The organism is Lichenicola sp., from assembly GCF_965198575.1.
Classification (GTDB): Bacteria; Pseudomonadota; Alphaproteobacteria; order Acetobacterales; family Acetobacteraceae; genus Lichenicola.
In genome coordinates this window covers 2921439-2978083 of record NZ_OZ240671.1, presented here as the reverse complement: position 1 = coordinate 2978083, position 56645 = coordinate 2921439, and the positions used below count along the sequence as shown (strand labels likewise).

49 protein-coding genes and 1 riboswitch (3 of these 50 running past the window's edge) are annotated in these 56645 nt (G+C 69.9%); of the genes, 32 read left to right on the top strand and 17 right to left on the bottom strand.

All coding sequences use genetic code 11. The annotated features are described in order from the left end of the window. Positions 1-3: the final stretch of a 16S rRNA (cytosine(1402)-N(4))-methyltransferase RsmH gene (gene rsmH, locus ACOEQ2_RS13485; protein WP_419731226.1), read on the top strand. 966 nt of this gene lie to the left of the window's left edge; only the last 3 of its 969 coding nucleotides appear in the window; the start codon falls outside the window, past its left edge; the stop codon is at positions 1-3. After that, positions 1-896, top strand: partial view of a cell division protein FtsL gene (gene ftsL, locus ACOEQ2_RS13480; protein ID WP_419728487.1) — the 3' portion only. 1 nt of this gene lie to the left of the window's left edge; the window shows 896 of its 897 coding nt (coding positions 2-897); only part of the start codon is in view: it crosses the left edge, with 2 bases visible at positions 1-2; its stop codon occupies positions 894-896. The genes rsmH and ftsL overlap by 4 nt, the downstream gene beginning before the upstream one ends. 6 nt (positions 897-902) lie before the next feature. Beyond that, positions 903-3092 (top strand): peptidoglycan D,D-transpeptidase FtsI family protein, encoded by a 2190-nt coding sequence (locus tag ACOEQ2_RS13475; protein WP_419728486.1) that lies wholly within the window; start codon positions 903-905, stop codon positions 3090-3092. Then, positions 3089-4735: a UDP-N-acetylmuramoyl-L-alanyl-D-glutamate--2,6-diaminopimelate ligase gene (locus ACOEQ2_RS13470; RefSeq protein WP_419728485.1), complete on the top strand. Its 1647-nt coding sequence runs from the start codon at positions 3089-3091 to the stop codon at positions 4733-4735. The genes ACOEQ2_RS13475 and ACOEQ2_RS13470 overlap by 4 nt, the downstream gene beginning before the upstream one ends. Next, on the top strand, positions 4732-6132 hold the full coding sequence (locus tag ACOEQ2_RS13465; RefSeq protein ID WP_419728484.1) for a UDP-N-acetylmuramoyl-tripeptide--D-alanyl-D-alanine ligase: 1401 nt from the start codon (positions 4732-4734) through the stop codon (positions 6130-6132). Before ACOEQ2_RS13470 ends, ACOEQ2_RS13465 begins: the two co-directional genes overlap by 4 nt. Next, positions 6132-7220, top strand: a complete 1089-nt coding sequence (gene mraY / locus ACOEQ2_RS13460) for a phospho-N-acetylmuramoyl-pentapeptide-transferase (RefSeq protein ID WP_419728483.1) — start codon at positions 6132-6134, stop codon at positions 7218-7220. Before ACOEQ2_RS13465 ends, mraY begins: the two co-directional genes overlap by 1 nt. After that, the gene (gene murD, locus ACOEQ2_RS13455) at positions 7217-8548 is read left to right on the top strand and encodes a UDP-N-acetylmuramoyl-L-alanine--D-glutamate ligase (RefSeq protein ID WP_419728482.1); all 1332 of its coding nucleotides are present in this window, start codon (positions 7217-7219) and stop codon (positions 8546-8548) included. Before mraY ends, murD begins: the two co-directional genes overlap by 4 nt. Then, positions 8548-9723 carry an FtsW/RodA/SpoVE family cell cycle protein gene (locus ACOEQ2_RS13450; protein WP_419728481.1) on the top strand — a complete coding sequence of 392 codons (1176 nt, stop codon included), beginning with the start codon at positions 8548-8550 and terminating at the stop codon, positions 9721-9723. Before murD ends, ACOEQ2_RS13450 begins: the two co-directional genes overlap by 1 nt. Next, a complete protein-coding gene (gene murG, locus ACOEQ2_RS13445) occupies positions 9720-10931 on the top strand; it encodes an undecaprenyldiphospho-muramoylpentapeptide beta-N-acetylglucosaminyltransferase (RefSeq protein ID WP_419728480.1) in 1212 nt (403 codons plus the stop codon). Before ACOEQ2_RS13450 ends, murG begins: the two co-directional genes overlap by 4 nt. Beyond that, positions 10928-12367, top strand: a complete 1440-nt coding sequence (gene murC / locus ACOEQ2_RS13440) for a UDP-N-acetylmuramate--L-alanine ligase (RefSeq protein ID WP_419728479.1) — start codon at positions 10928-10930, stop codon at positions 12365-12367. The genes murG and murC overlap by 4 nt, the downstream gene beginning before the upstream one ends. Positions 12368-12393: 26 nt before the next feature. Continuing rightward, positions 12394-13329 carry a UDP-N-acetylmuramate dehydrogenase gene (murB, locus tag ACOEQ2_RS13435; RefSeq protein ID WP_419731225.1) on the top strand — a complete coding sequence of 312 codons (936 nt, stop codon included), beginning with the start codon at positions 12394-12396 and terminating at the stop codon, positions 13327-13329. Further along, positions 13326-14297 (top strand): D-alanine--D-alanine ligase, encoded by a 972-nt coding sequence (locus ACOEQ2_RS13430; RefSeq protein ID WP_419728478.1) that lies wholly within the window; start codon positions 13326-13328, stop codon positions 14295-14297. The genes murB and ACOEQ2_RS13430 overlap by 4 nt, the downstream gene beginning before the upstream one ends. Beyond that, entirely contained in the window at positions 14285-15310 is a 1026-nt protein-coding gene (locus tag ACOEQ2_RS13425; protein WP_419728477.1) for a cell division protein FtsQ/DivIB, read from the top strand. Before ACOEQ2_RS13430 ends, ACOEQ2_RS13425 begins: the two co-directional genes overlap by 13 nt. Beyond that, entirely contained in the window at positions 15307-16716 is a 1410-nt protein-coding gene (gene ftsA / locus ACOEQ2_RS13420; RefSeq protein WP_419728476.1) for a cell division protein FtsA, read from the top strand. The genes ACOEQ2_RS13425 and ftsA overlap by 4 nt, the downstream gene beginning before the upstream one ends. Before the next feature lie 87 nt (positions 16717-16803). Further along, positions 16804-18402, top strand: a complete 1599-nt coding sequence (ftsZ, locus tag ACOEQ2_RS13415) for a cell division protein FtsZ (RefSeq protein ID WP_419728475.1) — start codon at positions 16804-16806, stop codon at positions 18400-18402. A 164-nt stretch (positions 18403-18566) separates the two neighbouring features. Further along, positions 18567-20552, top strand: a complete 1986-nt coding sequence (locus ACOEQ2_RS13410; protein ID WP_419728474.1) for a methyl-accepting chemotaxis protein — start codon at positions 18567-18569, stop codon at positions 20550-20552. Positions 20553-20646: 94 nt separating this feature from the next. Beyond that, positions 20647-20895, top strand: a riboswitch (cobalamin riboswitch). 37 nt (positions 20896-20932) lie between these two features. Beyond that, a complete protein-coding gene (locus ACOEQ2_RS13405) occupies positions 20933-21994 on the top strand; it encodes a HoxN/HupN/NixA family nickel/cobalt transporter (RefSeq protein ID WP_419728473.1) in 1062 nt (353 codons plus the stop codon). A gap of 183 nt (positions 21995-22177) precedes the next feature. Next, a complete protein-coding gene (gene lpxC, locus ACOEQ2_RS13400; protein WP_419728472.1) occupies positions 22178-23173 on the top strand; it encodes a UDP-3-O-acyl-N-acetylglucosamine deacetylase in 996 nt (331 codons plus the stop codon). Between the two features lie 79 nt (positions 23174-23252). Then, the gene (locus tag ACOEQ2_RS13395) at positions 23253-24137 is read left to right on the top strand and encodes an outer membrane protein assembly factor BamD (RefSeq protein WP_419728471.1); all 885 of its coding nucleotides are present in this window, start codon (positions 23253-23255) and stop codon (positions 24135-24137) included. A gap of 54 nt (positions 24138-24191) precedes the next feature. After that, complete coding sequence (recN, locus tag ACOEQ2_RS13390; RefSeq protein ID WP_419728470.1) at positions 24192-25925, top strand: DNA repair protein RecN; 1734 nt, start codon at positions 24192-24194, stop codon at positions 25923-25925. Next, complete coding sequence (gene ligA / locus ACOEQ2_RS13385; protein ID WP_419728469.1) at positions 25925-28033, top strand: NAD-dependent DNA ligase LigA; 2109 nt, start codon at positions 25925-25927, stop codon at positions 28031-28033. The genes recN and ligA overlap by 1 nt, the downstream gene beginning before the upstream one ends. An 87-nt stretch (positions 28034-28120) precedes the next feature. Continuing rightward, on the top strand, positions 28121-28447 hold the full coding sequence (locus tag ACOEQ2_RS13380) for a hypothetical protein (protein ID WP_419728468.1): 327 nt from the start codon (positions 28121-28123) through the stop codon (positions 28445-28447). Between the two features lie 147 nt (positions 28448-28594). Here the strand turns inward: ACOEQ2_RS13380 and ACOEQ2_RS13375 are convergent, their stop codons facing one another. From ACOEQ2_RS13375 to ACOEQ2_RS13355, 5 genes are read right to left on the bottom strand one after another with little or no spacing between them, the layout of a single operon-like run. Continuing rightward, positions 28595-29485, bottom strand: a complete 891-nt coding sequence (locus ACOEQ2_RS13375; RefSeq protein ID WP_419728467.1) for a dihydrodipicolinate synthase family protein — start codon at positions 29483-29485, stop codon at positions 28595-28597. A gap of 12 nt (positions 29486-29497) precedes the next feature. Continuing rightward, complete coding sequence (dnaQ, locus tag ACOEQ2_RS13370) at positions 29498-30175, bottom strand: DNA polymerase III subunit epsilon (RefSeq protein ID WP_419728466.1); 678 nt, start codon at positions 30173-30175, stop codon at positions 29498-29500. Continuing rightward, positions 30172-30813 (bottom strand): dephospho-CoA kinase, encoded by a 642-nt coding sequence (gene coaE, locus ACOEQ2_RS13365; RefSeq protein WP_419728465.1) that lies wholly within the window; start codon positions 30811-30813, stop codon positions 30172-30174. The genes dnaQ and coaE overlap by 4 nt, the downstream gene beginning before the upstream one ends. After that, a complete protein-coding gene (locus ACOEQ2_RS13360; protein ID WP_419728464.1) occupies positions 30813-31688 on the bottom strand; it encodes a shikimate dehydrogenase in 876 nt (291 codons plus the stop codon). Before ACOEQ2_RS13360 ends, coaE begins: the two co-directional genes overlap by 1 nt. Further along, a complete protein-coding gene (locus tag ACOEQ2_RS13355) occupies positions 31685-32458 on the bottom strand; it encodes an N-formylglutamate amidohydrolase (RefSeq protein WP_419731224.1) in 774 nt (257 codons plus the stop codon). Before ACOEQ2_RS13355 ends, ACOEQ2_RS13360 begins: the two co-directional genes overlap by 4 nt. A gap of 176 nt (positions 32459-32634) precedes the next feature. Here ACOEQ2_RS13355 and ACOEQ2_RS13350 point away from each other — a divergent pair, with 176 nt between their 5' ends. After that, positions 32635-33669: a transglutaminase family protein gene (locus tag ACOEQ2_RS13350; protein WP_419728463.1), complete on the top strand. Its 1035-nt coding sequence runs from the start codon at positions 32635-32637 to the stop codon at positions 33667-33669. Positions 33670-33762: 93 nt separating this feature from the next. Continuing rightward, positions 33763-34572, top strand: a complete 810-nt coding sequence (locus ACOEQ2_RS13345; protein ID WP_419728462.1) for a transglutaminase-like domain-containing protein — start codon at positions 33763-33765, stop codon at positions 34570-34572. A 19-nt stretch (positions 34573-34591) separates the two neighbouring features. Here ACOEQ2_RS13345 and ACOEQ2_RS13340 read toward each other — a convergent pair whose 3' ends face one another. After that, the gene (locus ACOEQ2_RS13340) at positions 34592-35149 is read right to left on the bottom strand and encodes a TlpA disulfide reductase family protein (RefSeq protein ID WP_419728461.1); all 558 of its coding nucleotides are present in this window, start codon (positions 35147-35149) and stop codon (positions 34592-34594) included. A 63-nt stretch (positions 35150-35212) separates the two neighbouring features. Here ACOEQ2_RS13340 and argH point away from each other — a divergent pair, with 63 nt between their 5' ends. After that, the gene (argH, locus tag ACOEQ2_RS13335) at positions 35213-36700 is read left to right on the top strand and encodes an argininosuccinate lyase (RefSeq protein WP_419728460.1); all 1488 of its coding nucleotides are present in this window, start codon (positions 35213-35215) and stop codon (positions 36698-36700) included. Next, complete coding sequence (locus ACOEQ2_RS13330; RefSeq protein ID WP_419728459.1) at positions 36691-36861, top strand: hypothetical protein; 171 nt, start codon at positions 36691-36693, stop codon at positions 36859-36861. Before argH ends, ACOEQ2_RS13330 begins: the two co-directional genes overlap by 10 nt. On the opposite strand, the gene ACOEQ2_RS13325 is transcribed toward ACOEQ2_RS13330, so the two are convergent. After that, positions 36830-37591 carry a trypsin-like serine peptidase gene (locus ACOEQ2_RS13325; protein WP_419728458.1) on the bottom strand — a complete coding sequence of 254 codons (762 nt, stop codon included), beginning with the start codon at positions 37589-37591 and terminating at the stop codon, positions 36830-36832. The two genes, ACOEQ2_RS13330 and ACOEQ2_RS13325, sit on opposite strands and share 32 nt — an antisense overlap. Positions 37592-37863: 272 nt before the next feature. On the opposite strand from ACOEQ2_RS13325, the gene ACOEQ2_RS13320 reads away from it, so the two are divergent. Further along, positions 37864-38037, top strand: a complete 174-nt coding sequence (locus ACOEQ2_RS13320; RefSeq protein ID WP_419728457.1) for a hypothetical protein — start codon at positions 37864-37866, stop codon at positions 38035-38037. A gap of 9 nt (positions 38038-38046) precedes the next feature. On the opposite strand, the gene ACOEQ2_RS13315 is transcribed toward ACOEQ2_RS13320, so the two are convergent. Further along, a complete protein-coding gene (locus ACOEQ2_RS13315; protein ID WP_419728456.1) occupies positions 38047-38868 on the bottom strand; it encodes an alpha/beta fold hydrolase in 822 nt (273 codons plus the stop codon). A gap of 191 nt (positions 38869-39059) precedes the next feature. Between ACOEQ2_RS13315 and ACOEQ2_RS13310 the strand changes: the two genes are divergently transcribed. Next, a complete protein-coding gene (locus ACOEQ2_RS13310; RefSeq protein WP_419728455.1) occupies positions 39060-41627 on the top strand; it encodes a hypothetical protein in 2568 nt (855 codons plus the stop codon). Positions 41628-41638: 11 nt separating this feature from the next. Here the strand turns inward: ACOEQ2_RS13310 and cdd are convergent, their stop codons facing one another. After that, the gene (gene cdd, locus ACOEQ2_RS13305; protein WP_419728454.1) at positions 41639-42127 is read right to left on the bottom strand and encodes a cytidine deaminase; all 489 of its coding nucleotides are present in this window, start codon (positions 42125-42127) and stop codon (positions 41639-41641) included. 78 nt (positions 42128-42205) lie between these two features. On the opposite strand from cdd, the gene lysA reads away from it, so the two are divergent. Further along, positions 42206-43627 (top strand): diaminopimelate decarboxylase, encoded by a 1422-nt coding sequence (gene lysA, locus ACOEQ2_RS13300; RefSeq protein WP_419728453.1) that lies wholly within the window; start codon positions 42206-42208, stop codon positions 43625-43627. Further along, the gene (locus tag ACOEQ2_RS13295) at positions 43624-46413 is read left to right on the top strand and encodes a DUF4175 domain-containing protein (protein ID WP_419728452.1); all 2790 of its coding nucleotides are present in this window, start codon (positions 43624-43626) and stop codon (positions 46411-46413) included. The genes lysA and ACOEQ2_RS13295 overlap by 4 nt, the downstream gene beginning before the upstream one ends. A gap of 6 nt (positions 46414-46419) precedes the next feature. Here the strand turns inward: ACOEQ2_RS13295 and ACOEQ2_RS13290 are convergent, their stop codons facing one another. From ACOEQ2_RS13290 to ACOEQ2_RS13275, 4 genes are all read right to left on the bottom strand, one after another. After that, positions 46420-47976, bottom strand: coding sequence for a carboxylesterase/lipase family protein (locus ACOEQ2_RS13290; RefSeq protein WP_419728451.1), 1557 nt, complete (start codon positions 47974-47976; stop codon positions 46420-46422). A 2-nt stretch (positions 47977-47978) separates the two neighbouring features. Next, positions 47979-48254, bottom strand: coding sequence for a hypothetical protein (locus tag ACOEQ2_RS13285; protein WP_419728450.1), 276 nt, complete (start codon positions 48252-48254; stop codon positions 47979-47981). Between the two features lie 165 nt (positions 48255-48419). Beyond that, positions 48420-49403 carry a ribokinase gene (locus ACOEQ2_RS13280; RefSeq protein ID WP_419728449.1) on the bottom strand — a complete coding sequence of 328 codons (984 nt, stop codon included), beginning with the start codon at positions 49401-49403 and terminating at the stop codon, positions 48420-48422. 55 nt (positions 49404-49458) lie between these two features. Then, the gene (locus ACOEQ2_RS13275; RefSeq protein WP_419728448.1) at positions 49459-50649 is read right to left on the bottom strand and encodes a TCR/Tet family MFS transporter; all 1191 of its coding nucleotides are present in this window, start codon (positions 50647-50649) and stop codon (positions 49459-49461) included. A gap of 146 nt (positions 50650-50795) precedes the next feature. On the opposite strand from ACOEQ2_RS13275, the gene ACOEQ2_RS13270 reads away from it, so the two are divergent. Beyond that, the gene (locus ACOEQ2_RS13270; RefSeq protein ID WP_419728447.1) at positions 50796-52595 is read left to right on the top strand and encodes a cation:proton antiporter; all 1800 of its coding nucleotides are present in this window, start codon (positions 50796-50798) and stop codon (positions 52593-52595) included. 99 nt (positions 52596-52694) lie between these two features. Continuing rightward, entirely contained in the window at positions 52695-53708 is a 1014-nt protein-coding gene (locus tag ACOEQ2_RS13265) for a zinc-binding alcohol dehydrogenase family protein (RefSeq protein ID WP_419728446.1), read from the top strand. A gap of 6 nt (positions 53709-53714) precedes the next feature. Here the strand turns inward: ACOEQ2_RS13265 and ACOEQ2_RS13260 are convergent, their stop codons facing one another. From ACOEQ2_RS13260 to ACOEQ2_RS13245, 4 genes are all read right to left on the bottom strand, one after another. Further along, a complete protein-coding gene (locus ACOEQ2_RS13260) occupies positions 53715-55040 on the bottom strand; it encodes an APC family permease (protein ID WP_419728445.1) in 1326 nt (441 codons plus the stop codon). Positions 55041-55168: 128 nt separating this feature from the next. Next, positions 55169-55597, bottom strand: a complete 429-nt coding sequence (locus tag ACOEQ2_RS13255) for a GFA family protein (RefSeq protein ID WP_419728444.1) — start codon at positions 55595-55597, stop codon at positions 55169-55171. Between the two features lie 156 nt (positions 55598-55753). Next, on the bottom strand, positions 55754-56530 hold the full coding sequence (locus ACOEQ2_RS13250; protein WP_419731223.1) for a CDP-diacylglycerol diphosphatase: 777 nt from the start codon (positions 56528-56530) through the stop codon (positions 55754-55756). After that, positions 56530-56645, bottom strand: partial view of a Ppx/GppA family phosphatase gene (locus ACOEQ2_RS13245; RefSeq protein ID WP_419728443.1) — the 3' portion only. It continues 1426 nt past the right edge of the window; 116 of the gene's 1542 nt are visible here — the last part of the coding sequence; its start codon lies off the right edge, out of view; its stop codon occupies positions 56530-56532. The genes ACOEQ2_RS13250 and ACOEQ2_RS13245 overlap by 1 nt, the downstream gene beginning before the upstream one ends.

The following is a 56645-nucleotide window of genomic DNA, read 5'->3' as shown; positions in this document are numbered from 1 at the left end:
TGATCCGACCCTTCACCTGCGTCTGCGCGCTCCTGGCCGGCGCGTCCGGTCTCTATCTCTACTCGGAGAAGCACCGCACCACGCTGCTCGACCAGCAGATCTCAAAGGTCGTCGCCGACACCCAGGCGACGCGGGAGCGCACCGCCATGCTGCGTGCCGAATGGGAGCTGCTGAACCAGCCGGACCGACTGGGCGCGCTGGCCGGACGCTTCCTGCCGCAGCTGACCGCGATGGCGCCGACGCAGTTCGTGCAGCTGGCCTCGCTCGACCAGCGCCTGCCGCCGCCGGGACCGGAAACCCCGCCGCATCCGATCGTGACGCCGCAGACCGCGCCCGACCTGGTCGGCCAGACCCCGGCCGCGCCGCACGCCGCGCCGGCCACGCCGGACCCCGACGGCATGGCGATCGCGCAGGCCGACACGGCCCGGACCGATACCCGCCAGCTCGGCCGCAAGCCGACGCCGCAGCACGCAACCCAGCTTGCCGACGCTGCCGGGGCGTCCGACGTGGTGGCGCAGGCGGCCCTGCATCGCGTGGCAGCACACGCCGCGCCGCATGCGAGCAGCACCCGTCCCGACGGCCGCACCGAAGTCGCCCGCCTCGATGCTTCGCGTGCGGATGCGGTGCGCCGCGCCTGGAGCGCCCGTCTCGCCGGCGCGCATCAGACGGCCGCGGTGCATTACGCGGCCTACACGCAGCATCCGGCGGTCCCGCAATCCGCACCGATGGTCACCGCGGTCAGTTCCTACGCGCGGCCGCCGACCATCTCCGCAACGGCCTGGCGTCCGGCGTCCCAGTCCGGCGGGTATAATGCGCCCGCGAGCTATGGCGGCTCGGCGCTCGGCTCCGGCCAGGGCCATCTGGCCGCCCCCGTTCCGCTATCCGACGGCAACTGACCGCAGATGGCCGGCATCAGCGACCCTCCAGGTCCACCGGAGCCGCCGCAGGGCGCGCCGCTGCTCGACCACGAGACGGTCGTCAGCGTCACCGGGCGTGACCTGGCGCAGCGTGCCGCGATGGAAAAGATGCGCGTGCGGCTGCTGGCAGCGTCCGCCGGGTTCGCCGTGCTGTTCGGCGCGGTGTCGCTGAAGCTCGCGATGGCGACGGTGCTGTTCCCGATGGCGCCGGCGAAGCGGCAGATCGGGCCGCAGGTGCCGCAGATCCCGACCATCAGCACCGACCCGCACGCCATGTTCGCCGACGATGTCGGTCTGCCGCATGTGCATCGCGCCACCATCACCGACCGCAACGGCCAGATCCTGGCGATTTCGCTTCCACTCGCGGCCGTGTTCGCCAATCCGCTCGAGCTGATGGACCCGGCCGACGCAGCGGCGAAACTCAAGAGGGTGCTGCCGAAGCTCGACGTCGAGGACACCGTCCGCAAGCTGTCGTCGAAGAAGCAGTTCGTCTATATCGCCCGCGACATTCCGCCGGACCAGGAACTGGCGATCAACGATCTCGGCATCCCCGGCATCTATTTCGAGCCCGGCGAGAAGCGGCACTACCCGCTTGGCCGCACCGCCGCCCAGGTGATGGGCGCCGTCGATGTCGACGATCATGGTGTTGCCGGCGTCGAACGGTTCTTCGACAAGCGCCTGAGCACCGACCACACGCCGCTGAAGCTGTCGCTCGACGTGCGCGTGCAGGGCGTGGTGCGCGACGAACTGCAGCAGGCGAAGGACAAGTTCCACGCCATCGGCGCCTGCGCGATCGTGATGGACGTGCGCACCGGCGAGATCATCTCGATGGTCAGCCTGCCGGACTACGACGCCAATCTCTTCAACAAGGCGATCGACGACGAGCGCTTCAACCGCGCCGTCACCGGCCTGTACGAGCCCGGCTCCACCTTCAAGCTGCAGACCGCGGCGATGGTGCTGCAGGACGGCATCGCGCATGTCTGGGACAGGTTCTCGACGACGCCGATCCATGTCGGCCGCTTCACCATCAGCGACATGAAGACCGACCATTTCGCGCCCTGGCTGGCGATGCCGGAGGCGTTGGCGCTGTCCTCGAACCCCGCCGCCGCCCACATGGCGCTCGATGCCGGCGCCAAGCGGCAGCAGGACTGGCTGCGCAACATGGGCTTCTTCGATCGCGTGCCGGTCGAGCTGCCGGAAGCCGCGCACCCGCTGCTGCCGCGCCTGAGCAACTGGGGCCTGTCGGCGGTGATGACGGTGGCGTTCGGCCATGGCGTCGCGGTGCCGCCGCTGGCGATCGTCCGGGGCACCGCCGCGACGGCCAATGGCGGCATCCTGATCAAGCCGACACTCGTCGCGCGGGAGGATGCCGACTCCAATGCCGGCCCGGCGCCCGACGTCGCCTCCCTGCAGCCGGCTTTGCAGCAGGTGGCCGACACGATGCAGGCCGATGGCGGCGCGCCCGACCCGGCCGCGGCGCCGGAGCCGAAGATCGTCCCGCAGGGTGTGCGGGTGCTGTCGGAGGACACCTCGTCGCTGCTGCGCCGCATCCTGCGCATGGTGGTGGCCGGTCCGGACGACGAGCGCACCGGCAAGATGGCGGAAATCCCCGGCTATTTCGTCGGCGGCAAGACCGGCACGGCAGAAAAGGTCGGCCCCAACGGCGGCTACCTCAAGCACGTCAACGTCACCGCGTTCACCGGCATCTTTCCGCTGAACGACCCGCACTACGCCGTGTACGTGATGCTCGACAGCCCGATCGCGATCCCCGAGACGCATGGCTGGTACACGTCCGGCTGGAACGCCGTGCCGACCTGGCAGAAGATCGTCGCCCGCATCGCGCCGATGATGGGGCTGTTCCCGGTCACCACCAACGTCGATGCGATCGAGGCGTCGCTCTCGATCCCGATGTCGCCGGCTGTCGGCGAAGGCTTCCGCGCGCTCGGGCCGGGCAACGATCCGGGCGACCCGCGGATCCTGGCGCAGATCGCCAAGAAGGAGAAGGACGAGGCCAAGGCCGCCGCGCTGGCAGCACGTGCGGCCGCCCGGGCCGAGGCGGCGCATGGCCAGCGTGATGCCGCGACCAGCCAGACCCCGAGCCAGCTCGGCGTGCGGCCGGGCCCGGTGCCGGCGCCGTCGGTGCGTCGCGTCAACTATGTCAGCCCGTCCGGATGAGCGCCGCCGCGTCCGCCATCGCACTGCCCGATGCTGCCGGCGCGCCGACGACACTCGGCGCGATCGCGCATGGCATCGTCGCTCTGCCGGCGGGCGTCGAGACCCTGGCGATCGGCGGCATTGCCGTGGATAGCCGGCGGGTTCGCCCCGGCAGCCTGTTCGCCGCACTCCCCGGCACAAGCAACGATGGCCGTCGCCATATCGGGGATGCCGTGGCGCGCGGCGCGGTCGCGGTGCTGGCGCCGGAAGGCACGATCTGGCCGGAAGGCGTCGCCCGGCGGCCGCTGATCACCAGCGCCCAGCCGCGTCGCGACGTCGCCCGGCTGGCTGCCGCCCATGCCGGCCGGCAGCCCGCGCGAATGGTCGCCGTCACCGGCACCAACGGCAAGACCAGCACGGTCGACTTCCTGCGCCAGATCTGGACGCTGGGGAACGTCGAGGCCGCCAGCCTCGGCACCCTGGGCGTCGTTGCCGGGATGCCCCTGCCGCAGGCCGGCCCCGCTTTGACCACCCCGGACAGCGTCGACCTCGCCGTGTTGCTGGCCGCCATGGCCGATGCCGGCGTGCAGGCGGCGGCGATCGAGGCGAGCTCGCACGGCATGGACCAGTTCCGCCTCGACGGCGTCCGGCTGGCTGCGGCGGGGTTCAGCAACCTGACCCGCGACCATCTGGACTATCACGGCACCCTCGACGCCTACCGCGACGCCAAGCTGCGGCTGTTCGCCGAATTGCTGCCATCTGGCGGGCTCGTCGCTGCCAATGCCGACATGGACCCCGACACCTTCGCCCGCCTGCGCGACATCGCAACGACCCGCGCCCTGACGCTTCGCACCGTCGGCAAGCATGGCGACACCATCCGCCTGCAGCGCGCGATGTCGCTGGCCGAAGGCCAGGTGCTGGAGATCGAGGCGCAGGGCCGCCGCCACGAGATCAGGCTGGCACTGCCCGGACGTTTCCAGGCCGACAACGTGCTGCTGGCCGCCGCAATGGCAGACGCCGAGGATGATGCGCTCGGCTCGGTGTTGTCGCGGCTGGAGCAACTGGTCGGCGTGCGCGGCCGCATGGAGCTGGCGGCCAGCCTGCCGAACGGCTCGGCGGCCTATGTCGATTACGCGCACACGCCGGACGCGCTGGAGCGTCTGCTCGGCTCGTTGCGGCCGCATGCCGAACAGGGCGGCGGTCGCCTGGTGGTGGTGTTCGGCGCCGGCGGTGACCGCGATCGCGGCAAGCGGCCCTTGATGGGAGCCGCCGCCGCCCGCCTCGCCGACCTCGCCATCGTCACCGACGACAACCCGCGGTCAGAGGATCCGGCCTCGATCCGGGCGGAGATCCTGGCCGCCTGCCCGGGCAGCATCGAGATCGGCGACCGCGCCGCCGCGATCGAGGCCGGATTGTCTGCGCTGCGGCCCGGCGACGTGCTGGTGGTTGCCGGCAAGGGCCACGAGCAGGGCCAGACCATCGCCGGGCTCGTGCATCCGTTCGACGACGTCGCCACCGTGCGCCGCCTGGCCGGTGCGCACGCACCGACTTCAATGCATCAGGGGGCGCACGCACCGACTTCAACGCACCAGGGTGCGCACGCACCGACTTCAACGCACCAGGGTGCGCACGCACCGACTTCAACGCATCAGGGTGCGGCATGAGCGTGCTCTGGACCGGCGAGGCGCTGGCCCGTGCGGTGGATGGCCGCTTCGGGGGACCGCCGCCCGCCGGCATCACCGGCATCTCGATCGACACCCGCACGCTCGCACCGGGCGATCTGTTCGTCGCCCTGGTCGGCGACAGCGGTGACGGCCACCTGCATGTCGAGGCCGCACTGGCTGCCGGCGCCGCAGCGGCACTGGTGCACCGGACCGATACCCTGCCCGAGGCACTGCGCGACGACACGCGGTTGCTGCACGTGGCCGACACCTTCGCGGCTCTCAATGCGCTCGGGCGTGCCGGCCGGGCGCGCTTCCAGGGCAGGGTGGTGGCGGTGACCGGCAGCGTCGGCAAGACCACCACCAAGGAGATGCTGCGCATCGCACTCTCGGCACTCGGCCCGACGCACGCCTCGCATGCCTCCTACAACAACCACTGGGGCGTGCCGCTGACCCTGGCGCGCCTCCCGGAGAATGCTGCGTTCTGCGTCAGCGAGATCGGCATGAACCATCCGGGCGAGATCGCACCGCTGGCCGCCCTCGCCCGCCCGGACGTGGCGGTGATCACCACCATCGCGTCCTCGCATATCGGCCACATGGGCAGCCTCGAGGCGATCGCGCTGGAGAAGGGCTCACTGTTCGGCGCCCTCAGTCCCGGCGGCATCGCGATCTTCCCGGCCGAGGCGCCGCATGCCGACCTGCTGGCGGACATCGCCGTCGCCGCACAGGCACGCAGCATCCGCTTCGGAACCGGCGTCGACGCCGAGGCCCGCCTCACCGATCTGGCCCTCGCGTCGGACGGCAGCACCGCCACGATCGTGCTGGGCGGCGCCGCCACCCCGCTTCGCCTCGCCAGCCCCGGCCGGCACATGGCGATGAACGCCCTCGCCTGCCTCGCGGCGGTTGCAGCACTCGGCGGCGACATCGCGGTCGCCGCGAAGGCGCTGTCCGGGTTCGTCGCCGGTGACGGACGCGGCGCTCTGCGGCCGCTGGCGGGTGGCACGGCAGCGCTGCTCGACGAGAGCTACAACGCGTCCGGTGCGTCGGTACGGGCAGCCTTGTCGGTGCTCGCATTGCTGCCGGCACAACGCCGCGTCGCGGTTCTCGGCGACATGCTGGAGCTCGGAACGTTCGCGCGAGCCGAGCATGAAAGCCTCAACCAAAGCGTGCGCGAATCGGCAGACATTGTTTATTGCTCGGGCGATATGATGAAGTTCCTCTACGACAGCCTGCCCGAGACGATGCGCGGCGGATACTCTGCGGATGCGCGCAGCCTTGCACCGCAGGTGGTGTCGGCGCTGCGTCCCGGTGACGTCGTGCTGGTCAAGGGCAGCTACGGCAGCCGCATGCGCGACGTGGTGTCGGCGCTCATCGCGCACCAAGCCGCGGCCGCCGCCTGATGCTGTACAACCTGGCGCACCCGTTCGCCGAGCATTTCGCGCTGTTCAACCTGTTCCGCTACATCACCTTCCGCTCGGGTGCTGCCTGCCTGACCGCCTTCGTGCTGAGCCTGCTGATGGGCCCCTGGGTGATCGCCAGGCTCCGCCAGATCCAGCGCGAGGGGCAGCCGATCCGCGCCCTCGGGCCGGAGCGTCACATCCTGGAAAAGGCCGGCACCCCCACAATGGGCGGCGTGCTGATCCTGTCAGCCTGGCTGGTCTCGACGCTGCTCTGGGCGGATCTGTCGAACGGCTTCGTCTGGGCGGTGATGTTTGCGACCGCATCGTTCGGCGCGGTGGGTTTCGCCGACGACTACCTGAAGCTGTCGCGCCGCAACACCAAGGGCGTGTCGAAACGGATGCGGCTCGGCTGCGAGTTCGGCGCCTCGCTGATCGCCGGCTGGTGGATCAACAGCCTGATGCCACCCGCACTGTCCGGCGACGTGGCGTTCCCGTTCGTGAAGGAGGCGCTGCTGCCGCTCTCCTACGCGTTCCCGATCTTCGCCATGCTGGTGATCACCGGCTTCGGCAACGCGGTGAACTTCACCGACGGGCTCGACGGCCTGGCGATCGTGCCGGTGATCATCGCCGCGGTGGTGTTCGCGCTGATTTCCTACCTGGTCGGCAACCGCATCTTCGCCGACTACCTGCAGCTGCACGCGGTTCCCGGCACCGGCGAGTTGGGCGTGTTCCTGGCGGCATTGATCGGCGCCGGGCTCGGCTTCCTTTGGTTCAACGCGCCTCCGGCCGCGGTCTTCATGGGCGATACCGGCAGCCTGGCATTGGGTGGCGCGCTCGGTGCGGTCGCGGTCGCGGTGAAGCATGAGATCGTGCTGTGCATCGTCGGCGGCTTGTTCGTGGTCGAGACGCTGTCGGTGATCATCCAGGTGTTCTGGTACAAGCGCACGGGCAAGCGCGTGTTCCTGATGGCGCCGCTGCACCATCATTTCGAGAAGATGGGCTGGCAGGAGCCGAAGATCGTCATCCGCTTCTGGATCGTCTCGATGGTGCTGGGCCTCGCGGGCCTGGCCACGCTGAAGATCCGATGAGCGCCGGCTTCCCCCCGGACCTGTTCGCCGGCCGGCGCTACGCCGTGCTCGGGCTCGGCCGCAACGGCCTGCCGGTGGTGCGCGCCCTCGTCGGCATGGGTGCGACGGTGCAGGCCTGGGACGACGGCGAGGCCGCACGGTCGGCGCTCGCGGGCGAACCCGGCGTGACGCTCGCCGATTTCCACAGCATGGCCGGCTTCGACGCGCTGGTCCTGTCCCCGGGCATCCCGCACCACTTCCCGGCGCCGCATCCGGTCGCAATGATGGCGCGCGAGATCGGCATCACCATCCTGTCCGACGCGGACCTGCTGTTCGAGGCGGTGCGCGCATCCGGCAGCCGCGCCCGCTTCGCCGGCATCACGGGCACGAACGGCAAGTCGACCACCACCGCACTGCTGGCGCACCTGCTGACCACCGCCGGCATTCCGAACGCGGCCGGCGGCAACCTCGGGCCCGCGTCACTCGCGTTGCCGTTGCTCGGCGATGACGGCGTGTACGTGCTGGAGATGTCCAGCTACATGCTGGAGCGGATCGACACGCTGCGCTTCGACGCCGCCTGCCTGCTCAACCTGTCGCCCGACCATCTCGACCGGCATGGCGACATGGACGGCTACGTCCGCGCCAAGCTGGAGATCTTCGCTAGGCAGACGTCCGCGGACCTCGCCGTGATCGGCCTCGACGACGCTGCCACTCGCGCAGTCGCCGCTGCCGGCACCACGGCCGAGTTGGTCACGATCTCCGGCCACGCCCCCGGCACCCTCGCCGCAGCCCTGGCGCACGCGCCCGCCCTGCCCGGCGCCCACAACGCGCAGAACGCGCTGGCCGCCACCGCGATGGCCCGGCATTTCGGCGTGAGCGAGGCGCAGATCGCCGCCGGGATCGCCAGCTTCCCCGGGCTGCCGCATCGCCAGCGCCTGGTCGCCACCATCGACGGCATCGCGTTCGTCAACGACAGCAAGGCGACCAACGCCGACGCCGCCTCGCGCGCCCTCGGCTGCTACGACCGGCTGATCTGGATCGCCGGCGGCATCGCCAAGTCGGGCGGCATCGAGGAGCTGGCGCCGCTATTCGGCCGTATCCCGCTCGCGCTGCTGATCGGCCGCGACGCCCCCGAACTCGCCGGCACCCTCGCCCGCCACTCCGTCGAACACCGCATCGTCGACACCCTCGAGCGCGCCGTGCCCGAAGCGCTCGACGCCGCCCGCCGCCTCGACGCGCCGGTGGTGCTGCTGTCCCCGGCCTGTGCCAGCTTCGACCAGTTCGCGAGCTTCGAGGCACGCGGCCAGCGGTTCGCCGAGCTCGCGCACCAGCTGGAGGCGGCACGCTGATGTCGCAGTTCTCGCGCGCCGACAACTCGATCCTGGCCCGCTGGTGGTGGACCGTCGATCGCTGGACGCTCGGCTGCGTCGGGCTGCTGATCGGCTTCGGCTACGTGCTGATGCTGGCCGCCAGCCCGTCGGTCGCCGCCCGCATCGGCGCCTCGCGCGACATGTTCATCCTGAAGCAGGTGATCTTCCTCGCCATTGCCGGGGTGATCGTCGTGGTCACCTCGATGCTCTCGCCGAAGGGCGTGCGCCGGCTGGCGATCGGCGGCTGCCTGATCGCCCTGGCCCTCACGGCCCTCACGCTGGTGCACGGCGTCGAGATCAAGGGTGCGCGCCGCTGGATCGCGCTGCCGATGATGTCGATCCAGCCGTCCGAATTCCTCAAGCCGTGCTTTGCGGTGGTCACCGGCTGGCTGCTCGCCGAAGCCAAGCGCACCCGCGGCTTTCCCGGCACGATGCTGGCCTTCGCGGTGTTCGCCGGCATCCTCATGCTGCTGAAATCGCAGCCGGATATCGGCATGCTCTCGGTGATCACCTGCGTCTTCATGGCGCAGCTTTTCATCGGCGGGCTGAACCTGTTCCTGGTCGGCGTCGGCGTCGGCAGCATGATCGCCGCGTTCGCCGCCGCGTTCATCGTGTTCACCCATGTGCGCAGCCGCGTCATGCGCTTCCTGCATCCGGGCCAGGGCGACCACTACCAGATCGACACCGCCATGCAGGCCTTCGGCAATGGCGGCCTGCTGGGGCGCGGACCTGGCGAGGGGCGGGTCAAGGACCTGCTGCCGGACGCCCACGCCGACTTCGTGTTCGCCGTCGCCGGCGAGGAGTTCGGGCTGCTGGTCTGCCTGTTCATCATCGGGGTGTTCTTCTTCATCGTGGTGCGCACGCTGCTGAAGCTGCTCGCCGAGGACGACCCGTTCGTGGTGCTGGCCAGCGCCGGCCTGGTCACCGGCTTCGGCCTGCAGGCGTTCGTGAACATGGCGTCCAGCCTGCATTTGATCCCGACCAAGGGCATGACGCTGCCGTTCATCTCCTATGGCGGCTCGTCGGCGATGTCGGTAGCGCTGACCATCGGCATGGTGCTCGCACTCACCCGAAGGCGCGCCCGCTTCCATCCGCAGGATCAGTCGGCAAGCTCGCGCCGGACCGCCGCCCCACGCGGGAGCTACGCCGCATGACTGGCAGTCCGCGCGCCCCGATCGTGATTGCCGCCGGTGGTACGGGTGGGCACTTCTTCCCGGCGGAGGCGCTGGCGGCCGAGCTCGCAGCGCGCGGCCACCGCCTGGTGCTGATGACCGACGGACGCGCCGGACGCCGTACCACCGGCGTGTTCGCAGACGGCGAACAGTATGTACTGTCAGGCGCGGGTATCGCCGGTCACGGCATCCGTCGCCAGCTCGGTGCCGCGGCGGCGCTGGGACGCGGCACGCTCGAGGCACGACGCGTGCTGCGGCAACTCTCGCCGGCCGCTGTGGTGGGTTTCGGCGGCTACCCATCGGTGCCGCCGTTGCTTGGGGCCCGCCTCACCCCGCGCCGCCAGCGTCCGGTCATCGTGCTGCACGAGGGCAACGCCGTGCTGGGACAGGCCAACGCCCAGCTCGCCCGGTTCGCCGACGCCATCGCCACCAGCTTCCCGCAGGTCTCGCGTCTCCCGCTCGGCGCCAACGCGGTGCTCACCGGAATGCCGGTCCGGGCCGAGATCGCCGCCGCCGCCGGCAGTCCGTATCCGCCTGTCGATGGCACGTTCCGGCTGCTGGTCTGGGGCGGCTCGCTCGGCGCGCGGGTGTTCAGCGACATCGTGCCACAGACCCTGGCCGCCCTGCCCGACACGGTCCGCGCCCGGCTGGCGGTGACGCAGCAGGCGCGTGCGGAAGATGTCGACCGGGTCCGCGCCGCCTACACCGCCGCCGGTATCGCCGCCGAGATCGCCCCGTTCTTCGACGGCGTGGCGCAGCGGCTGGCCGGCAGCCACCTGGTGATCGGCCGCGCCGGCGGATCGTCGGTGGCCGAGCTGGCAATGGTCGGGCGCCCGTCGATCATGGTGCCGCTGCCGATCGCCGCCTCCGACGAGCAGACCGCAAACGCCGCCTCGCTGGTCGATGCCGGTGGCGGCTGGATGCTGCGGCAGTCCGAATTCACCCCGGCGGCGCTGGGTGCGCTGCTCGCGGAGCTGCTGTCACAACCGGGCAGGCTCGCCTTGGCCGCGCTCGCCGCCTCCCGTCTCGGCCGCCCGAATGCCGCCGCCGCACTCGCCGACCTGCTGGAAGCCCGTCTCGATGCCTTGCGCCGCGCGCCCGAAGCCGTCATCCCCGCCGGCTTGCACGCCTCGACGCCCACCCCGGCCGTGCACAGCCAGGACATGCAGATGATGGACGCCGTATCATGAGAGCCCTTCCCCTCAGCATCGGCACGATCCACTTCGTGGGCATCGGCGGCATCGGCATGTCGGGCATCGCCCAGGTGCTGCACACGCTCGGCTACTCGGTGCAGGGCAGCGACATCGCCGAGAGCGCCAACGTGCAGCGCCTGCGCGCCACCGGCATCAAGGTGCTGATCGGCCATGACGCCGACAATCTCGGCGATGCCCGCGTCGTGGTCACCTCGACCGCGGTGAAGCGTGACAACCCCGAAGTGGTCTCCGCCCGCACCCGGCTGATCCCGGTCGTGCGCCGCGCCGAGATGCTGGCCGAGCTGATGCGGCTGCGCTGGTCGATCGCGATCGGCGGCACCCACGGCAAGACCACCACCACCAGCCTGGTTGCGGCCGTGCTGGACGCCGCCAAGCTCGACCCGACCGTGATCAATGGCGGCATCATCGAGGCCTACGGCTCCAACACCCGCATGGGCGAAGGCGACTGGATGGTGGTGGAAGCCGACGAGAGCGACGGCTCGTTCCTGCGCCTGCCGGCGGTGATCGCCGTGGTCACCAACATGGACCCCGAGCATCTCGACCACTGGGGCACCGGCGAGGCGATGATGGCCGCCTACGACCAGTTCGTCGGCAACATCCCGTTTTACGGCTTCGCGGTGCTGTGCGTGGACCACCCGAACGTCCAGCAGATGATCCCGCGCCTGTCGGATCACCGCGTCATCACCTACGGCTTCAGCCCGCAGGCCGACGTCCGCGCCGAGCGCATGGTGGCCGACAAGCGCGGCGCCACTTTCGAGGTGATCGTCACCGACCGGGCCAAAAACCGCAGCCGCAAGCTCGGCCCGTTCCGCCTGCCGATGCTGGGCAGCCACAACGTGCAGAACGCGCTCGCCGCGATCGCGGTCGCCGTCGAGATGGAGATCGACGAGGCCACGATCCGCAGCGCGCTGGCCGATTTCCGTGGCGTGAAGCGACGCTTCACCCGCACCGGCGAGGCCGGCGGCATCACCGTGGTGGATGATTACGGCCACCACCCGGTGGAGATCGCCGCGGTGCTGAAAGCCGCACGCCAGGCCGGCGCCCGCGACGTGGTGGCGATCGTGCAGCCGCACCGCTACTCGCGGCTGCAGTCGCTGTTCACCGAGTTCTGCACGTGCATGAACGACGCCGGCACCGTGATCATCGCCGACGTGTATGCGGCCGGCGAGGCGCCGATCGAGGGCTTCGACCGCGATGCGCTGGTCGACGGGCTGCGTGCCAGCGGGCATCGCAGCGTGGTGCCGCTGCCCGGACCCGAGCACCTGGCCGAGATGGTGCACGCGATCGCCCGCAGCGGCGACTTCGTGATCTGCCTGGGCGCCGGCAACATCACCGCCTGGGCGCAGGCGCTGCCGGAACAGCTGGCGGCCCTGCAGCGCAGCCGCGGCCTGCAAGGTGGCCACGCCGCATGAGTGCAGCCGCGACCCTCAGCAGCGCCATGACGACCGGCCTCGGCGCGATGCTGCCGCCGGTGCGCGGCCGGCTGGAGTTCGCGGTCGGGCTCGGCGCGCAGACCTGGTTCGGCGTCGGCGGCCCGGCGGAAGCGCTGCTGCGTCCGGCCGATGCGGATGACCTTTCGGGGTTCCTGAGCAAGCTGCCTCCGGAACTTCCGGTCATCACTCTCGGCAAGGCGTCCAACCTGATCATCCGCGACGGCGGCCTGCCCGGCGTGGTGATTCGCCTGGCGCGCGGCTTCTCCGAGATCGTGGTGGAGGCCGACGGCGTGGTGTGCGGCGCGGCCTGTCTCGACATGACGGTGGCCGAGCATGCCGCCGCCGCCGGCCTGCGCGGGCTCGAGTTCCTGGCCGGTATCCCCGGCTCGATCGGTGGCGCGGTGGCGATGAATGCCGGCGCATACGGTGCGGAAATCACCGACGTGCTGGACTGGGCCGAGATCGTGAACCGCTCGGGCGAGTTCCTGCGGCTGCCGGTCGAGGCGCTGGGGCTGGGGTATCGCCGCTCGAGCCTGCCCGAAGGTGCTGTGGTGGTGCGGGTCCGGTTGCGCGGCGAGCCGGCCGATCCGGCGATCCCGCGCGCCCGCATTGCCGAGATCCGTGCCGCCCGCGAGGCCTCGCAGCCGACCCGCGCCCGCACCGGCGGCTCCACCTTCCGCAATCCGGACCCGGCACAGTCGCCGCTCAAGGCCTGGCAGCTGGTCGACCAGGCCGGGTGCCGCGGCCTGCGGGTCGGTGGCGCCCAGGTCAGCGAGAAGCACTGCAACTTCCTGCTGAACACCGCCGATGCGACCGCCGCCGACATCGAGGCGCTGGGCGAGGAGGTCTGTCGCCGCGTCGCCGACAGCTCCGGCATCGACCTGCACTGGGAAATCAAGCGCATCGGCGTGCCCGGCCGCCTCGCCGGGGTGCCCGCATGAGCGCCCGGACCGCCAACAAGGTCGCCGTGCTGATGGGCGGCATCTCCAGTGAGCGGGAGGTCAGCCTGAGCTCTGCCCGCGGCGTGCTGCAGGCGTTGCGCGAGACGGGCTACGACGTGCGGGCCATCGATGCCGGCCCCGACCTTGCAAGCCTGGTGGCCGCTCTGACGCAAGACCGCCCCGACGTGGTGTTCAACGCGCTGCACGGTCGCTTCGGCGAGGACGGCGCGATCCAGGGCGTGCTCGACTGGATGGGCATCCCGTACACCCACTCCGGCATCCGCGCCTCCGCCGTGGCGATGGACAAGGAGGCCGCCCGCGCGGTGTTCGCCGCCGCCGGCCTGCCGATCGCGCCCGGCCGGGTGATCCCGATCGAGCAGTTCGCCGAGGCCGATCCGCTGCCTCTCCCCTACGTCATCAAGCCGCTGAACGAGGGCTCGTCGGTGGGCGTCGGCATCATCCGCGAGGGCTCGAACCACCGCAGCGAAATCCTGGCCGGATGGCGCTACGGGCCACTGGCGCTGGTCGAGGAGTTCATCCCCGGGCGCGAGATCACCGTCGGCGTCATGGGCACCGGCCCCGGCGCCCCCGGCGCGCTGACCGTCACCGACATCACCCCGAACCCGTCGGTGGCGCACGGCTTCTACGATTATGACGCCAAGTACGCCGCGGGCGGCTCGCAGCACGTGTTGCCGGCCGACATCCATCCCGACGCCTTCGCCCAGGCGCTGGCGATCGCCGTCGCCGCACATGACGCGCTGGGCTGCCGCGGCGCATCCCGCACCGACTTCCGCTACGACGACACCGCACACGGCCGCAACGCGCCCGGCCGGCTGGTGCTGCTCGAGGTCAACACCCAGCCCGGGCTGACGCCGACCTCGCTGCTGCCCGAGCAGGCTGCCTATCGCGGCATCTCCTACGCCGAGATGTGCGCCTGGATGGTGGAGAACGCCGCATGCCGCGCGTGAGGGCCACCCCCACCCAGGCCGGCGGGCTGATGGACCGGCCGTCGCGCTTCGGCATCTTTGCCCGCAGGCAGCGTCGCCTGGTGCGGCCGGTGTTCTTCGCGGCGCTGCTGGTGGGCGTGGCTGGCGGCGGCCTGCACCTGGCCCACCTGATGCGCAACGAGGCCACCTTCGCCCCGCTGCGGGCCGAATTCGGCCAGAAGGCGGCGCTGCGGATCGCCACCATCACGGTGATCGGCCGCGACATGACGCCGGAGCCGCAGCTGATGCAGGCGCTGGGTGCCAAGGTTGGCGACGACATCCTGGGCTTCTCCGTCGAGGAGGCCCGCAAGCGCATCGACACGCTGAGCTTCGTCGAGCACGCGACCGTCGAGCGCCGCCTGCCCGGCACCCTCGTCGTGCAACTGACCGAGCGGCGCCCGTTCGCGGTCTGGCAGAACCAGGGCCGCTTCGTGCTGATCGACCGCAAGGGCCAGGTGGTCGCCGACCAGGGCATGAACGGCAAGGACGCGGAAGCCTTCGCCGAGCTGCCGCTGGTGGTGGGCGTCGGCGCCCCCGCTGCGGCGGAAGCGCTGATCAACGCGCTGGACTCAGAGCCCCTGGTGCACGCGCATGTGGTCGCCGCGGTCCGGGTTGGCCAGCGCCGGTGGAACCTGACGCTGCGCAACGGCTGCGACGTGCTGCTGCCCGAAGGCGAGGAGCCGGCCGCCCTGCACCGCCTCGCCCAGTTGCAGGCGAGCCAGCAACTGCTGGTGCGTCCGCTGCTGGCGATCGACATGCGCCTGTCCGACCGCCTGGTCGTGCGTCCCCGTCCGGCGCCGGCCCCGGAGCCGGGCGACGCGGCAACTGGCGGCACCAACCCGGATGACACACCCGGCGTGCCCGGTGCACCCGCGGCCAAGCCGATCCCGGATAATCGCGGCACCGGCCAGGTCGGCAACCAGGTGACCGGCCAGGCCGGAGGGCAGTTGCAGCCCGACGGCACCCGCACCGATACCGCCAGGAGGCCCGCATGAACGAGCTCGTTCGCCCGCCTGCACGCGGCACCCGGCCCCGCGGCGCGCGCGGCACGCCCCGTGTCGAGGCGCGCACCGACCCGTCGTTGCCGCTGCTGGCCGCACCTGCCCCCGAGCAGTCGCGGATGCTCGCACTGCCGCCGCCCGACACCGCACAGACCTCTCGCAAGCGGCAGTACCGCCCTGGCGTGTTCGGCGTGCTCGATATCGGCACCACCAAGATCACCTGCCTGATCGGTCGCGGGGACAGCGACGGTACGCTCAAGGTCATGGGCTGCGGCTGGCAACGTTCGCGTGGTGTGCGCCTCGGCGGCATCACCGACCTGGCCGAAGCCGAGCGCGCCATCCGTGCCGCGGTCGGACAGGCCGAGAGCCAGGCCGACCACCACCTGCGCAGCGTCACCGTGAACCTGTCCTGCGGCCAGCCGGAGAGCCGGCTGTTCAACGTGCGATGGCCGGTCGGCGGCCGGGTCGTGAGTGACGCCGACATCCGCCGCGTGGTGAACGAGGGCCGCAACCGTGCCGCCTCCGAGGGCCGCGACGTCATCCACGCGCTGCCGCTCAACTTCTCCGTCGACGAGACCACCGGTGTCGAGGACCCGCGCGGCCACCATTGCGAGCAGCTGGCCGCCCGGCTGCATGTGATCGACGCCTCCTCGATGAGCCTGCGCAACCTGTCGGCCGTGCTGGCGCGCTGCGACCTCGACATCACCGAGCTGGTCGCCGCCCCCCTCGCCTCCGGCCTGTCCGTGCTGGTCGAGGACGAGCGCGAGCTCGGTGCCACCGTGGTCGACATGGGCGGCGGCACCACCTCGATGGCGGTGTTCGCCGAGGGCCAGATCCTGCACACCTCGCAGCTGCCGGTCGGCGGCCTGCACGTGACCAAGGACATCGCCGGCATGATCTCGACGCCCCTGGGCAGCGCCGAGCGGCTGAAGGTGATCTACGGCAACGCCGAATGCAGCTCCGACGACGAGCGCGAGATGCTCAACGTGCAGCTGATCGGCGAGGACGAGCACCAGTTCACCCGCATGGCCCGGAGCCGGATCGTCAGCGTGATCCGGCCGCGCCTGGAGGAGACCTTCGAGCTGGTGCGCGACCGGCTCGAAGGCGCCGGCCTCGGTCGCGCTGCCGCCGGACGCGTGGTGCTCACCGGCGGCGCCAGCCAGCTCGACGGGATCACGCCGATGGCGGCGCGCATCCTGAACCGTCAGGTGCGGCTCGGCCGGCCGATCAACGTCCGCGGCCTGCCCGACAACGCCACCGGGCCCGGCTTTGCGACGGCGGTGGGGCTGCTCGCCTGGGCCGCCGGCGCCGGGCGGACTTTGCACGACATCGATTTCAACGAGCCGCGACCGCCAGGCCTGGTGCGACGCCTCGTCGAGTTTCTGCGGGAGCGTGTCTGAGCATGACGCGAATCGTGCCGATCCTGCATACCGGGTGGCCGACGGCGGCCGCCTACCCAGCCTCCAGAACCCGGGGAGACCGCTAGCATGACCTTGAACCTGACGATTCCGCAGCAGACCTACGCTGATTTCACCCCCCGGATCACCGTGATCGGCGTCGGCGGCGGCGGCACCAACGCCGTCGACAACATGATCCAGCTGCAGCTCGCCGGCGTGGAGTTCGTGGTTGCCAACACCGACGCGCAGCAGCTGACCCACAGCCGCGCCGACCGCCGCGTGCAGCTCGGGCCACACCTGACGCAGGGCCTGGGCGCCGGTGCCAAGCCGGAGATCGGCCGCGCCGCCGCGGAGGAGGCCGCCGACGAGCTCGCCCGTCACATGGACGGCGCGCACATGATCTTCATCACCGCCGGCATGGGTGGCGGCACCGGCACCGGTGCGGCTCCGGTGATCGCCCGGATGGCCCGCGAGCGCGGCATCCTGACCGTCGGCGTGGTGACCAAGCCGTTCACCTTCGAGGGTATTCGCCGCTCCAAGGCGGCCGACGCCGGCATCACCGAGCTGCAGCAGTATGTCGACACGCTGATCGTCATCCCGAACCAGAACCTGTTCCGCCTGGCCAATGAGCGCACCGGCTGGAAGGAGGCCTTCAAGATGGCCGACCACGTCCTGTACATGGGCGTGCGCGGTGTCACCGACCTGATGGTCGCACCCGGCCTGGTGAACCTCGACTTCGCCGACATCCGCACCGTCATGGCCGAGATGGGCAAGGCGATGATGGGCACCGGCGAGGCAGACGGCGAGAACCGCGCGATCCGGGCCGCCGAGGCCGCGATCTCCAACCCGCTGCTCGAGGACACCTCGATGGCTGGCGCCCGCGGCCTGCTGATCAACATCACCGGCGGCGACGACATGACGCTGTTCGAGGTCGACCAGGCGGCGAACCGCATCCGCGAGGAGGTCGCCGAGGACGCCAACATCATCTTCGGCTCGGCGATCGACGAGAACCTGTCCGGCCGCGTCCGGGTGTCCGTGGTGGCCACCGGCATCGACACCCCGATGGCCCATGCCGAGCGCCCGCGCCTGGTTGCGGTCGGCGCCGGTGGTGCGGTGCCGCTGCATGCGGTTTCGCAGCCGGAAGTGCAGACCGGCGGGCATCAGCCGGTCCATACCGGGCCGATCGGGGCACCCGTGCTGAACCAGCCGAGCGGCATGGCCAGCGCACAGGCCGCACATGGTTTCGCCGAGGCTGCGGCCGCAGCACCGGCGCCTGCAGCACCCACGATGATGCAGTCGTTGCATGCGGCACCCTCGCCGGCGCCGACCAGCATCGGCGCACTGCGTCCGTCCGCGCCGCATTACGCGGTCGAGGCAGGGGCCCAGGCGCCGTCCGCGCACGCCCTCCCGCACCAGCTGCCGAATGCGCGGCCGGCCTCGCCGCGCGCCGGGTTGTTCTCCGAGCCGCCGCGCAATGCGGTCGAGCCCGCGGCACCGGCACCGTCGCGCAGCCTGTTCGGGATCGTCACGGGAGCCCTGCGCGGCCGCTCCGCCCAGCCGGCACAAGGCACTCCGACGCGGTCCGAGCCGACCGTGACCGAAGCGACCCCGTCGGCCACGGTGCGTCCGGCCGCCGGTGAGGAAGTCGGGCTCGACATTCCGGCCTTCCTGCGCCGCCAGTCCAGCTGAGCCGCCGGCCGGGACGATCCCGGCCGCGCCGATCGGGGATTACAGGGCTCCGGGGCAGCACATGCTCCGGAGCCCTCTTCGCATCCGCCGCCGCGGAAACGATTGCTTAAGACTTCAGGCGCATGGTGGACGGGTGATCATTTCCTGACGGGATTAACGGGAACATGCCGGCGTCCAGCGACCACCGAACGATCGGCCGGGCTGCGTCCGGTGCCACCCGACCGCGTCTTGATCTCAGCATCTCTGCCAAGCTGGCGATCGCCTATGCCCTGTTCCTGCTGCCGATCGGCTATCTCGGCTACCAGACGCTCTCCGACCGTCAGACCAGCATCGCATTCGCCCGCAAGGAGATCGCCGGCGTCCGCTTCGTCGGTGACGTTCGCGCCTTGCAGGATGCGCTGGTCCGTGATGCGGACATGAACGGACTGGCCCCGCAGGCGAGTGCCAACGAGACTGCGCGTGGTGCGGGATTGGGCACGGCCGCATCCACCGCAGCACTTCTGAAGGCGCTCGCCGGAACGGATCGGGGTGCTGCAGTCCAAGCGGCGGCGGATCTGATCGGCAAGGCCGCCGACGGCTCCAACCTGACCCTGGATCCCGACCTCGACAGCTTCTACAGCCAGGACATCCTGACGGTGAAGTTGCCGAGCATCGTTGCCGGTATCGCCTCCGTGGCGAACGCCGTCACGAGCCATGCCGGCCACCAGGACGCAGTCGACAGCAAGGTGGATATCGGCGTGCAGACCGGATCGCTCCGGCCGATCCTCGACGCCTTGACCGGCGATCTCGAGAGCGCTGCAGTCGGCAACCCGGACAAGACGGTCGACCCTGTCATGCGACCCACGATTGCAGACGTGGTCGCGACATCGACGGTATTCCTGACGTCACTCGGTGACCATGCCGGTCTCGCCGGAGCCCCTCTCGTCACGCTGCCGGCGCTGGAGGCGGTGACGACGGCGAGTGCCGCCACTGCCGTCGAGGTCGAGCATCTGCTGAAGGCGCGGATCGCCGGCTTCCGCCGGACGGAGCTGTCCAGCGCAGGGATCGCCCTCACGTTGTTCATGGCCGCGGTTGCCTATGTGCTCGTGGTCGTCCAGCGCGGCGTCGTCGGGCCGTTGCGCGCCCTGACCGAAACCATGCGCAGGCTGGCAGAGCGCGATCTCACGGCGATTGTCGGCGGGCTCGGGCGACGCGACGAAGTGGGCAGCATGGCCCGGGCCGTGCAGGTGTTCAGGAACAACATGCTCGAGGCCGATGCTCTGGCGACAGCCGAGCTTGCCGACCGAGAGGCCAAGGCGTGTCGAGCGGCTGGTCTCGAGCAGCTCATCCAGAGCTTCGAGACCGAGGCTGCCGACATGACGTCCGTGCTGGCCGCAGCATCCGGCGAGCTCGAAGCGGCGGCGACGTCGATGACGTTGTCCGCGGAACGCACGAGCGGTCAGACCCGATTGGTCGCGCGTTCCGCCGACAGCGCCTCGCTGGGAGCCCGGACGGTCGCCGCGGCGGCTGAGCAACTGAGTGCGTCAACGAGTGAGCTCTCGCGACAGACCCGAATGACCGCGAAGGCTGCTGGAGCCGCAGCCGAGGATGTCCGGCGCACCGACACCATCGTGCACTCCCTGGCCGAGGCGGCCGACGCGATCGGCGTCGTGGTGAGGGTGGTCGACGGCATCGCCTCGCAGACCAAGCTGCTGGCGTTGAACGCGACCATCGAAGCCGCCCGGGCCGGCGAAGCGGGCAAGGGCTTCGCGGTGGTTGCAGGCGAAGTGAAGCTGCTGGCCAACAGCACCACCTCGGCGACCGCAGATGTCGGCAAGCATATCGAGCGCATCCAGAAGGCCACCCAGGAGGCCGTCGCGGCGATCGCCAGCATCGGGCTCGTGGTCGAGGAGGTCAGCAGCATCTCGAGCTCGATGACCCTCGCCGTCGAGGAGCAGAGCGCTGCGGCACACGAGATCGCCGGCACCATCCAGACCGCCGCGCGGGATACCGCGATCGTCAGCACCGCCGTGACCGACGTCGATCAGGCCGCCTCCGCAACCGGTGCGGCAGCCAGCCAGGTGCTCGCATCCGCCAGCGACATGAGGCTCCGTGCGGCCTCCCTTGCGGCGACCATCGGGCACTTCACGCAGGCTGTGCGCGCCGCCTGATACGACAGCCTGGCTGCGAAGCCGCGCGCCCGGACCAGGCTGCGACAACCGGGCGTTCACGCTAAATCCGCTTGCCGGTCGGGGCCGGATGGGTCAAGCGTGACCGGTCGATGGTCCCGTGCGAGCGGGTGAAAAGGGAACGCCGTGCGCCTTGGCTGGACAGATCGTCCGGAGGCAAGTCGGCGGCTGCCCCCGCAACTGTCAGCGGCAAGTTTCCGGTCCGTCTGCCACCCCGCTTGACGCGATGTGACAGGCCACTGAGCCCCGGCCGGGGTTCGGGAAGGCAGGACCGGCAATGCTCGAGCCGCGAGCCAGGAGACCTGCCGTCGTCGGACGATCGATCGCCGCCGGGCGGGGTGCATCGGAGGCTGGAGCAGACGATGCCGGCATTCCTCGGACGCATCTTCGACGAGCGCGCGCACAGCCTGCGCGTGCCCCTGATCGGGATCTACAGCCTCCTCATCACCGCCAACGTCGCGGCCTGGCTGTGGGCGCTGATCGTGTTCCGCCAGCACCCGTTGATGCTCGGCACGGCGCTGCTGGCCTATGGCTTCGGGCTCCGGCATGCCGTCGATGCCGACCACATCGCGGCGATCGACAACGTCACCCGCAAGCTGATGCAGGAGGGCAAGCGGCCGGTCAGCGTCGGATTCTTTTTCGCCATGGGCCACTCGACGGTGGTGGTCCTGGCGGCCGCCGGGGTGGCCGCCACCGCGACGCTGATGAGCAGCCACCTGCAGCAGTTCAAGAGCGTCGGCGGCGTCGTCGGCACCCTCGTTTCGGCGCTGTTCCTGTTCGTGATCGCCGCCGCCAACCTGGTCATCCTGCGGTCGGTGTGGCGCACCTATCGCCATGTCCGGGCCGGCGGCCGCTACGTGGATGAGGATTTCGACCTCCTGCTCAACAATCGCGGCGTGCTGGCGCGGCTGTTCCGCCCGCTCTTCAGGCTGGTGACCACCAGCTGGCACATGTATCCGCTGGGTGTCCTGTTCGGCCTCGGCTTCGACACCGCGACCGAGGTGGCGCTGCTGGGCATCTCCGCAACGCAGGCTGCACAGGGCGTGTCGATCTGGTCGATCATGGTGTTCCCGGCGCTGTTCGCCGCCGGCATGTCGCTGATCGACACCACCGACGGCGTGCTGATGCTGGGCGCCTATAACTGGGCCTTCATCAAGCCGATCCGGAAGCTGTACTACAACCTCACCATCACCCTGGTGTCGGTCATCGTGGCGATCCTGATCGGCGGCATCGAGGCGCTCGGACTGATCGGCGACCAGCTCAGCCTGACCGGCTGGTTCTGGAACGCGGTCGGCTCCCTGAACGAGAATTTCAACGGTCTCGGCTTCATCATCATCGGCGTCTTCATCGCCGCCTGGGTCGGTTCGATCGTGATCTACCGCTACAAGGGATTGGACAGCATCGAGCTCTCCGGCAGCCTCTGATCCGGATCAGGAGCGCGAAATCCGCGGCCGCCGTCAGAATCATCATTCAAAATCAATGGTTTGCGTCGAAATACTCGGCAATAATGATTGACTGGCGGCCGATGCGGCAAACCGCCTAGAGCCATCGTTGGGACATCGTTGCTTTTCGAGCGTCTCACACCGGCGCGCTACAGGGGTTAATCAATGGATGGCATGTCCTCCGGTCTGGTCGGCGAAATCGTCCGTGAGCCGGAATACCTGTCAGAGATCGATGCGGGCCCGGTTGTCTCGAGCTTCCCGCTCCGCTCCAGGGCTGCCCGGCAGCACACGCTCGGCAACGCGATCTCCTGCACCGGGGTCGGGCTCCACTCCGGCCAGCCGGTGACGCTCACCCTTCGCCCGGCGGCCGAGGATGCTGGCGTCTTGTTCTGCCGCACCGACCTTGGTCAGACGTTTCCGGCCGGCTACGACTCCGTGATCGATACGCGCCTCTGCACCGTCGTCGCGCCTGGTTCTTGCCCGGAGGCGCGCGTCGCGACGGTCGAGCATCTCATGGCAGCGCTTTCCGCCTGCGGGATCGACAATGTGCTGGTCGAGCTGGATGGCCCGGAAGTGCCGGTGCTGGACGGCAGCAGCGCGCCGTTCGTGTTCCTGATCGATTGCGCAGGCCGGGTCGAGCAGTCCGCGCCGCGTGGCGTGATCGAAGTGCTCAAGTCCGTCCGTGTCGAGCACGAAGGGGCATTCGCCGAGTTGCGGCCATCACACGGCGCCGGGCTGTCACTGTCGTTGTCGATCGCCTTCGAGGCCCCGGCGATCGGCTGCCAGGCCTACACCATGCGGCTCAGCGAGCAGGGCTTCCGTAACGAACTCGCCGACTGCCGCACCTTCACCCTGCGGAGCGAGATTGAGGCGTTGCGACAGGCCGGGTTGGCTCGCGGTGGCAGCCTGGACAACGCCGTCGTGGTCGATGGCGGGAGCGTGCTCAACCCGGCCGGATTGCGTCGGCCGGACGAATTCGTGCGCCACAAGATGCTGGACGCGATCGGCGACCTGGCTTTGGCCGGGCATCCGTTGCGCGGGGTCTTCATCGGCCATTGCTCGGGTCACGGGCTCAACAACCGGCTGCTGCGGGCGCTTCTGGCCGATCGCAGCGCCTGGCGCCTGTCCGGCTCCGCTCACCTCGAGCAGGCGGCGGCTTGACACCAGGCTGCCGGGAACGGCTTCTCCCGGATCGGCCGCGTGATATAAGGCGGTCCCCCACTATAGCGCCGGCAGGTCTATGTCGTCCCACACGTTGCATGTCTCCCGGCTGGTCTCGATCCCGCTGCTGTTCTCCCTGCTGGGCGGCTGCAGCACGCTGGATAGCCTGAACCCGTTCTCCGACTCCAAGCCGGCTCCGCACGCCGAGAACGTGCCGCAGACCCCGGAGGCGCTGTACAACAACGGCATCGATGCGCTGCATGGCGGCCGCTACAAGCTCGCCGTGACCCAGTTCGAGAACATCCAGCAGAACTTCCCGTACTCGGGCTACACCGCGAACGCGCAGCTCATGGAGGGCTACGCGTACTACCTGCAGGACCAGTATTCCGACGCCGTGTCGCAGGTCGACCGCTTCCTGCAGCTGCATCCGACCAGCGGCGACGCGGCCTACGCGTACTACCTGCGCGCGTTGTGCTATTACGAGCAGATCGCCGACATCCAGCGCGACCAGCAGGGCACCGTGCAGGCGATGAACGCGCTGCAGGACGTGGTGACCCGCTTCCCCGACACCGCCTACGCCCGCGATGCCCGCCTCAAGATCGACCTCTGCCGCGATCATCTCGCCGGCAAGGAGATGCTCGTGGGCCGGTATTATGAGCAGCAGCATTATTACGAGTCGGCGATCAACCGCTACCAGCGCGTCGTGCAGGATTTCCAGACCACCAACCACGCCGCCGAGGCATTGGAACGGCTGGTCGAGATCTACCTGAAGCTCGGCCTCACCGACCAGGCGCGCAAGACCGCTTCCGTGCTCGGCTACAACTACCCGGGCAGCGTCTGGTACCAGGCCAGCTACGCCGACCTGCGCAACGCCGGAGCTCTCGACGCGTCGGTCAGCGCACCGGGCCAGCCGGCCAGCCTGCCCGCCGCGCCGCACCGTGGCTTCTTCGACCGCGTCTTCTGACGATCGCTCGGCTGGCCCCCTCGATCTGACCGCCGGGACGACCATCTCTCCGCCATGCTGACCCAACTCTCGATCCGCGACGTGGTGCTGATCGAGAAGCTGGATCTGCTGCTGCACAAGGGCCTCACGGTGCTGACCGGCGAGACCGGTGCCGGCAAGTCGATCCTGCTCGACAGCCTCGGGCTGGCGCTCGGCGAGCGAGCCGCCACCGGGCTGGTGCGCGCCGGTGCCGAGCAGGCCAGCGTGACCGCCTGCTTCGACATGGCGCCGGATCATCCGCTGCACGACCTCCTGGGCGAGCAGGGCATCGGCCATGAGCCGGGCGAGCCGATCGTGCTACGCCGGATCGTCACCCGAGACGGCCGCTCGCGCGCCTACGTGAACGACCAGCCGGTGGGCGTGGCGTTGCTCCGGCGGGCCGGCGCGCTGCTGGTCGAGATCCAGGGCCAGCACGAGCAGATGGGGTTGGCCGACCAGGCGACCCATCTCGAGCTGCTCGACGCCTTCGGGGTGAAACCGGCGCTGCGCCAGGCGGTGGCCGGTCGGCATCGCGCCTGGAGCCTCGCCCGCACCGAGCTCGCCCAGGCGCGCCACCGCATCGAGGAAGCGGCGCGCGAGGAGGACTGGCTGCGGCAGTCGGTGCAGGACCTCGCCACCCTGTCGCCGCAGGAGGACGAGGAGAACCAGCTCGCCGCCACGCGCCAGGGGTTGCAGCAGGGTGAGCGTCGCGCCGAGGCGATCGCCGCCGCCCTGGCCGAGCTGACGCCGCGGGATCGTCGCAGTGGTGGTCCGGCCGCCGCATTGCGTGCCGCCAGCCGCGCGCTGCAAAGGCTGCTTCCGGCCGGCACGGCGGATCCATCGGCCGGCACGAGCAAGCCGGCCCATCCCGACACCGCCCAGGCACGTGCACAGGCCGCACTCGACGCCCTCGACCAGGCGGAATCGGCGCTCGCCGATGCGGAGGGCCTGCTGTCCAGGCTGAGCGCCGACCAGGAGGCCGACCCCAGGCTCCTCGAGCAGACCGAGGAACGGCTGTTCGCGCTGCGGGCGAGTGCGCGCAAGCATGGCGTTGCGGTGGTGGAATTGCCCGGCCTGCTGACGACCCTGCGCTCTCGGCTGGAAGCGCTGGAGACCGGCAACGCTCGGATCGAGGCGCTGGAACGGGCGGTCGCGGAAGCGCGCGCGGCATTCGAGACCGAGGGTGCGGCACTGACCGCCGCACGTGGGACGGCCTCGAAGCGGCTGGAGACCGCGGTGATGGCCGAGCTCAAGCCGCTGCGGCTGGAGCGCGCGCGCTTCATCGTGTCGCTCGAGCCGCTGGCGCCCGAGACCTGGACCGCCCGCGGCATGGAGCAGGCCGCCTTCCTGATCGCCGCCAATCCCGGGCAGCCGCCCGGTCCGCTGGCGCGCGTCGCGTCCGGTGGCGAGCTGTCACGGCTGATGCTGGCGCTCAAGGTGGTGCTGGCCGGCCGTTCGCTGATCCCGACGCTGGTGTTCGACGAGGTCGATTCCGGGGTCGGCGGCGCCACCGCGGCCTCGATCGGCGAGCGGCTGGCGCGTGTGGCGGATGACGTGCAGGTACTGGTGGTGACGCACAGCCCGCAGGTCGCGGCGCGCGGCGACAACCATCTGCGGATCGCCAAGTCGGTCACCCGCGAGCGCACCGAGACTCGCGCCGAGCCGCTCGACGGCCAAGCACGACGGGAGGAGATCGCCCGCATGCTGGCCGGCGAGACCATTACCGAGGCCGCGCGCAAGGCCGCCGACAGCCTGCTCGGGATCGCCTGATGGCGCGCAAGGCGGCTACCCCGGATGCCCGCGATCCGGCTTCGATTGGGCCGGACGAGCTCAACGAGACCGAGGCTGCGGCAGAACTGGCCCGCCTCGCCGCCCTGCTGGCCCGGCTTGGTCGCGCCTACCATGGCGGCGACGCACCGGAAGTCGACGATGCCGAATACGATGCGCTGGTGCGTCGAAACGAGGCGATCGAGCGACGCTTCCCGGACCTGGTCCGGGCGGACACGCCGTCCGCCAGGGTGGGTGCCGCACCCGAGGGCGGCTTCGCCAAGCACGCCCATCTGGTGCCGATGCTGTCGCTCGACAACGTGTTCGACCGGGCGGAATTCGAGGCCTTCGCTGCCCGCGCCCGGCGCTTCCTGGGCCTCAAGGACGAAGCCGATACCAGGCTGCGCTTCGTTGCCGAGCCGAAGATCGACGGACTGTCGATCAGCCTGACCTACCAGGACGGACGCTTCATCGGCGGCGCCACGCGCGGCGACGGCACCACCGGTGAGGACGTGACCGAGAACCTGCGCACGCTGCGCGGACTGCCCGAGCGGCTTTCCGGCGACGCTCCGGGGCTGATCGAGATCCGCGGTGAGGTGTTCCTGCGCAAGGCCGACTTCCTGGCCCTGAACCAGCACCAGGCGGAAGCCGGCCAGCGCCTGTTCGCCAACCCGCGCAACGCCGCCGCCGGCGCGCTGCGCCAGCTCGACGCCAGCGTCACCGCCGCCCGCCCGCTGTCGCTGTTCGCCTACGCGCAGGGTCGGTCCAGCGAGCCGGTTGCGGACACCCATTCCGATTATCTGGACCGTCTGCGCGGCTGGGGCTTCAGCGTGAACCCGCTCTCACAGGTGCTCGAGAGTGCCGAGGCGGCCGAGCGGTTCCAGGCCGACCTCGCATTGCAGCGCTCGTCGCTGGAGTACGACATCGACGGCGTGGTCTATAAGATCGACGATCTGGGGTTGCAGGAACGGCTCGGCTTCGTCGGCCGCGCACCACGCTGGGCGGTGGCCTGGAAATTTCCCGCCGAGCAGGCGATCACCCGGCTCGAGGAGATCCGCATCCAGGTCGGCCGCACCGGCGCGCTGACCCCGGTGGCGGTGCTGGAGCCGGTCAATGTCGGCGGCGTGCTGGTCACCCGCGCGACGCTGCACAATGCCGATGAGATCGCGCGGAAGGATGTGCGGCCGGGCGACCGGGTGCAGCTGCAGCGCGCCGGCGACGTGATCCCGCAGATCCTCGGCCGCGTGCCGGAAGAGGGTGTCGAGCGCGGCGAGCCGTACGTGTTCCCGGACCACTGCCCGGCCTGTGGCTCCAAGGCAGTGCGGGCGGAGGGCGAGGTGGTGGTCCGCTGCACCGGCGGCCTGGTCTGTCCGGCACAGACGGTCGAGCGGCTGATCCACCTGGTGTCACGGCCGGCCTTCGACATAGACGGGCTCGGCGACAAATCGATCCAGGAGTTCCACGAGGCCGGCCTGATCCGTACGCCCGCCGACATCTTCCGGCTGCGGCCAGAGGATCTCGAGGGCCGCGAGGGTTGGAAGGAAACCTCGATCAACCGGCTGATGCGGGCGATCGAAGCCGCGCGAACGATCCCGCTGGCGCGTTTCATTTTCGGTCTCGGCATCCGCCGGATCGGCGAGACCAACGCCCGGCTGCTGGCGCGCCATTACGGCTCGTACGCGGCCTGGCGGGAGCAGATGCAGGCCGCCACGACGGTGGGCTCGGACGAACGGCTGGCGCTCGGCAGCATCTCGCGGGTCGGCACGGCAATCGCCGACGAGCTGGCGACGTTCTTCGCCGAGGCGCACAACCGCGCGGCTCTCGATGAACTTGCAGGCCTGCTTACGATCGAGGACGAGGTAGCGCCCGAGAGCGCGGCCCTTGCCGGCAAGACCATCGTATTCACCGGCACGCTCACCACCATGACCCGGCCGGAAGCCAAGGCGATGGCGGAGCGGCTGGGCGCCAAGGTGACCGACAGCGTCAGCCAGAAGACCGACCTGGTGGTACTCGGCACCGACGCCGGCTCGAAAGCGAAAAAGGCCGCAGCACTGGGGATCGCCACTCTCGACGAAGCCGGCTGGCGCGAGCTCGCGGGTGTTGCGGAATAGGCCTTCCGTGCGTGTCGTCCTTTGACACGCAACAGCGCGGCTGATCAGGCCGTTCAAAGCCTGAACGAACTGATCGGAGTGACGCGCATGGCGGAAACGGAGGACGCGGCCCGCGAGCGTCGGCTGCACCTGCTGATCGCCAGGCTGCCGACGCGCATGGGCGGCTGGATCGAGTGGTTGCGGGCGCCGTCGCATGTCTGGGCCAGGGTGCCGGCCGGCCTGCTGCTGATCGCCGGTGGCTTCCTGGCGATCCTGCCGGTGTTCGGGCTCTGGATGCTGCCGCTCGGCGTCGTGCTGCTCGCCGAGGATATTCCCTGGCTCCGCCGCCTGACCGGCCGCCTGCTCGCCTGGATCGAGCACCGCCATCCAAAATGGCTCGATACCCGGCGACAGGAAACGATGCAGCCGGAATAGCCGGATAGTCGTGTCGAGGTTCTCGCGGAGCCGCCAGGAGACCCGTCGACATCATCGCGAATTCGCACCCGTGGTGACAAGCGGCGACACTGCGGATGAAGCTGTCCAGGGCGCCTGTCGAGCAGGGCGTCCTCGACCCGCCGGCCTTCAGGTCAGTCCCGACCGTTCCAGCACAGTCTCGACGTCCCGTGCGGCCTCGTCGGCCAGGGGGAGCACCGGCCGGATGGGCTGCGCCTCGCCGAAGCCTTCGCGTGACGCCGCAAGGTGCATGACGCGATAGCTGCTGTAGGCGCGGAACAGCCGCCAGACCGGCTCGAGCTGCCGGTTCAACTGAGCAACCTCTTCAGTCCGACCGCCCTGCGCCGCGCGCGTGAGACGCAGGGCGATATCCGGATACAGGCCGGCGAGAGCGCTGTACCAGGCATCGCCACCCGCCAGCAGCGCCTGGCCGGCGTGCCAGTCGACGCTGTAGCCGAGGGAGAAGTCGGATGGCACCCGGGCAAGCAGGTCGGCATGCAGGTCACCGATTTCGCCGACACCCGGCGCAGGATTCTTGACGGCGACGATATTCGGCAACTCGGCCAGGCGACCGACGAGCTCCGGCGTGAAGCTGAAATGCGTGGTGCCTGGATTATTGTAGATGCAGAGCGGCAGCCCGACTTCGGAGACCGCCTGGAAATGCTCGAAGACCTCGTGCTCCTGCAGCGGCACGTAGGACACCGGTGCCAGAAGCCCCATCTGCACGTCCGCACGGAGCGCGTCGCGTGCCAACTCCGACGCCTCGTCGGTGCGCAACGCGCCGATGCCGACCAGCAGCGGAACCCGCCCCGCAACACACTCCACGGCAGCCTCGATGGCCCGCAACCGCTCGGCGCGCGTGAGATAGGCGTAGGAGCCGGTGCTGCCCAGCAACCCGATCGAGTCGACACCGGCCGCAACGAGGCGCGCCAGCAGACGCTGCAGCGTCTCGGTATCGACGACCCCTGCCTCGTCGACCGGAGTGATCGGAAATGCGGAAAGTCCGGTGATCGTCTTCAACGTCCGGCTCTCCTATTGCATCAGCCAGACCGGCTCTTTCAGTTTGGCAACGAACGCCGCATGCGCCTCAAGCGCCTCCGCCGACGGCACGATCGGACGTGGAACCCGCGCCTGCGAGAGCGCATACGACACCGCCGACAGCCCACCCTCGTCCCGCGCCAGCTCGAACCCGCGCTGCCGTCCGCCCATCAGTTCGACATAGACCTGCGCCAGCAAACGACAATCGAGCAGCGCGTTGTGGGTGGTGCGCTCGCTGAGATCGATGCCGAACCGCCGGCACAGCGAGTCCAGGCTGTTCGGCAGACCCGGAAACCGCGTGCGCGCCATGTCGAGCGTGTCGAGCATGCGGGCTGGATGCAGCGACGGCATGTCCAGCCGCGCGAACTCCGCGTTGATGAAGCCGAAATCGAACGGCGCGTTGTGCGCGATCAGCACGTCGTCGCCGATAAACGCCAGGAACGCTTCCGCCACCTCGTGGAACTTCTTCTGTCCGATCAGGTGCGCGCGCGTGTAGCCGTGCACGCGCGAGGCCTCTTCCGGGATGTCGCGCTCCGGATCGATCAGCACGTGGTAGTGCCGCCCGGTCGGCAGGTCGCCGACGAGCTCCAGGGCGGCGATCTCGATCACCCGGTCGCCGGTCAGCGGATCCAGCCCGGTGGTCTCGGTGTCGAACAGGATCGCCCGCTTCATGGCCTGGATCTCCGGTGATGTCGCCGGCCACGGATGCCGACTCCGGCCGGCGCGCGCAGACGCACCAGCAGGCGACGTATCTGCCTGAGGCTGTGGGCGCGCGACAGCCCGGTCTTGATCACCACGTCGGCGCGGCGGCGCTTCTCGATGTCGGGCATCTGCCGGGCGATCAGCGATTCCGCCTCGGCCGGGCTCATCCCCCGCCGCCGCCGCCGCACCCGCCCCATCTGCAGCGCTTGCGGCGCCGACACCACCAGCACCAGGTCGCACAGCCGGTCGCCGCCACGCTCGAACAGCAGCGGGATGTCGAGCACCGCCCACGCGTGACCGGCCCGTCGCATCCGCGCCAGGAAGCGCTTCTGTTCGGCGCGGACCATCGGGTGGATGATGCGCTCGAGCCGCAGCATCAGCGCGTCGTCGGCGATCACCGCACGACGCAGGGCCGCCCGGTCGATACGCCCATCCCGGACCGTGGCCGGAATCAGCCGGCCGATCGCCGCGACCGCCCGGCCGCCGGGGGCCTGCAGCGCATGCACCGTCGCATCGGCGTCGAAGATCGGCAGCCCGGCCCGACGCAGCGCCGACGCCGCGGTCGACTTGCCCATGCCGATGCCGCCGGTCAGGCCGAGGATACGCATCAGCCGGTGCCACCCTCGTCGTTGCCGACAAGATCGAACAACGCGGCATCGACCGCCGGATCGACCCCGAACCAGTCGGCAAAGCCGGCTCGCGCCTGGTGCAGCAGCATGCCGAGCCCCTCGACCGTGCGCAGCCCGCGCGCTCCTGCCTCGGCGAGCAGTGGCGTGACCCGCGGCGCATAGACGATGTCGCACACCACCAGGCCTGTTGGTGCCTGGTCGAGCCGGCACGGCGATCTCGCTTCGGACGCGCCTGTCATGCCGATCGATGTGGTGTTGACCAGCAGTGCCTGGTCGCCGAGCGCCGCCTCCCGGTCGCCCCAGTCCAGCACGCGCGGCGATGGCCCGTCGCCGCCCTCCGCCAGCAGCTCCGCCAGTTCCTCGGCACGCGCGCGGGTGCGGTTGGCGAGATGCACCTGCACGCGAGCGGCCTGCAACGCGGCGGCGATCGCCCGGGCCGCACCGCCGGCGCCGAGCACCAGCGCCGGACCGCGCGACGGATCGACACCGGCGGCGCGGACGCTGTCGACGAACCCCTGCCCGTCACTGCTGTCGCCGACGATGCTGCCGTCCGGCGCGAACCGCAGCGTGTTCACCGAACCGCAGCGCCGTGCCGCATCCGACAGCACGTCGCTCAGCCGGAATGCCTCGAGCTTGTGCGGTATGGTGACGTTCACGCCGGCGAACCCGCTCGCCTGCAGTCCACGCAATGCCACCTCGAGCCGGCCCGGAGGCACCGGCAGCGGCACGTAGGCGCCGTCGATGCCGTAGCGACGCAGCCACTCGTTATGCAGCCGCGGCGAGCGGGAATGCGCCACCGGCCAGCCGACCAGGCCCGCCAGCCGCGTGGTGCCGCGAAGGCCGCGTGACGTCATGCGGGGCTCCCGGCACTCCGGCAGCGCGCCAGGGCCAGCGGCAGCAGCCGGGCCAGGCGCTCTGCCCAGGCGATCTGGCCATCCGGTTCGGCGATCAGGTCCTGCCTGATCTCGAGCTCGACGCAAAGCAGCCCGCGCTGCTCGCCATGCACCGGCACTGTGTAGTCGTCGAGGTCGGACAGCGCGTACGGCTCGTTGTCGCCCACCACCAGATCGCCCTCCGCCTCGAGCAGCGCCAGCAGCGCCAGCCCCAGCCGGGGGTCGTGGTTGTGCAGCACACCCGCATGCCAGGGCCGCACCCGCCCCGACATCGAGGGCGTGAAGCTGTGCACGGCGACCAGCACCGGCGGCCGGCCGGCCTGCAGGCGCGCGTCGATGTGGCGGGCGATGGTGTCCTGGTACGGCGTGAAGATCTCGTCGCGGCGGGCCATGCGGGCAGCGTCGTCCAGCTCCAGGTTGCCCGGAATGCTGGTGCCGTCGCTGCGCGGCGCGATCGAGGTCGCGTGGCCGGGGCGGCGGTTGCAATCGATCACCAGGCGCGAATAGGCCTGCATGATGGTGGTGGCGTCGAGCCGCGCGGACAGATCCTCCGCCACGCCGAGGGCCCCGATGTCCCAGGCGATGTGACGCTCGAATTCGGCATCCGGCAGGCCGAGTCGTCCCAGGGCTGTGGGCACCGCCCGTCCGGCATGGTCGACCACCAGCAGGAATTCCGAGTCGGCGTCGGTGCGCAGCACGCGGACCGGCGCCGGATCCGCCTCGCGCAGCAGGGCGGCGGCGCCTGGTGTGGCTTTCTCGTTCACGAGTGGAACAACTCTTGCTGCATTTCTTGCTCCCGGCGTTGGATTGCCTGACGCTGTTCGTGACCAACCCTGTTCATGAAGCGTCAACAGACTCGATGATAGCCTGATAGCGGCTGCACCCAGGAAGCTCGGAAGGACGGCGAATGCCGGTTCTGACTGTCAATCACGTCACCACCTACAGCTACCGTCGCGTCGTCGGCTTTGGCGAGCACCGGATGCTGTTCCGGCCGCGCGATTCCGCTGACCAGAGGCTGCTGTCCTGGGAGCTCGAGATCACGCCCAAGCCGATCGAGCTGCGGTCGATCCCGGACGCCTTCGGCAACACCGTCACCCTCGCCCGCTTCGCCGGCCGTGCCCGCGAGCTCACCTTCGAGAACCGGCTGGTGATCCACCACACGCCCACCACGCCCAGCGCCGAGCGGCTCGCTCCCTATGCCCGGTCCTGGCCGTTCACCTACGACAAGGACGACACCGCCGACCTCGCCAGGGTCAGGGAGCGGCATTACGAGGATTCCGAGCATACCGTCGATGCCTGGGCGCGCAGCTTCCTGCAGAACCACCCGACCGGAAATACCCTCGATCTGCTGGTCGATATCACCCAGGAGATCCGTCGCGGCTTCACCTACTCGGCCCGCTACGAGGAGGGCGTGCAGGAGCCGGCACGGACCCTGGCGCTGCGCAACGGCACCTGCCGGGACTACGCGGTGCTGATGATGGAGGCCGTCCGCGCCCTGGGCATGGCAGCCCGATTCGTGTCGGGCTACGTGTATTCACCCGGATCCGACGGGATCGCACGCATCGGCGGCGGGTCGACGCATGCCTGGGTGGAAGTCTATCTGCCCGGTTGCGGCTGGACCGAGTTCGATCCCACCAACGGCATCGTCGGCAGCCGCGACCTGATCCGCGTGGCCTCGGTGCGCGATTGGCACCAGGCAGTGCCGCTGGCCGGAACCTGGACCGGGTTTCCCGCCGACAGCATCGGCATGAAGGTGTCCGTCTCGGTCGGGCGGCGCGATCAGGAGGGGTCCGCCGAGACCGATCGCGACGGCGATACCCCTGATGGAGAGGCCTTCCGGGTCCGAAGCCGGGCCGACATCGTTCAGATCTCCTCGCGGGAGTCGTCCGGCGGCGGCGGAACCCGGCCCAGCCTCGATCGTTCCGCGGCTCAGGCCGGCTGACGGGGCCGGTCCAGCGTCGAGGTCGATCGTCACGACCGTTCAACTCATCGGCCGTCGTCAGGACGGCCGCCCTGGAAGAAAAGAGGGAAGCCGATGCTGATCCGCGCCGGATACGACATTGCCTTCAATGCCCCGAATCCGACGCCCCTGCTACTGATGTTGAGCATCCATCCCGAGCGGGAACCGGACCTGCAGACACAACCGCAGATGATGTTCGATCCGCCGATCCCGGCGCATCACTACCGCGACGCTTTCGGCAACGTGTGCACCCGCGTCCTGGCGCCGCCTGGGCTGCTGCGCATCACCGACCAGTTCACCATCGCCGACAGCGGCGAGCCTGACCTGCATGCGCCGGACGCGCAGCAGCTGCCTGTCGAGGAGCTGCCGGACGAGGTCCTGGTGTATCTGCTCGGCAGCCGGTACTGCGAGACCGACCGGCTGTCCGACACCGCCTGGTCGCTGTTCGGGCACATCACGCCGGGCTGGGCGCGCGTGCAGGCGATCGTCGAATACGTGCATGACCGCATCAGCTTCGGCTACGAGCACGCGCGCGCCACCCGCACGGCCTACGAGGGCTTCATCGAGCGCCGCGGCGTCTGCCGGGATTTCGCCCATCTGGCGGTGACGCTGTGCCGCTGCATGAACATCCCGGCACGCTACTGCACCGGCTATCTCGGCGATATCGGGGTGCCGCCGGTCGAGGACCCGATGGATTTCAGCGCCTGGTTCGACGTCTATCTCGGCGGCAAGTGGTACACGTTCGATGCGCGCCACAACCGCCGGCGCATCGGCCGGATCCTGATGGCGCGCGGCCGGGACGCCACCGACGTCGCCATCTCCACCGCGTTCGGCAGCGCCTGGCTGGCCGGCTTCGAGGTCATCACCTACCAGCAGGAAAGCTGAACGGTCGGCACCTCGTGGCTCAGCCGAGGAGGTGGCCGATCAGCGCCGCCGCCTCCGGTGAGGCCCAGTCGACCGGACCCTGCAGGCGCGCCACCTCCATGCCGCCGGCATTCACCAGCAGCGTGGTGGGGATGCCGTCCAGCCCAAGCGCGGCCAGGATCGTGCTGTGCGGGTCCAGCAGCATCGGCAGGGTATGGATCCCGTGTGCCGCGTAGAACGGCCGCACCGCATCCGCGCCACCACGATCGAGCGACACGGTCAGGACCTGGATGCCCGCTGGCGCCAGGGTGCGGGCAAGCGCGTCGAGCGCCGGCATCTCCGACACGCAGGGCACACACCAGGTCGCCCAGAGGTTCAGCACGACGCCGTGGCCGCGATACTGCTCCAGCGTGTGGGCGCCGCCATCCGCGCTCATGAAGCTGATCGCCGGCAGCACGGTGGGCGCGTGCGACTTGATCACGCTGAGCGGCTGCACCGGTGGCCCCGACGGAGCGGGTTGTTCGGCACCTGGCTGCTGAGCGGCCTGATCGGCATCCGCGTGCCCGATCAGGTATTTGCGCGCGACTGCGCCGGCCATTAGGGTCCCGGCGGCCGCGAGAACGCTGCGGCGAAGGGTTGTGCGCATGATCCTGGACATCGGATGCCTTTAGAAGAAGACGGTGCGCTCGGCCAGCCTCCGCGACAGGTCGAGGCGGTTGCAGCCCCGGCGGGTGCTCCAGCCGTGGCCAACGCGCAATGGGGCGGACGTTTCGCCGCCGGCCCCGCCGCCATCATGCAGGAGATCAACGCCTCGATCGGCTTCGACCAGCGGCTCTGGCGGCAGGACCTCCGCGGCTCCAAGGCGCATGCCCGGATGCTGGAGCAAGCCGGCATCCTGGATGCCGTCGATGCGGCCGCAATCCGGGACGGACTGGACGCGATCGGCGCCGAGATCGAGGCCGGCCGCTTCGTCTTCGAGACCGCCCTCGAGGACATCCACATGAACATCGAGGCGCGCCTGTCCGAGCGCATCGGCGAGGCCGGCAAGCGACTGCACACCGCGCGCAGCCGCAACGACCAGGTCGCCACCGACTTCCGCCTCTGGGTGCGCGACGCGATCGACGGCATCGACGCGCAGGTCGCCGCCCTCATGCTGAGCCTGGCGGCGCGCGCGCAGGAGCACGCTGCCGACCCGATGCCCGGCTTCACCCACCTGCAGACCGCCCAACCGGTGACCTTCGGCCATCACCTGCTGGCCTATGTCGAGATGCTGGCCCGCGATCGCGGCCGCCTCGCCGATACCCGCCGCCGCCTGAACGAATGCCCGCTCGGCTCGGCAGCGCTGGCCGGCACGTCGTTCCCGATCGACCGCAGCCTCACCGCGTCCCTGCTCGGCTTCGACCGGCCGACGCAGAACTCGCTCGACGCCGTGTCGGATCGCGATTTCGCGCTGGAGTACCTGTCGGCGCTGTCGATCCTGTCGGTGCATCTGTCCCGCCTCGCCGAGGAGATCGTCACCTGGTGCTCGGCGCCGTTCGGCTTCATCCGGCTGTCCGACGCCTTCACGACCGGCTCCTCGATCATGCCGCAGAAGCGCAATCCCGACGCCGCCGAGCTGACGCGCGCAAAAACCGGCCGCATCGTCGGCGCCCTGGTCGGGCTGCTCACGGTGATGAAGGGGCTGCCGCTGGCCTATGCCAAGGACATGCAGGAGGACAAGGAACCGGTGTTCCAGGCGACCGACGCGGCAGCGCTCTGCCTGGCAGCGATGGACGGCATGGTGCGTGACCTGGTGGCGCGGACCGACCGGATGCGGGCCCTGGCCGGCTCAGGCTATTCGACCGCGACCGACCTCGCCGACTGGCTGGTGCGGGTGCTGAAGCTGCCCTTCCGCGATGCGCATCACGTCACCGGCCGCCTCGTCGGACGTGCCGAGGCGCTCGGCGTGGAGCTGGCCGACCTGCCACTCGAGACGATGCAGGCCGAGCATCCCGGCATCACGGCCGACATGGTCGCGGTGCTGACGGTCGATGCGTCGATCGCGTCACGCACCAGCGAAGGCGGCACCGCCCCGGCGAACGTCGCGGCACAGGCGGCGCGCTGGATCGAGCGGTTGCAGAATCAGACCGGAGCCACCGCATGCACTTGACCACCCCATCCGCCACTCCGGTCGCGATCGGACGGATCGCGCGGCTCGGATTTTGCGCGCTCCTGCTGCTGGGCGTTGCCGCCTGCGGCAAGAAAGGCTCGCCGGAAGCACCCGGCCCCGGCGACAAGATCACCTATCCGCGGACCTACCCGACGCAGTAGCCGGCTCCTCCAGAGGCACCGCCCGGCCACCGGCGCCGGCAGCCGCCTCGATCTGGATGCCGATCGCCGCCCATCTTCCATCGGCGCGTCGCCAGAGCAGCGGTGCGCCGCTCGTGCCGCGGGTGGCGTCGCAGTCATGCACCAGCAACGGCCGTCCATCGCCGTCCGCGCTCATGCCGAGCAGCCTGCAGCCCGGATCGGCGATGGCCACCTCGTCACGGTCCTGGCCATAGCCGCCAAGCAGGACCGGGGCAGGAAAGTCGTGCGGCATCGGCGCCACCGGCAGCGCCTCCTGCTCCGTCAGCAGTCGATGGTCGAGCACCAGCACTGCGCGATCGGCGCCGGCGGTCCCGTTCTCGTCGAGCGGGCGGTAGGCCGGAGGCACCGTGAAGCTGACCACGCGGGCATGTGCGGCGTAGCTGCCGGCTCGATAGGCGCGCAGCACATGCACCGAGAAGGGCTGGATGAAGCGCCGGACATGCGGAAGATACAGGCAGTGCGCTGCGGTCACCACGACCTGCGGTGACACCAGGAACCCGGTGCAGCGCTCGCCGAGTTCGGTCTGGACCCGCACGAGGCTGCTCCAGGGCGCCGACCCCACATCCACCGGCACGCGGCGATCGAGCGGACCGACACCCGGACGCAGCGGCAAGGTCGATGCGACGTTGTAACAGAGCGGCAGGGAACACAGTGTCGCGAGTGCCACAAGAGAATTGAAGAATTTAACCATTCCTTCTCCGGCTCCTGGCAACAACAGCCGGCGCCATGGATGCGCCACAAACTGCCGGCACCGTTACGACGCGCAAGGAGAGGAGCTTCCGGTGATACGAACCGACCAGCCGTTCTCACGCGAATGCGCTTGCCTCACCCTGGATCGAATTGCCGCGCGAGCGTTGTGCGACATGTCGGGTTCGAGTGGGAGGGCGCCTTTATCGGACGTCGCCAAGAAACGGCTATACCGCCGCATGTTTCCGGACGATGTCAGTGAAGGGTCCGCTTTCGATGTCGAACTTCAAACCCGCACGTGAGCCCCGGGTGGGCGTCATCGTGGTGCACGCCTTCGGGCCTTACAAGGAAGGCCAGTTCCTCGAGGATCCGGTCCTGATCGACCAGCTCGTGGCGGACGGCCAGAGCTGGCGGATCAACGAGGCGGTGCTGCTGACACCGACCCGCTGAGTGCGCTCATCAGGCTCCGATGAAGGCGAGCAGATCAGCAGTCACCCGGGCATGTTCCGTATAGAACAAGCCGTGCGGTGCGCCGTCATACTCGATGAAGCGCGATCCGGGGATGGCAGCGACCGATCGCTGGCCGGATGCTTCCGACGGCACGGTCGTGTCCGAGGTGCCGTGGATGACCAGCGTCGGCTTGTCGAATGCCCGCATGTCAGCCCGAAAATCGGTCTCGGAGAACAGCCGGACGCAGTCGATGGTTGCGAGCGGCGAGCCCTGGAGCGCGAGAGTGCCGGTCCATTGAAGCAGCTCTGACGACACGCTGAAGTTCAGCAGGCCGGCGCCATAGAGCTTCTTCCCCAGACCCGCCAGAAAATGCGGCCGATCCTGGGAGAGCTGTTCCACCATCTGGTCGAAAATGTTGCGATCGACGCCGTCAGGGTTGTCCGGCGTCTTGACGAGGAACGGCGTCACCGCCGACAGCAGCACCATACGGGCGATGCGCGCGCTGCCATGCCGCGAGAGGTAACGCGCGACCTCGCCACCACCCATCGAAAAACCGACCAGGGTGACGTCGTGCAGGTCGAGCGTCTCGATCAAGGCGTGCAGGTCATCCGCGAGCACGTCGTAGTCATAGACGCCTCCCGGCTGGTCGGACCGGCCGAAGCCGCGGCGGTCATACGCAATCGTGCGCAGGCCTTTCCGAGCCATCGGGACCATCTGGTATTCCCACATGTCGGCGTTGAGCGGCCAGCCATGGATGAACACGACAGGCTTTCCCGAGCCCCAATCCTTGTAGAACAGCTCGACGCCGTCTGGTGTTTTGAAGAATGCCATGGTGTGTGCTCCTGCCGTTCACCGTCGAACGGATAGGCATCCACGCCGGTTCCGCGCCGCCACCGGCGTTAACCTCGCCTTAACCCGCGTCAGCCCAGTTTCGGCCGATCGGGGGCGAAGTGATGACAGCGAATACGGCGACCAGCAGCGTGCGATCACGTCGAGCTTCACCCACGACGGGTCTGGCTGGCATGGACTTCGCCACGACGGCCGCACCGGCGACGGTTCCGGACCGTGCGGCGCTTTATGCGATCCGCCTGCTGTTCGACCGCGATTTCTACCTGTCCAGGAACCAGGACGTCGCCCGGTGCGGGATCGATCCCCTCGACCACTTCCTCACGGCCGGGCTGGCCGAGGGCCGGTCTCCGTGCGCCCTCTTCGATCCCGAGTTCTACCTGCTCCAGCAGGCCGCTCCGCCTGACCGTGAGTTCCTGTTCCTGCATTACCTGACTGTCGGCATCCGGGCCGGCCTCGATCCGCATCCGCTGGTCGAAACCGGGTTCTATATCGCCCAGTCGCCGCCGCTGCCGCCGCATACCAACCCGCTGACCCACATGCTGGGCGCCGGACGACGGGAACATCGCCGCCCCAACCGGCTGTTCGACCCGGCCTACTACCGCCGTCGCCAGCAGCGCAGCGAACAGACCCTGCACCCGCTCATCCACTACGTGCTCCGTGGCTGGCAGGAGAAGCTGCAGCCGCATCCGCTGTTCGATGTCGCCACCTATCTCGAGACGCGCCCCGACATCGAGGCCGCAGGCGTCGATCCGCTCGCCCATTACCTGCGGCACGGCCACCGCGAGCAGACCCGAACCCACTGGCTGTTCGACCCCGAGCATTACGCGGCCAGTTCTGGGGATGGCATCCTGTTGCAGGACGCGCTGCTGCACTGCGCCGTCAATGATTGCGGGCTGGAGCGTTCGCCGCACCCCCTGTTCGACGCGCGCCACTACCTGCGCCAGCATCCCGACCTCGCCGATAGCGGGATCGACCCGTTCCTGCATTTCCTCGAGTTCGGCCTGCACGAGAACCGCGATCCGCATCCGCTGTTCGATACCTGGTTCTATCGCAGCCAGAATCCGGACGTCGTCGAGAGCGGAACAACACCGTTCGAGCATTATATCCGACACGGCATCACAGAGGGCCGCGACCCGAACCCGTTCTTTCCTGCACCGATCTATCAGGTGCGCAATCCCGCCGTGCGGGGCGAGAGTGCCGGGCCGCTCGCGCATTTCCTGCGGACGCCGGCGACCCACCTCTCGCCGCTCTGCATGGAATTCGATGCGGCCTACTACATGGCCTGCCACCCAACCTGCGCCATCGCCGCCCGAGCCGGTGTCCCGCCGCTCAGCCACTACCTGGCGGCCGGGCGTGCCGCGCGGCTGTCACCGCGGCCGGTGCCGATCGATCGCCACCCTTGGATCGGGCCGCTCGATCCTGGCCGACTGCAGCTGTCGGACCCGACGGGCCAGGAGGACGCGGCGGCCCGCACATCCGTACTGCTCATCGTGCAGGAGGCATCGCACACCGAGGCGTGCATCAGCGCGCTCAGGGCGTTGCATTGCCTGGTGACCGATCCCGAACTGCAGTGCCGCGTGGTCATCCGTCGCGACGGGCCGCTCACGTCGGCGTTCGCAGGCCTGGCGTCGACAATAATCCTGTCTGGCGCATCCGGAGGGTCGGCTGACACCGACCTGCTGGTCGAGATCCTGTACTCTTTCCGCGACCTTCCGTCGCCTCGCATCGTGATCCTCAACAGCGCCGGCATGCCGGAGACAGCCGCGGTAGCCAAAAGCCTCGGGCTTGAGCTTATCGCGTGGCTGCACGAACCACCGCTGCTGATCGACAGCCTGCTAGGGGGTGACGCGTCGATGCGGATCCTGGCCGCCGCGGCGTCCCGCATCGTGACATCCTCCACGGCTGCCCGGGAGGCACTGGTCGGTCGCTACAAACTCCAGAACAAGCATGTCGTCGTTCTCGTGGACGGCGTGCCGGAACCCGCGGCCCTCGATACCCGCGAAGCCAGGCTGGCGCTCCGCCGGCAAATGGGACTGCCGCCAGACGCGCTCATCGTGCTCGGAAGTGGCAGCGTCGGTTTTCGCGACGGCACCGACCTTTTCATTCGCGTCGCAAGCCGGGTGATTGCCCATGGTGCAGATCAGGGCCCACCCGCCAGCGCCTTGCAGCAGGCGTTCTTCCTGTGGATCGGAGCCGCCGAGGATCCGCTATTCGCCCTCCTCTGCCAGACCGACATCGACCGCCTGGGCCTGTCCGACCGGATCCGCCTACTCGGACTGCAGCCCGATGCGGCCGACCTCATCGCGGCCGCTGACCTGTTCCTGCTGACATCGCGCGAGGACGTCACCGGCACCGGCGGCATCCAGGCACAGCTCGCCGGGCTGACGATAGTCGGGTTTCGTGGCTGCACGGCAGGACTTCTCGAAACGGCCACGGCCTCAGGCAAGGCCACCGCACGGCCCCGGCTGCTCGAGGTCGACTATCTCGACCTTGAGGCAATGAGCGCCGCCGTCATCGCGTGCGGCAACCGACCCGCACGCAGGGCCCGCAGCGCTCCGCTCGACCAGACGCACCGGCCCAGCTGGGAGCACTGGCACCAGGGCTTGCGCGGGTTGCTGGCGAACATGCTCACGGTTCCGGTGACAACCGCGGTGGTCGTTCCGAGCCAAGCCCGAGCAACCCGGCGTGGCAAATCTGCAGCCCGTGAAGCGGCCCCACTGGGGCACGCCCTGGCACCATGATCAGTCGACCATCAACCGCGGGGCCCGAGCAGGTCCGGGCCGAGCGAGTCCGTGCTGAGCGAGTCCGGGCCGAACGAGTCCGGCAGCAGCTCGCCGAGGCTGCGCACGAGGAGCACCCGGCCGGACCGATCGACCATGCGGATGCCGACATCCGGAAGGGCAAACTCCCGAAGCTTCTGACGGCAACCCCCGCACGGCGTGCACGGTCCGGAGCCGCTGCCGGCAATGACCACCGCCTGGACGCAGCGGCTCCCGGCCAGGATCATCGCCGAGATCGCCGCCGCCTCGGCACAGGTCCCCTGCGGATAGGCCGCGTTCTCCACGTTGCAGCCGGCATGGATCAGCCCCTGCTCGCATCGTATCGACGCGCCAACCTGGAAGCCCGAATAGCGCGCGTATGCCTTCCCACGCGCTGCCAGCGCCGCCTCGATCATCGCATCCGTCATCGCGTGGCTTCCGGTCGTATCCGTTGCAGGGTAGGCGCCGCACCGGTTCGGCACCACTGCGGCCGAGCACTGGAGAGAGGAAGGCCGACCGGGACTTGGAGAGCAGCCGGCTCCTCTCTACTCTCTTACCTGATGCCGGTCCGGTCTGCCCTGACACACGCCTCCCCCGCTTTCGGGACGGATCCCACCGTGGCCGAGCTGCTGGCGGCGCGGCCCCATTTGCGCATGCATGCGATCGACGGCCTGATGCTGGAGCAGGTGCCGCTCGACAGCATCGCGGCCGCACTCGGAACCCCGGTCTGGGTGACCGGGGCTGCCACCCTCAGGGCACGTTATCACCGGCTGCGGAGCGCGCTCGACGATGCAGGCCTGGGGGCCCGGATCCATTACGCAGTCAAGGCGAACGACCACCTCGTCATATTGCGTATCCTCGGTGCGGAGGGTGCCGGCGCGGATGTGGTCAGTGCGGGCGAGTTGCGCCGCGCCATCGCGGCAGGGATCCTGCCGTCGCGGATCGTGTTTTCCGGTGTCGGCAAGTCCGATGACGAGCTCGGCCTGGCGCTGTCGCTGTCGATCAGCCAGATCAACGTCGAAAGCCGGGAGGAGCTCGAGCGGCTCTCGAGCCTTTCGGTGGCTTGCGGCAGGCCCGCCCGGGTCGCGCTGCGGGTCAATCCCGACATCGACGCCGGAACACACGCCAAGATCACCACCGGCCTTGCCGACAACAAGTTCGGCATCGCCTGGGGAGAGGCGGCGGCGCTCTATGCCCGGGCCACCAGGCTGCCCGGCATCGATGCGGTCGGTTTCGCCGTTCATATCGGCAGCCAGATCATCGACCCGGCGCCGTTCCGGGCTGCCTATGGCCGCGTCGCCGACCTCGTGCGTGAGGTTCGCGCGTCCGGGTGCCGGGTCTCGCTGGTGGATTGCGGTGGCGGCCTGGGCATCGGATACCGCAACGAGAGCGAGGGTTCACCACGCGCACTGGCCCACGCGATCCGCGAGACGCTTGGCGGACTCGGGCTGGAGCTGGTGGTCGAGCCCGGCCGTTGGTTGGTGGCACCCGCCGGCGTGCTGCTGTCACGGGTGCTTCTGGTCAAGCAGGGTGCGGCAGGCTCGGCTCCTTTCGTGGTGCTGGATGCGGCGATGAACGACCTGTTGCGGCCGAGCCTGTACGAGGCCTGGCACGGCGTGGTGCCGCTATCGCCACGCGACGCGATCGGGCCCGCCAGCGCCGCTCATCTGGTCGGGCCGGTTTGCGAGACCGGCGACACCTTCGCACGCGACCGACCGATGCCGGCATTGCAGGCCGGCGCCCGGGTGGCGATCCTCGACACCGGCGCCTACGGTGCGGTGATGAGCTCCACCTATAACGCCAGGCCGCTGGCCGCGCAGGCGCTTGTGGATGGCGCCCGCTGGACCACCATCCGAGCCAGGCAGCCGGTCGAGCAGCTCTGGGCCGGCGAGGTCGTGCCGGATTGGCTCGAAGCCGATCGGTCCCGCCCCGGGTATCCGGGCGAGGTCCACCCCGCTCGAACCACCCCGAAAACGACATGAGCGACATCACCTCGGGTCCGACCGGGCATCTCCCGCTGCTGCAGCGGGCGCGCCGTAACGCTGCCCGTGTGCTCTGGATCGAGCAGATCTGGCCGGCGGTGCTACCTGCGCTGGCCGTGGTCGTGGTCCTGGTGATCGTCTCCCTGATGACCCTGCCGCAGCGGCTGCCAGGCTGGCTGCACGGCCTGTTGCTGCTCTGCGTCGCTGCCGCCATCGTCCGGATGCTCGACCGTCGCCTGCGCCGCCTGCATGCCCCGACGACACCGCGGCTGGACCGCCGCATCGAGCAGGCGTCGAGGTTGCCGCATCATCCCCTGCTCGCGCTTGCCGACCGGCCAGCCTTCCACGGTGTGCCGGCCGACGCCACCAGCCTGATCTGGCAGGCGCATCTGGTCCGGACTGGTGCGGCCCTCCACAACCTGGGAGCCGGCTGGCCCCGACTCGGCCTGCGCCGACATGATCGCTACCACCTTGCGTTGCCGCTGCTGGCGCTTCTGCTGGTGGCGCTGTTGCTGGCCGGCCGGGACGCGCCGTTGCGGGTCGCCAGCGGATTCTGGCCAGGGCTGGAACTGCCGCTGGGCCCACGGCCGGCTCTCCAGGCCTGGATCACGCCGCCGGACTATGCGGGCGGCGCACCGATCTTCCTCACCGATCCGCAGGGTCGATACGAGGTGCCAGCCGGCTCGAAGTTGATGCTCAGCCTGACCGGGCTCGCGGGCCAGCCCGACATCCGGATCGGCGGCATCGACCACCCGCGCGCTACGCGCCTTTCCGGGACCAGCTGGACCCTCGGGCAGGTGCTTTCGGGCAACACCACGATCCGCGTCAGCGGTGCCGGATACCGGCTGGCGGACTGGACCGTGACCGCGCAGCCGATCGTGGCGCCGGTGGTGAGCTGGACCTCGCCTCCGGGGCCGGCGCCCAACGAGCCGTGGCACACGCGGCTGCCCTGGTCGATGACCCACCGCTATGGCGTGAACAGCCTGGCCGCCGAGCTCAGGCTGGCCTCGCCCGATGGGGATGCGACGCAGCGGGTCGTGCGGGTGCCGATCCCGCTGCCCGACGGCGCACTGTCCGGCCACGGCTCCACGCACGGCGTGGCGTTGCCCGATCTGTCGGCCGACCCCTGGGCCGGCGAGGCGGTGATCGGCCGCCTGATCGCCACGGATGCCGCCGGGCAGACCGGCCGCAGTCCCGAAGCACGCTTCACCCTGCCCGCGCGGCCGTTCCGCAACCCGCTGGCGCGCGCTGTACTGGATGTACGCAAGCGGCTGGCACTCGGCCGCGAGCTTCCGGCAGAGGCTGCCGACGATCTGCAGGCGCTGGGCGATACGCCGGGCGAGTTTGCGCATGACAGCAGCCTGTTCCTGAACCTGTCAGCCGACGCTGCGCTGCTGCGCGTGCCTGTCGCGGTCGGGCCCGACACGCGCGATGAGGCGACCGACCGGCTGTGGCAGCTGGCGCTGGCGCTCGAGGACGGGCTGCATAACGACCGCGCCGGAGCGCGGGCGGCGCTCGACGTGCGTGCAGCCCAGGAAAGCCTGTCCGCCCAGCTCGAGCACATGCGTCAGCTTGGCGCCAAGGGGCAGTCGGATGCCGAACAGTCCGAGTTGCGCCGCAAGATCGACGCGCTGACTGCGGCCATCGGGCGCCGGATGCAGGCGCTTGCGGCGCAGGCGCAACGCGATCACACCGCGATGCCGCAGATGCCCGACCAGAAGCTGCTGAGTGGCCAGGACCTGGCGCGCATGCTGCAGCAGATGCGCGATGCGGCTGCCAACGGCCATCCGCAGGATGCGATGCAGATGCTCTCCCGGATGCAGGCGATGCTCGATCACATGCGGGCAGCGACACCGGAGGATCTGCAGAGCGCCCGCCAGCAGGCAGCGGCGCAGCAGCAGGCGAAGGAGCAGATGGAGGCCGTCCAGGACCTGGTGCAACGACAAAGCGCGCTTCTCGACCATGCACAGTCGCGTCAGGCGCAGGCGGACGCAGCTGCGAAGGCCCAGTCGCTGGCCGATGCGGAGAACCAGGCGCAAGCCGGCAGCCCCGACGGCGGTGCTACGGATCCGGCCACGCGCGAGTTGATGCGCCAGCTGGGGATCCCGGATAATGGCCTGCCGGACAATGATGGGCCGGATGCAGCATCTCGTCCTTCGCAGCCTCCTTCCGGCGCGGGTGCGGGCGCGGATCGACCGGCGCCTGCTCCGCCGCCGGGACAGCAGGCAAGCCAGCACGCCGACAGTCATGCGCAGCATGTCCTGCAACGGGCCCTGGACGAGCTCTCGACCGAGTTCAAGTCGCTGACCGGCAAGCAGGCCGAGGGTTTCGACGAGGCGGCGAAGGCGATGGATCGCGCGCATGATGCCCTCGCGGCCGGCCGCGACGCGCCTGCCGCGGAAGCGCAGATGCAGGCACTCGCCGCGCTGCAGAAGGGCGGCCAGCAGATGCGCAGTGCGATGTCGGGCGGTGGCGGCGCCGGCGGGACCGGCATGGCGCTGCTTCCGGGCGGCGACAACGGCGACGGCACCGGCAACGAACCCGGCGGCGACCAGGACCAGGATGCGGCTGGCAATCCGGACAACGATACCGGGAGGGATCCGCTCGGCAGGCACCTCGCCTCCGGGCATGGCGGCATGGATGACGGGTCCGACACCCATGTGCCGGAGACCACCGAGACCGGCCGGTCACGCGAGATCGAGCAGGAACTGCGGCGCCGCGACAGCGACCGCACCCGGCCGCCATCTGAACTCGACTACCTGGACCGGTTGCTGAAGCCGTTCTGACCTTGGTCAGCTGCCGTTCAGCACGCCCTGCATGAAGTCGAGCGGCACGGCGCGAAATCCCGCACTTGATTGGATCGGTTGGCCGAGTTCGAGGTAGCGGTCGGTCGGGCCGGTGCGCGGCCAGTCCGGCAGCGTGCCGCCATTCGGGTCGCCGGTGCCGGCAAAGCGGGTCCAGGCGGACATCATGACCTCCGCCATCTGCCGATCCGGAGCCGATGCCGCCGGGCCCAGCGTGCCGAACACGCAGGGGATCTCATTGGCGTGCGTGGGCGGGTGGCCCTGCACCGGCTCGGTGAACAGGTAGCGATACGTCCGCGGATCGCGCGCCGCCGCCGCCCGCCCGATCATGCGGGCACCCTCGTAGAAGACGCCGTCGCCGATGATGTCCGCCCCGGCGCGCAGCACCGAGGCCGGGTCGTGCGCAGGATAGATCGATGCGGCCTGGGCAGCCCTGGCGCCGAACAGCTGCGCCAGGCGCTGCGGATAGTCGGCAGGCGGCAGGCTTGCCCAGCGTCCGGCAAAGCCCAGCCCCTCATCCGCCACGTCGCCGATGATGATCGGCATGCGCCGCGCGCCCGGCTCGGTCAGCAGCAGACCGGGCTGTTCCGGCAGCACCTGTCCATCGACGATCGGGAACGGCAGCGGCACCGGCGCCATCCTCGGGGCCAGCCTCTGGATCGTGATGTTGGCGGCAAGCAGCGACGCCGCCGGGGCACGCCGGAGGGCGGCGATGTCGGAGCCGATCGCAAGACCGGTCTGTTCGGCCTCGGCAAGGGTCACGAAGCGCCAGCCCAGCGCCGGGCTCTCCAGGATCGCCTGGCCGAACAGCCCGTTCGTCATCGGGGAGGCCAACAGCATGGCGACGGAGGTGCCACCGGCAGATTCGCCGAACAGGGTGACGCGCCTCGGATCGCCGCCGAAGCGGGCGATGTTGGTCTGCACCCAGCGCAACGCCTGGATCTGGTCGAGCAGTCCGTAATTGCCCGACACCCCGCCGCCCTCGCGCGTCAGGCCCGGATGCGCCAGAAACCCGAACACGCCGAGCCGGTAGTTCAGCGTGACCAGGACCACGCCGTGGCGGGCCAGGCGGTCGCCGTCATAGACGGGCTCGGATCCGGATCCGAATACGAAGCCGCCGCCATGGATGAACACCATGACCGGCAGGCCGGGCGCACCCGTGGACAGGCCCGGACGGTGCGGCGCCCACACGTTCAGCGACAGGCAGTCCTCGGACGGCACTGCGGCGACGCCAGGTCGCGACACCTGCATGCAAGCCGGGCCGGCTCTCGTCGCGTCGCGGACACCGGTCCACGGGATCGCCGGTTGCGGTGGCCGCCAGCGCAGCGGCCCGAGCGGCGGCGTGGCGTAGGGAATGCCCATGAATGTCTGTACCGCGCCGTCCGGACTGGCACGGCCGGCGAGCACCCCGTCGGCGATCGTCACGGTGGGGCCGGCGATCGGAGCGGGGGCGCCACCGGCCAGGGTCGGCATCAACAGCAGGGCCGGGCCGAACAGCAGGCACGACCACAGCAGGGCGCGCGCAACCAGCGAACGAAGCAGCATGGTCAACCGGCGCCGGATGCCGTGCCGACCACGGCAGTCGGTGCGGACGCCCCGGAACCCTGCAGCAGATCGAGCACGTGCTGCAGCCCGCCGAGCGCCTGCGAGACACCATCCCCGCCCGCGGCGGTGGCTGTTGTCGCCGAGGACGCAACCTGGGTTGCCGCCTGAGCCTGGGGCTTCAACATCTTTGCAAAGGCGGCCGAGTGCGTACCAACCGAGTGGGCGTGGCGGGCGTGCTGCATGGAGACCACCGGCGAGACGGAAGAGACTATGGCCATGAGGAACTCCGATGCGGCGGGATGCTCGAACTGCAAGCAGCCTGGTGACTGCAAGCGACAGGCCAGCTCAGGACGTGATGGAAGGGCCGAAAATAGTGATTTTCCGCGCGGTGCGGCGCCAGCCCGGGGGCGATCCTGCCCGGCAGATCATGCCGACCGGCAGGCTCAGCCGAGCAGCGCCAGCACCTCGTCGAGGGTCGGTGCTGCTTCGGCGGCGCCTCGTTTCGTGGTGGCGAGCGCACCGCACGCAGCGGCGAACCGGACCGCTTCGCCGAACCGGTCGCCCCGTGCCATGGCCACGGCCAGGCCTCCGTTGAAGCAGTCGCCGGCGGCCACGCTGTCGATTGCGTTCACCTGGAACGGCGGCACGAAGCCGCTCTCGCGGCCGTCGCGCCAGAACACGCCGCGCGCGCCCAGCTTGACGATCGCCCGGGTGAGGCCTTTCGCCTGCAACCTGTCGGCGGCGACCGCGGCCGATGCGGGATCGGTCGGACGGATGCCGACCAGCCGCTCGGTCTCGGTTTCGTTCGGCGTCACCAGGTCGATCAGCGCCCAGGCCTCCTCCGGCAAACCGTCCAGGGGAGCCGGCGCCGGATCGAGGATCACCAGCGCACCGCCTGCCCCGCTTGCGCCACCACGACGGGCCCGGCGCGCGGCCTCCAGGCTGACTGGCAGAGGGGTTTCCAGCTGCAGCAGCAGCACTGCGGCCTGGTCGAGCAGAGGCCCGATCGCGGCACCGTCGGTGGCATCGAGCGCCATGTTGGCGCCGCCGACGACGGTGACGGTGTTCTCGCCTGCCGCATCGACGCCGATCAGCGCGATGCCGGTCGGTTGCCCCGGATCCCTGGCGAGCGCTGCCAGCCCGACGCCGAAGCCGGCGAGGTGGCCGCGCGCCAGTTCGCCGAACGCGTCGTCGCCGGTGCGGCCCGCCAGCTCGACCGTCAGGCCCAGCGACCCCGCAAGCCTGGATGCGGCGGCGGCCTGGTTGGCGCCCTTGCCGCCGAGGCCCATCGCATAGCGGGAGGCATGGATGGTCTCGCCCGGCCGCGGCAGTGCGTCGGAGTAGGCGATGATGTCGATATTGACGCTGCCGAGCGACAGGATCAGTCGCCGCCCGGAGGGTGAGGCCGGTGCCGTGTCGAGGCTCATGGCAAGTGTTCCAACGGTGGCAAGCGCTCGTTTCTGGCATGCCGGCCGATGCGGCTCAATCCGCGGCGGCTCGCCGGATCAGCGCCCGGGCGGCGAGCCCGGCACAAGCGAGGTAGGCGGCAACTCCCACGAACCATACCGTCCCCGGCAGGGTGTGCACGGTGGCGGCGAACAGCGTCGTCACCAGCAGCGGGCCGCCGATGCCGGCGAGGTTGGCGAGGCTCGACAGCGTCCCCTGCAATTCGCCCTGCCGCGCAGGCCCGACATCGCGCGACATCGATCCCTGCAGCGCCGGCAACCCGACCCCGCCGCCGGCGAGCAGCGGCATGATCGCGAACGGCATCCAGCCGCGGCCGGCCAGCCCCATCAGCAGGAAGCCGCCGGCATCCAGCATCATGCCGAGCAGGATGGTGCCGCGCTCGCCGAGGCCGCGGATCAGGGGGGCGGTCAGGAACGCCTGGCTGAGCGCGAACAGCAGGCCGTAGCAGGCGAACGAGCACCCGACGACGAGGGGGGTCCAGGCATATCGGGCCTGGCCGTACAGCACCCACAGCGAGATCGGGATCTGGCCGACCACGCACATCACGCAGAAGATGCCGATCATCGGCAGCAGCGCCGGCATGGTCCGCAGCCGGCGCAACGACGAGAACGCGTTCATCTGCGACAGCCGGATCGGCGTCGAGCGGTCGCGCACCCGATCGGGCTCGGGCAGCATGAACCAGGCGAGCAACAGGTTCAGCCCGTTCAGCGCGGCGGCCAGCAGGAACGGCAGCACCAGCCAGAGCTGCCCCAGCGTGCCGCCCAGGATCGGGCCGAGGATCCAGCCGATGCCCATGACGGCGTTGAGCTGGCCGTAGCGGCGGGCGCGGTCGCCTTCCGGTGTCACGTCGGCGATGGTGGCGGCGATCACTGCCATGTTGGCGGCCGTGATGCCGCCGATCGCGCGGGCGACATAGAGCAGCCACAGCGACGGCGCGAAGCCGGTCAGCAGGTAGTCGGTGGCACCGCCGAGCAGCGACAGCAGCAGCACCGGGCGGCGGCCGAAACGGTCGCTGGCGGCTCCCAGCAACGGCGCGAACAGGAACTGCATCAGCGCGAAGGTCGAGACCAGGGCGCCGTAATGCATCGCGGTCGAGCCGCCGCCGGCCAGCCGCCGGAGCAGCGACGGCAGGATCGGGATGATCAGCCCGACCCCGATCGCGTCGATCAGGGCGGCGAGGTAGAGCACGGTGAGCGCCCGGTTCATGACGCCTCCCGGGCTCACGCGACAGCCCGGGCGAAACCGCCGGCGGGCACGGCAGCCCATCGGGTGAGCCGGCGCCGTCGTCAAGTGGAATGATGGCCGGGCGGCCGGTCACCGTGCATCATCGCGCGACAGGCGGGAGCTTCCGGATGCTGAACACCATCGTTGCCCTGCTGCTGGCCAGCGTGCTCGCGGTGCCGCTTTCGCGTCGGGCGGGGTTCGGCAGCGTGCTCGGTTACCTGATCGGCGGGCTGGTGATCGGGCCGTCGGTGCTGGGGCTGGTGTCCGGCGTGGCGCAGATCGCCGCGGTGTCGGAGCTCGGCGTGGTGATGCTGCTGTTCCTGATCGGGCTCGAGCTGCGACCGGCACGGCTGTGGACGATGCGCCGCTCGGTGTTCGGGCTCGGCTCGACCCAGGTCGGCGTGAGTGCCGGCGCGCTGGCGGTGCTGATCCATACCGCCGGGATGCTGCCGGGTGTTGCATGGAGCGGCATCGGATGGGCTGCCTGCGTGGCACTCGGCGCCGGGCTGGCATTGTCCTCGACGGCGATCGTGCTGCCGATGCTGGGCGAGCGGCAGCTGCTCGAAGGCCGCGCCGGTCGCGACAGCTTCGCGGTGCTGCTGTTCCAGGACCTCTCCTTCATCCCGCTGGTGGCGCTGGTGCCGCTGCTCGCGACCGGGCTGTCGGGCGCCCCGCATACGTTCCATCCGCCGGCCTGGCAGAGCGTCGCGCGGGCGGTGGCGGCGGTGGCGGTGATCCTGGTCGGCGGGCTGGTGCTGCTGCCGCGGGTGTTCCGGCTGATCGGCGGCGCACGCACGCCCGAGCTGTTCACGGCAGTCTCGCTGCTGACCGTGGCAGGCACCGCCTGGCTCGCCTCGGAGGTCGGGCTGTCGATGTCGCTGGGCGCGTTCCTGGCCGGCGTGCTGCTGTCGAACTCGGAATACCGGCACGAGCTGCAGGCCGACATCCAGCCGTTCGAGGGGCTGCTGCTGGGTTTCTTCTTCATGTCGGTCGGCATGGGCGCGCGTGTCGACCTGCTGGTGGCCAGCCCGGGCGGCATCCTGGCGGCGGTCGGGCTGCTGCTGCTGGTCAAGGCGGCGATCGCCTACGGGCTCGGGCGGATCGGTGGCCAGGACAACCCCACCGCGATCCGCTTCGCGCTGGCCCTGCCGCAGGGCAGCGAGTTCAGCTTCGTGCTGTTCGCCGCCGCCGTCGCTGCCGGGACACTGCCCGCGGGGATCGCCGAGCGTGCGACGCTGGTGATCGCGCTGTCGATGGCCGCCACGCCGATCCTGTTCGCGGCCTCCGAGCGGTTGCTGCTGCCACGGCTCGAGCGTCGGCGCGAGCCGGTGTACGACACCATCGAGGCGGGCGACGCGCCGGTGATCATCTGCGGTTTCGGCAGGATGGGTCAGATCGTCGGTCGCGTGCTGCGCACCCAGGGCATCGCCTACACCGCGCTGGAGCAGGACCCGACCCAGATCGAGGTCGTCCGCCGCTTCGGCAGCAAGGTGTTCTACGGCGATCCCGGGCGTCCCGACCTGCTGCGCGCTGCCGGCGCCGAGACCGCCCGTCTGCTGGTGGTGGCGCTGGGCGACCCGGAGGACGTGCTGCGGGTGGTCGACGTGGCCCGCCGCACCTTCCCGGATCTCGCGATCATCGCGCGCGCGCGCAACCGCCGGCATGCGCACCTGCTGATGGAGCGCGACATCCCGGTGGTGCGCGAAACCTTCCACTCGGCGCTGCGCATGACCGAGCAGGTGCTGGAGCAGCTCGGCGTCAACCCGCAGCGGGCGATGAGTGCGGTCGAGGCGTTCCGCGAACTCGACGAGCTCAACCTGGTGCGCACGCTGGCGGTCCGCGACGACGAGAAGAAGCTGATCCAGAGTGCGAAGGACCAGAGCGACGAGCTGACCGAGCTGTTCCGGCACGACCGCCCGGCGATCTGACGCGCGCTCGATGGCTGCCGGGACCCTTGCCGCAGGTGCCGGCGGCACGCATCTGAAGGCCGGAGGACCACCCTCCCCTACGCAGATATGGAGACACGCATGCGCGCCGTCGGTTACCAGGTTCCCGGCCCGATCACTGCCGAGGCATCGCTTGTCGATATCGAGCTACCGGTCCCTGAGACACATGGGCGGGACCTGCTGGTCGCGGTGAAGGCGGTGTCGGTCAACCCGGTCGACACCAAGATCCGCAAGCGGTCCGGACCCGAGGCCGGCGAGTGGAAGGTGCTGGGCTGGGACTGCGCCGGAACCGTGGTGGCCGCGGGGCCGGACGCGCTGTCGTTCAAGCCGGGCGACGACGTGTTCTACGCCGGCGCGATCGGCCGGCCGGGCAGCAATTCCGAGTTCCAGCTCGTGGATGAGCGGATCGTCGGGCGCAAGCCGAGCACGATCGGGTTCGCCGAGGCGGCCGCGATCCCGCTCACCGCGGTGACGGCGTGGGAGACGTTGTTCGACCGGCTCGATGTCCGCCGGCCGGTGCCTGGTGTCACGCCGGCGATCCTGATCATCGGCGGGGCGGGCGGCGTCGGCTCGATCGCGATCCAGCTGGCGCGGCGGCTGACCGACCTGGTGGTGATCGCAACCGCATCCCGGCCGGAGACGGTGGAGTGGGTGCGCGGGATGGGTGCCCACCACGTGATCGACCACTCGAAGCCGCTGGCGGCGCAGGTCGCCGGGCTCGGCATCGGCGCGCCGCCGTTCGTGTTCTCGACCACCAACACCGACCAGCACATCGGCGAGATCGCCGAGCTGATCGCGCCGCAGGGCCGCTTCGCGCTGATCGACGATCCGGGCGTGGTCGACATCGCCGCCTTCAAGACCAAGAGCGTGTCGGTGCATTGGGAGCTGATGTACACCCGCACGATCTTCGAGACCGCCGACATGGCCGAGCAGGGGATGCTGCTGAACGAGGTCGCCAGCCTGGTCGATGACGGCACCCTGCGCACCACGCTCACCGAAACTCTCGGCCCGATCAACGCCGCCAACCTGAAGCGCGCCCACACGCTGCTGGAGAGCGGCCGCACGATCGGCAAGGTCGTGCTCGAAGGGTTCTGAACGACCCTACCCGACCGGCGGCCGTGCACGGCCGCCGATCCCGCGCATGATCCCGTAGAGGGCGATGCTGGCTGCCAGCACGCCGACCAATCCGAGGATCTCGGCCGGCGGCGCCACGTAGATCAGTACCGCCATCGCCACCATGCCGCCGGCTGCCGCCACCGGCAGCAGCCTGAAATCGACCGGCTCGCCGACCGTCTGGATGCGACGCCGGTGCAGCACCCAGGCGGCACCGCATCCGAGGAAATACAGCCCGGCGGTGTTGAGGGTGGAGGCGACGACCAGGCCGGTGAAGCTGCCCGACAGCGCCAGCCCGGCCGCGATCACCGCATGCACCACGATCGCCGCGTCCGGCGCATGGGTGCGCCGATGCGCGCGGCCGAGGACGCGCGGCAGCAGGCCGTCACGGGCGAAGGCGAACAGGATGCGCGGCGCGCCCAGGATGTCGCTGCCGATCCAGCCCAGCATCGACAAGGCCGCACCCACCACCAGCAGCATGCGGGCCACCGGGCCGATCCGTGCCGCAGCCGCAGCCAGCGGTGCCGCCTGGCCACCGAGCGACGCGCCCAGCAGCGACTGCGCCACCAGCTGGATCGCCACGTAGAGCACCAGCACGAACCCCATGGCGCCGAACAGAGCGCGCGGCACGGTGCGATTGCCGTTCGCGACCTCGCCACTGGCTGCAAGCGGGGTCTCCATGCCGCTGAACGCGAACACGCCCAGGAGCACGGCCGTCGCCAGCCCGAAGACGTGCGGTGCGGTGATCGGCCGCGGCGGCGGGACCGATCCGCTCAGCACCATTACCGCACCGACGGCCACGAACAGCAGCAGCGGCACCAGCTTGACCAGGGTGGCGGCGGTGACCATCCAGGCCGCCTCACGGACACCGCGCATGTTGACGAACGCGATGGCGCCGATCGAGACGATGATCACCAGCGCCCGCCCCGGCCCCGCCGCGATCCCCGGCAGCACGGTGCCCACGGTATCGGCGAGCGCGCCGGCGATCCCGCCGCATGCCAGCACGCTGGCCATCCAGGTCAGCATGCCACACACGAAACCCGCCGCCGGACCGAACGCGAAGGCGACCGTTCCATACACGCCGCCGCTGGTCGGCAATCGGCTGCCGGCCTCGGCGAAGCACACGACGACGAAGCTCATGGCGATCGCGCACACCAGGTAGGAGAGCGGCGCCCACGCACCGGCCGCCCGCGCCATCGCCGCAGGCAGGGTGAAGATGCCGGCGCCGACGACGCCGTTGATGACCGCGGCGGCCAGGGCAACCGGTCCGATATGTCGTCGCAAGACGGCGTCGCGTTCAAGCTGGAGTGTCATGTCGCGAAGGCTGGCGGCTTCGTATCGCCAGCGCAACCTGCTCGTGCTGGCCGCCGGCCATCATGATCCGGGCGGCCATGGAGCAGGCGCATGAGTCGGCGGCGGTGATGCTGCGGGGGGGGGGGAGATCACGGGTCGGCCGGGATGAAGCGGAGGGTGCCCGCCTGGCGTGCCGCCATGCCGGTGTCGTTCGGATGGTTGACGCCGTCCGCGACAGGCACCTCGGGGAAATCGAACGGGCTCACCCCGTCCAGGCAGGCGACGTTCACGCCGTACTGGCTCTGGTCGGACCGCCGCTGGTGATGCGTGTAGATGCCGCAACGGGAACAGAAGAAATGCTGCACGCTTTCGGTGTGGAAGCGGTAGCTGGTCAGCATGTCCTCGCCCTGCAGGATCCTGATCCCGCCGGCGCCCGCCATGACGACCACGGCGCCACGCATCCGGCAGTAGGAACAGGTGCAGCGGCGGATCGTGTTGAAGCCGTCGCTGAGCGTCGCTTCGAAATGCACGGCGCCGCAATGGCACCGGCCGGTCCGGATGTTCGTCTCGTCCGCCATGATGTTCGTGTCTCCTGTTCCGGTTCATGCGCGGATCGTCACCATCCTGCTCGTTCTAGAGCTTTTTCCGATCGGAAGGGATCGGAAGAAACTCTAGTTCACTGTTGTGGCGAGCATCTTTATCCGATCGATAAGCAAGGTCGATCGGATGATGCTCTAGGGCGCAGCGGCGATCCGGCAGGCATGGTCCTCGAGCTCCTCGCCGGAGCCGGGTGCGAGCCCAAGGGCGGAGCCGATGATGCCGGTGGTTGCATCGGCCTGGCCGTCGAGCAGGATGAAACCGGGCGTGCCCTGTCGATCGGCGCCGACCAGCACCAGCGTATGACGACCCATTTCGTGCGCCGGATCGGCCAAGGAGCGTGCCAGAACCTGGAACGGATCGGTATCGCCCAGTTCGGCGCCGGGTAGCCAGATCGCCCGGTAACGGTGCGAGGCAAGCGGCATCGGCAGCGTCTGCCAATGGGTGCCGATGCCGGGCAGCGCCTGGTCGAGGGCCAGGTGGATGTCGGGGCGGATGCAATCGACATGGATATGCAGCTGGTTCTGGCTGCGTCCGTCCATCGAGTTGATCGCCAGCGCGAAATCCTCGCGTGGCAGCCGGCGATGCACGCGCTCATCGACCAGCGACGTCACACTCCAGGCGCGCGCGAAATAGTTCGGGACGCCGGGTGCCAGGATTTCCGGCGCCTCGATGCCGGTGATCCTGGCAGTCGGGATCAGCAGGTATTGCGACGCGCCCTTGATGTCCTTGAGCACCGCCGAACCGGCAGGGTCGACACCGACACAGGGTGCCGGGGTGTGGTTCGCCTGCATGTCGGGGACGCAACGCCCGTGCACGATCTTCCACAGCGCGTCCGGATCGCGGCACCAGGCCCGGTGCGGCGGCAGCGCGACCGCCAGCAGCACGCCTGCCAGCAGGACACCGGAGCGCATCACGCGGTGGCGATCTCCGGTTGCAGCCCGATCGCCTGCGCCAACCGCTCGAGCCGGCGACTAACGCTTTCCCCGGTGAAGTCGCCGCGATCGGGGGCCAGCCGCAGCACCAGCC

Coding starts and splice junctions, on each gene's coding strand:
- ACOEQ2_RS13475 (WP_419728486.1), top strand. CDS start 903: ATGGCCGGCATCAGCGACCCTCCAGGTCCACCGGAGCCGCCGCAGGGC.
- ACOEQ2_RS13470 (WP_419728485.1), top strand. CDS start 3,089: ATGAGCGCCGCCGCGTCCGCCATCGCACTGCCCGATGCTGCCGGCGCG.
- ACOEQ2_RS13465 (WP_419728484.1), top strand. CDS start 4,732: ATGAGCGTGCTCTGGACCGGCGAGGCGCTGGCCCGTGCGGTGGATGGC.
- mraY (WP_419728483.1), top strand. CDS start 6,132: ATGCTGTACAACCTGGCGCACCCGTTCGCCGAGCATTTCGCGCTGTTC.
- murD (WP_419728482.1), top strand. CDS start 7,217: ATGAGCGCCGGCTTCCCCCCGGACCTGTTCGCCGGCCGGCGCTACGCC.
- ACOEQ2_RS13450 (WP_419728481.1), top strand. CDS start 8,548: ATGTCGCAGTTCTCGCGCGCCGACAACTCGATCCTGGCCCGCTGGTGG.
- murG (WP_419728480.1), top strand. CDS start 9,720: ATGACTGGCAGTCCGCGCGCCCCGATCGTGATTGCCGCCGGTGGTACG.
- murC (WP_419728479.1), top strand. CDS start 10,928: ATGAGAGCCCTTCCCCTCAGCATCGGCACGATCCACTTCGTGGGCATC.
- murB (WP_419731225.1), top strand. CDS start 12,394: ATGACGACCGGCCTCGGCGCGATGCTGCCGCCGGTGCGCGGCCGGCTG.
- ACOEQ2_RS13430 (WP_419728478.1), top strand. CDS start 13,326: ATGAGCGCCCGGACCGCCAACAAGGTCGCCGTGCTGATGGGCGGCATC.
- ACOEQ2_RS13425 (WP_419728477.1), top strand. CDS start 14,285: ATGCCGCGCGTGAGGGCCACCCCCACCCAGGCCGGCGGGCTGATGGAC.
- ftsA (WP_419728476.1), top strand. CDS start 15,307: ATGAACGAGCTCGTTCGCCCGCCTGCACGCGGCACCCGGCCCCGCGGC.
- ftsZ (WP_419728475.1), top strand. CDS start 16,804: ATGACCTTGAACCTGACGATTCCGCAGCAGACCTACGCTGATTTCACC.
- ACOEQ2_RS13410 (WP_419728474.1), top strand. CDS start 18,567: ATGCCGGCGTCCAGCGACCACCGAACGATCGGCCGGGCTGCGTCCGGT.
- ACOEQ2_RS13405 (WP_419728473.1), top strand. CDS start 20,933: ATGCCGGCATTCCTCGGACGCATCTTCGACGAGCGCGCGCACAGCCTG.
- lpxC (WP_419728472.1), top strand. CDS start 22,178: ATGGATGGCATGTCCTCCGGTCTGGTCGGCGAAATCGTCCGTGAGCCG.
- ACOEQ2_RS13395 (WP_419728471.1), top strand. CDS start 23,253: ATGTCGTCCCACACGTTGCATGTCTCCCGGCTGGTCTCGATCCCGCTG.
- recN (WP_419728470.1), top strand. CDS start 24,192: ATGCTGACCCAACTCTCGATCCGCGACGTGGTGCTGATCGAGAAGCTG.
- ligA (WP_419728469.1), top strand. CDS start 25,925: ATGGCGCGCAAGGCGGCTACCCCGGATGCCCGCGATCCGGCTTCGATT.
- ACOEQ2_RS13380 (WP_419728468.1), top strand. CDS start 28,121: ATGGCGGAAACGGAGGACGCGGCCCGCGAGCGTCGGCTGCACCTGCTG.
- dnaQ (WP_419728466.1), bottom strand. CDS start 30,175: ATGAAGCGGGCGATCCTGTTCGACACCGAGACCACCGGGCTGGATCCG.
- coaE (WP_419728465.1), bottom strand. CDS start 30,813: ATGCGTATCCTCGGCCTGACCGGCGGCATCGGCATGGGCAAGTCGACC.
- ACOEQ2_RS13360 (WP_419728464.1), bottom strand. CDS start 31,688: ATGACGTCACGCGGCCTTCGCGGCACCACGCGGCTGGCGGGCCTGGTC.
- ACOEQ2_RS13350 (WP_419728463.1), top strand. CDS start 32,635: ATGCCGGTTCTGACTGTCAATCACGTCACCACCTACAGCTACCGTCGC.
- ACOEQ2_RS13345 (WP_419728462.1), top strand. CDS start 33,763: ATGCTGATCCGCGCCGGATACGACATTGCCTTCAATGCCCCGAATCCG.
- ACOEQ2_RS13340 (WP_419728461.1), bottom strand. CDS start 35,149: ATGGCCGGCGCAGTCGCGCGCAAATACCTGATCGGGCACGCGGATGCC.
- argH (WP_419728460.1), top strand. CDS start 35,213: ATGCCTTTAGAAGAAGACGGTGCGCTCGGCCAGCCTCCGCGACAGGTC.
- ACOEQ2_RS13330 (WP_419728459.1), top strand. CDS start 36,691: ATGCACTTGACCACCCCATCCGCCACTCCGGTCGCGATCGGACGGATC.
- ACOEQ2_RS13325 (WP_419728458.1), bottom strand. CDS start 37,591: ATGGTTAAATTCTTCAATTCTCTTGTGGCACTCGCGACACTGTGTTCC.
- ACOEQ2_RS13320 (WP_419728457.1), top strand. CDS start 37,864: ATGTCGAACTTCAAACCCGCACGTGAGCCCCGGGTGGGCGTCATCGTG.
- ACOEQ2_RS13315 (WP_419728456.1), bottom strand. CDS start 38,868: ATGGCATTCTTCAAAACACCAGACGGCGTCGAGCTGTTCTACAAGGAT.
- ACOEQ2_RS13310 (WP_419728455.1), top strand. CDS start 39,060: ATGGACTTCGCCACGACGGCCGCACCGGCGACGGTTCCGGACCGTGCG.
- lysA (WP_419728453.1), top strand. CDS start 42,206: ATGCCGGTCCGGTCTGCCCTGACACACGCCTCCCCCGCTTTCGGGACG.
- ACOEQ2_RS13295 (WP_419728452.1), top strand. CDS start 43,624: ATGAGCGACATCACCTCGGGTCCGACCGGGCATCTCCCGCTGCTGCAG.
- ACOEQ2_RS13290 (WP_419728451.1), bottom strand. CDS start 47,976: ATGCTGCTTCGTTCGCTGGTTGCGCGCGCCCTGCTGTGGTCGTGCCTG.
- ACOEQ2_RS13285 (WP_419728450.1), bottom strand. CDS start 48,254: ATGGCCATAGTCTCTTCCGTCTCGCCGGTGGTCTCCATGCAGCACGCC.
- ACOEQ2_RS13280 (WP_419728449.1), bottom strand. CDS start 49,403: ATGAGCCTCGACACGGCACCGGCCTCACCCTCCGGGCGGCGACTGATC.
- ACOEQ2_RS13275 (WP_419728448.1), bottom strand. CDS start 50,649: ATGAACCGGGCGCTCACCGTGCTCTACCTCGCCGCCCTGATCGACGCG.
- ACOEQ2_RS13270 (WP_419728447.1), top strand. CDS start 50,796: ATGCTGAACACCATCGTTGCCCTGCTGCTGGCCAGCGTGCTCGCGGTG.
- ACOEQ2_RS13265 (WP_419728446.1), top strand. CDS start 52,695: ATGCGCGCCGTCGGTTACCAGGTTCCCGGCCCGATCACTGCCGAGGCA.
- ACOEQ2_RS13260 (WP_419728445.1), bottom strand. CDS start 55,040: ATGACACTCCAGCTTGAACGCGACGCCGTCTTGCGACGACATATCGGA.
- ACOEQ2_RS13255 (WP_419728444.1), bottom strand. CDS start 55,597: ATGGCGGACGAGACGAACATCCGGACCGGCCGGTGCCATTGCGGCGCC.
- ACOEQ2_RS13250 (WP_419731223.1), bottom strand. CDS start 56,530: ATGCGCTCCGGTGTCCTGCTGGCAGGCGTGCTGCTGGCGGTCGCGCTG.